We start from the raw sequence: 46,032 nt of genomic DNA on the forward strand, positions 1-46,032 counted from the left end.
CTGATTCACGCATTTTGTCCGTGTATAGGTTTACAATTTTGAATTAAATTGTGTCAACCTATTTCAGTACATGACCTTTTTCTGAGATCTTTCATCCTTCCCGAAAAATCGGGACAGGCTGTACCTCGGATTCAAGATGACGCAACACCAACCGTCATTCCTTTTCTGAACATTTTCTAAATGTTGGGGACTCAGAATGACGCGCCGTCAATCGTTATTCCCTTATCTGAACATTCGAAAAATATTAAAGACAAAGGATGAAGTCACGACAGCACAACCTTGAAACTTTCCAACCTTTTAATCTTTCAATTTTCCAATTTTTAATATTCTGCCAACTTCCTCAATTTCTCTTTAAACCTCCCCACCGGCAGAAAATTCTTTTCCAGACTTGGCGCAAAAGGAACCGGTGTATCCAAGCTTCCTTCCCGCATGACAGGGGCATCAAGAAATTCAAAGCAATTTTCCGAAATCCATGCCACTATCTCCGAACCTATTCCTCCTGTGAGGCAATCTTCCTGAAGGAAAATTACTTTTCCTGTTTTCCTGACGGTTTTTTCCACCGCCTCTTTGTCCCAAGGGAGTAAAGTCCGCAAATCCAAAATGTCTGCAGAAACATCCAATTCTTTCACCGCTGTTTTTGCCCAATGAACACCCATGCCGTAGGTGATGATACTGAGCGTCTCCCCTTCCTGTACCAAGTTGGCTTTGCCAACTTCGACGGTATAATAATCATCAGGAATGGCTTCCGAAATGGAGCGGTAAAGCGCCTTGTGCTCAAAGTACATGTAGGGATTCGGGTCTTCAAAAGCCGCATTAAGCAATCCCTTGGCATCATATGGATTGGAAGGATAGACGATTTTCAGTCCGGGAGTGTGGAAAAACCAGGCCTCGTTGGATTGGGAATGAAAAGGTCCTGCGGCTACTCCGGCACCTGTCGGCATGCGGACGACAACATCGGCATTTTGTCCCCATCGGTAATGGATTTTAGCCAAGTTGTTCACGATTTGATTGAATCCCACGGATACAAAATCCGCAAACTGCATTTCCACCATTGACTTATAACCTTTGATGGATAAGCCCAAAGCAGCACCGATGATGGCACTTTCGCAGAGCGGGGTATTGCGTACGCGGTCGGCGCCGAATTTATCTTTGAAACCATCCGTAATCTTAAATGCCCCACCATAAGTTCCGATGTCCTGACCCATGAGGATGAGGTTTGGATACTTTTCCATGGATTGGCGGAGTCCGTCGGCGATGGCGTCCAAGAAGCGTTTTTCGGTTTTCTGTTCTGATTTTGGGGTGATTACTTCCTGCTGAAATGGCGCATAGATATCTGCCATTTCCTCTTTGGTATCTGCAGTGACAGCTTCTTCGGTAAAGGCAAAATCCAATCCTTTATTGATCGCAGCTTTGATTTTTTTGTTGATTTTATCTTTGGCTTCCGAACTCAATATTCCTGATTCTTCCAAATACCTCTCGTAATTGTCCACCGGGTCTTTGAGCGCCCATGTTTCCATGAGTTCCTTGGGAACGTACTTGGTACCTGAAGCTTCTTCATGTCCACGCATCCGGAAGGTAATTGCTTCCAATAGGATCGGTCTTGGGTTTTGCCTGATATCTTCTGCCAATTTTTTGACAGTATCATAGACTGCCAAAACATTGTTTCCATCCACCCGAACAGCCTCCATACCGTACCCTGGTCCTTTTTCCGTAAAATATTTGAAAGCAAACTGCTCCTCACTTGGGGTGGAAAGTCCGTACCCGTTGTGCTCGACGACAAAGATTACCGGGAGTTTCCATACTGCGGCCACATTGAGCCCTTCATGAAAATCACCTTCCGAACTTGCCCCATCACCGGTAAAAACCAAGGTGACTTTGTTTTCCTTTGAAAGTGTATGGGCCAAACCGATGCCGTCTGCAATGGCCATCTGTGGACCGAGGTGTGAAATCATCCCGACGATATGGTGTTCGTTGGTACCAAAGTGAAAGGAACGGTCTCGGCCTTTGGTATAGCCCGATTTTTTACCCTGAAACTGTGCAAAAAGTTTTTCCAAAGGAAGATTTCTACCGGTAAATATCCCAAGATTTCGGTGCATCGGAAGGATGTATTCATCTTCCTGCAGGGCGTTGACTGCGCCGATGGAGATGGCTTCTTGTCCCCAACCGCTAAACCACTTGGAGATTTTACCCTGACGGAGAAGGATGAGCATTTTTTCTTCAATCCTTCTCGGCATCAACAGGGATTCATATAGATCCAATAAAGTCTTGTCAGAATACTCTTTTCTATCAAAAATCATTGCTTGCGCTTCGGTGCTTGGAATTGGCATGGGGTTTATGATTTAATATGTATGGACGCAATGATGCCAGTGAAAGCGATAATCCAAAATAATTTAATGTTGGACACTGAAATGTTCGGAACATCGGTCTTCCGACTTCGGTCTTCCGTCCCGACTGAAGTAGATTATTAGGTAACTGGCAAAGAAGCGTATATCTATTTAATTTGATGCCAAATTAGCTGAATTTAGCTTTCTCCCCAAGGTTTGGACAGAACTTATCTTGTACCAAATTGGGTTATGTTTACTTAAATCCAAATCTTTCATTCAATAAGCAAAGGAGGAAATATTTATGGTAGATATCCTGATCAAAAATATGGTTTGTCCGCGCTGCATCATGGCTGTTGAAAATGTCCTGAACCAACAAAAAATCGGGTTTGAAAAGGTAGAACTTGGGAAAGTAAGACTAAATGCTGAAATGGATAAAGCTACTTTTGAAGTCTTTGAAACCGAAATTGAAAAACTCGGCTTTGAAATCTTGAAAGATAGGGATGTGCAGCGCATAGAAAAGATCAAGAACCTGTTTACCCTGTTGTTTCAAAAAGAGGAATTACCTTCGGGCTTAAATATTTCCACCTATATCAATTCCCATATCCCGGAAGATTACAGCATGCTGAGTCACCTTTTTAGCAGTATGGAAGGAATTACGATTGAAAAATATTTTATCAGCCTCAAAATCGAAAAAGTAAAGGAGTGGCTTTTTTATGAAGAACTGACCTTGAGTGAAATGGCGTATAAATTGGATTACAGTTCCGTGCAGCACCTTTCTTCCCAATTTAAGAAAATCACGGGCATGACACCAAGTGAGTATAGGAAATTGAGGAAGGATGGAGGTAAGGAAGTTGGGGAGTAGGAAGGTGGGAAGTTAGGATGTAAGGAAGTATGGAAGGCAGAAGTAGGAGGGTGAGAGTTGGAAGGTTATTTGGAAGTGGGAGTTGGAAGTTGTCCATTGTCTCAGGGCTAAAAAGCGTGACCTTTGGAAGGAACTTTAGAATCTTTCAACTTTTTGACCTTAAAACCCATTTATTTCCAATTTTTCAATTTCCTGAAAAACATCAAGGGCGTCGATTCACATCGACGCCTAAAAGTAATGCAAGGTTAATGAAAAAGTTTTCGTTTGCTGTACGACTTCAAAAGTAGAAATAAACCTTTCCCCAAAAGGAAATCAGCCGTTAAGGATACTTTAATTTAAACCCAAATTAATCCTCAAAAATTAATATTTAAATAACATAAGGGATCCCGTCAATGGCCTTCCAAATCAAAATTGTCGATTATGATTTTTTTGAGCACATATTCTTTTAATTTAATGACTTGATAAAGAACACCTTTGTAAAAATAGTCGGAGCCTATGGTACTTTCTAAAATTTTGATAATTCTCCTGAGTTTGATTTTCAGCAATGATTTTGATCAGAAAGAAAGAAAAACCACAGTCGAGATCAAGGGAGATCAGTTTTACATCAATGGCAAGCCAACTTATCAGAATAGAGTTTGGAATGGCCAAAAGATTGAAGGATTATTGATGAATTCCAGGATGGTACAGGGGGTTTTTGATGACTTAAATCCTGAGACTGTATTTAATTGGGAATACCCGGATTCGGGAAAATGGGATCCTGAAAGAAACACAGATGAATTTATAGCCAATATGGAAGAATGGCGAAAACATGGGTTACTCTCATTCACGATCAATCTACAGGGTGGCAGCCCGTTTGGATATTCCCAAAGTCAACCTTGGTATAATTCGGCATTTACCGAAAAGGGCGAATTGAGGGAAGATTATATGGGGCGGTTAAAAAGGATCCTTGATAAAGCCGATGAACTAGGGATGGTTCCGATTGTGGGATATTTTTATTTTGGTCAGGATGAAAGATTACAAGACGAACAGGCTGTTATTGCGGCAGTGCAAAACACGACAGATTGGTTACAGGATGGTAGATACAGGAATGTGTTGATCGAAATAAACAATGAATGTGATGTCAATGCTTACGACCACGATATTTTAAAGCCTGAAAGAGTTCACGAATTGATTACGTTGGCCAAGAATATAGAAAAAAACGGGTTTAGATTTTATGTGAGTACAAGTTATAAGGGTGGTGCTATACCCAAGTCCAATGTAGTAAAAGTCTCTGATTTTATATTGCTACATGGAAATGGGGTAAGCAATCCGGATAGAATTGTGGAAATGGTTAAACAGACCAAAGAAGTAGAAGGGTATCAAAAAATGCCGATACTTTTTAACGAAGACGATCATTTTGATTTTGACAAAGACCAGAATAATTTCAAAGCTGCTGTGTCTGCCTATGCTTCATGGGGTCTGTTTGATTACCGCATGAAAGATGAGGGCTTTGAAGAGGGATATCAGAGTGTACCGGTTGATTGGGGAACCAATTCAGAGCGGAAAAAGGGATTTTTTAAGTTACTGAAGGAGATTACGGGATATTGAAATAAGACTTGGGAAATTCAGAATTAAGAATGATGAATTAATAATGACAAAGAAATAAAGTGGAAATAGGGCTTAAATAGAGTGGAAATACGGTTGAAATAAATTGATATATAGGGGGAGACCGGCTTTTCCTTTGAGATGTATATTTCCATCTATTTAGCCGGGAAACGAGAAACTAGAAGCAAGTCAAAGATTGAAATAAAGTGGAAATACGGTTGAAATAAATTGAAATAAAAAGGGAGACGGGTGTTAACCTTAGGAGGCATATTTCCATCTATTTCACGGAGTATATTTCGCAAAGCATATTTCACCTTATTTCACGAATCATCCAATCTTTGCGCCAACCTAATAACCTTGTAACCTTATAACTTTGTAATTTTTCAATTTTCCAATCTTACAATTTTTCAATTTTCCCAATCGGATCAAGAACCTGCAAATGGAGATCCGAAAATGCCAACAGCTAATTCGGCCCAAACCAAGAAAAAGACGATTAGAATTGCCCCGGAAATGAGAATCCTGTCTTGAAGGTGTTTGAAAGTCCTCAAGGCAAACTCGATTGACAATCCCATGATGAGAAGTAAAGTTCCCATTATAATAAAATCAAAAAGGTTCCAATCCACCTCATCGGTAAATTGCATGGCGACCAAGGGGATGAGTAAAAGGAAGATGATCGATGATAAGATCAATGTTAATCTTGAGTTTTTCATGGGTGCATGAGTTAGAATCGAATTTTATTGAATTAAAAGTACTTTGAAATACAAAGTAATCTGAAATTACATAAATCAACAAATATTCTGTCAATAATTTTAAACCTATCACTCCTCTAATTTTCTGATCTTTGAATTTCTCAATCTTTCAATCCTTCCCCCAACCTTGCAACCTCATAACCTTTTAATTTTTCAATCTTCCAATTTTCTAATTTTCCAATCTTTCAATCCTCCCTTTTTCCCCTACCTTTGCAGCCAAAGTAGGAAAAGCGTGAAAGCGAGAACATTAAAAAAAGACAAAGTCAATATCATCACCATGGGATGCTCCAAGAATCTGGTTGATTCCGAGGTGCTTTTGACACAATTGAGAGGAAACGGGATCAATGCATTCCACGAATCTGAAAATCAGGACAACAACATCGTCATCATCAACACTTGTGGCTTTATAGACAATGCCAAGCAGGAATCCATTGATACCATTCTACAATATGTGGATGCCAAAGAAAAGGGATTGGTGGACAAAGTATATGTGACCGGCTGCCTTTCTCAGCGGTACAAAGACGACCTCGAAAAGGAAATCCCGCAGGTGGATGCCTATTTTGGGACGAGAGACCTTCCTGCTTTGCTCAAAAAATTCAAAGCCGATTACAAGCATGAACTTGTAGGGGAGAGGTTGCTGACTCACAATGCCCATTATGCTTACATGAAAATTTCCGAGGGCTGCGACAGACCTTGTTCATTTTGTGCCATTCCGCTGATGCGTGGAGGCCATATTTCAAGACCTATCGAGGAATTGGTGAAAGAAGCCCAACACAAAGCCGCCAACGGAACCAAAGAATTGTTGCTGATTGCACAGGATTCGACCTATTACGGTTTGGATTTATACAGAAAGAGAAACCTTGCAGACCTGCTCAGAAACCTTTCTGATGTGCAAGGGATCGAATGGATCAGGCTGCATTATGCCTATCCGACAGGATTCCCTATGGATGTGATCGAAGTGATGAAGGAGCGATCAAATATCTGTAATTACCTTGACATCCCGCTTCAGCATGGTTCTACGTCGGTATTGAAGACCATGAGACGGGGCACAACCCGGGAAAAGCAGGAGGAATTGATCCATTCTATCCGTGACATCATCCCGGAAATTGCTATCAGGACAACCCTGATTGCCGGTCATCCGGGAGAGGGCGAAGCCGAGTTTCAGGAGATGGTGGATTTTGTCGAAAGGATGAAATTTGAGCGTTTAGGCGTATTTACCTATTCCCATGAAGAAAACACCCACGCCCACACAATGGAGGATATCATTCCACAGGAAGTGAAGCAGGCAAGGGCAAACCACCTGATGGAGATACAGGAGCAGATTTCATTTGACCTTAACCAAAACAAAATCGGTAAGGAATACAAGGTTTTAATTGACAAAAAAGAAAACGGATATTTTGTCGGGAGGACAGAATTTGACTCCATCGAGGTGGACAATGAAGTCCTGATCGATGCCTCCAAGCATTATTGCAGGGTAGGGGATTTTGTCAATGTCAAGGTAAGTGATGCCACGGAGTTTGATTTGTATGGGGATGTGATCTAAAGTTTTGAGTAAACTGTTTTTACCACAAAAGGCACAAAAGATCGATTTCTTTGGTGCCTTTTTTGTTTCATTGGATTTTCATTCCTCCTTTTTTTAACCAAACATTAATCCCAAAATCCTTATCAAATTTAAATTCTGTAGTAAATTGGTCAAAAATAGAACCCAATGAAAACCATCTTTACCATCTTCTTATTTCCCTTTTTGATCATGTCTGCTTCTGCCCAATTTACCTATGACCTCCAAGGCCACCGCGGCGCAAGGGGATTGATGCCTGAAAATACCATTCCGGCCATGATCAAAGCTTTGGATCTGGGAGCAACCACTTTGGAATTGGACTTGGCTGTCACCAAAGACGGGATTGTCATTGTCTCGCACGAACCTTATATGAATCCTGTGATCTGCCTGACCTCAGATGGAAAAGAGATTGCGGCAGGAGATAAGTCTCACAATATTTATCAGATGGACTTTGAAGAGGTAGTAAAATACGACTGTGGTAGCAAATTCCATTCTGGATTCCCAAAGCAGGTTAAGTTCCTTGTGAGCAAACCCAAACTCTCGGATCTGATCGATGTCGTCGAAAAATACGTGGCCGATATGGGTTTACCCAAGCCAAATTATAATATCGAGCTCAAAAGCGGCCCCGAGGGTGATGGGAGTTACCATCCTGCGCCAAAGGAATTCTCTGATATGGTACATAAAGTACTCGACGGAAAACTTGATTGGAGCAGGGTTACCATTCAATCCTTTGACTTTAGGGTTTTGCAATACATGCATCAGGCTTATCCCAAGGTGACTTTGGCCATGTTGGTGGAGACGGCAGCCAAACCCAACGAACAGCTGGCTGAGTTGGGATTTCAGCCTCAGATTTATTCGCCTTATTTTATTGCTTTGACCAAAGAGACGGTAGACCAACTCCATCAAAAAGGAATGAAAATCATCCCTTGGACTGTCAACACCACCGAACAGATGGAGCGTCTTTTGGAAATGGGAGTGGATGGGATAATTACCGATTATCCGAATCTTGCCCCGAGGCGGTAATTGTCAAAATGTATTCTCATATCCTGCTGGTAATTCTTTTCCAAAGTTGGGACAAAATCAAGAAAATCACCCTCTGACCAATCTGAACTTTGGAAAAGTTCATGGAATCTTCACTAACTGACCGATATTGGATTTCCTTTTCTCCTTTTTTTTCTGTTGTCTTACTCCCGACAAATGTTGTTTGTACCTGGGTGTAAATTTGACTTTGTTCCCATTTAATTTTCTTTAAATGAGGAATAGCTAAGCTAAAATCATTTCTGTTCCGTATATCTCCGGGATTGGATAATTTGTAACCTGATTCAGATAAAATGAAATTACTCTTTATAATCGGCCTTTTTCTCTTCAACCTTTCCTGTGGTTCCTCCGAACTCGGTCAAGCCAACTCCAAAGCACCTTCCCATCAGGCATTTGATGAGTTGCTCAAAAAGCATGTCAGCAAAGACGGGATTGTCAATTACAAGGGATTTATCCAAGACAAAGCCAAGCTAGACAAATACCTCGATCTCCTGAGCAACAATGCGCCGGACCGGACCCAATGGTCCAAAGAAGAGCAATTGGCCTATTGGATCAATGCTTACAATGCCTTTACGGTTAAGCTCATCGTCGATAATTACCCTGTCAAAAGTATTCAGGACCTACATCCCAAAGTAAAAATCCCCTTGATCAATACCGTTTGGCATATCAAATTTTTCAAAATAGGAGGGAAGGAAGCTTCTCTTGATGAGATCGAGCACAAGATTTTAAGGAAAGAATTTGAGGAGCCAAGAATCCATTTTGCGATCAACTGTGCATCTTTCTCTTGTCCTCCTTTGTTGAATGAAGCTTTTTTTCCTGAGAAAATTGACCAACAGCTAGATAAGGTGGCAAGAACATTTGTCAATGATACCCAAAGGAATAAAATCACCCCCGATAAGGTTGAGATTTCATCAATTTTTTCATGGTTCAAAGGTGACTTCACAAAAAATGGAAGCTTAATTGATTACCTTAACCAATATTCCACCATCAAAATCAAACCAAACGCCAAGGTCTCACACTTTGACTACGATTGGTCCCTCAATGAGTAAAGCAAATAGAAATATTGTCATCATCGGCAACGGTATCTCAGGTGTCACCTGTGCCCGGCATATCAGAAAAAAAGATGAATTCGCCCAAATAACCATCATTTCGGGGGAAACAGATCATTTTTTTTCCCGAACCGCCCTCATGTACATCTACATGGGCCACATGAAATATGAGCATACCAAACCTTACGAAGATTGGTTTTGGGACAAAAACAGAATCAACCTGAAAAGAGCTTGGGTAGAAAAAATCAATTTTGAGGAGAAGGCGCTTATTTTTTCAAATAAAGAATCCATGACTTACGATGTGTTGGTTTTGGCCACGGGCTCCAAACCAAATAAATTCGGTTGGCCGGGTCAAGACCTGGAAGGCGTGCAGGGCATGTATTCGTATCAGGACTTGGAACTTATGGAATCCAATACCAAAGATATCAGCAAGGCGGTCATTGTGGGTGGAGGATTGATCGGGATTGAGATGGCCGAAATGCTCAACAGCAGAAAGATTCCGGTGACATTTCTGGTGAGGGAAAAGAACTTTTGGGATAATATCCTGCCCTTGGAAGAATCCAAAATGATCAACCGCCATATTTTGGAACACCATATTGACCTGCGACTGGAAACAGAACTTGGAGAAATTATTGGAGATGCATCCGGAAAAGTGAAGGCAATCACTACCAAAACAGGAGAAAAAATTGATTGTCAATTTGTAGGATTGACTGTAGGTGTCAGTCCCAATATTGAATTTCTTCGAACCAAACCCTTGGAGAGTTCTGAAAATAATAAAACAATACAAACCAACAGAGGCATCATCGTGGACAGGTTTTTCAAAACCAATATTCCCGACGTCTATGCCATCGGCGACTGTGCAGAGTTCCAAGAAGCACCCGCCTCAGACCGGAAAAACATCGAACAGGTTTGGTACACAGGAAGAATGCACGGAGAAACACTTGCGTTCAACCTGACTTCAGACAAGCTTGTTCCCTACCAACCGGGTGTCTGGTTCAATTCCGCCAAATTTTTTGATATTGAATACCAAACCTATGGTTTTGTGCCTCCGGTTTGGTCTGAGGAATATGAAAGTTTGTATTGGGAAGATGATGGAGGGAAAATTGCGATCCGTTTTTTGTATGGGAAATCAAATATGAAAATCAAAGGAGTGAATGCTTTTGGCTGGAGGTTGCGGCATGATTATTTTGATAAGGCCATCTCTGATGGTTGGATGTTAGAAAAAGTGCTGACTCATTTGAATAAAGCAAGCTTCAATCCGGAGTTTTTCAAATCCCATCACAAGGCCGTCTTGGACCATTACAACAAGCAAAACGGGAAATCCTTGAAGATCCAAAAAATGTCTTTTATTCAAAAATTAATCGGGTCAAGAGCATGAAAACCATTCAAAAAATAGGACTTGTAATTTTTGTCTTTGGCCTGCTGTTGTTCACTCTCCTCCCTTTTTTCGGAACTTATCAGTTGGAAAAGGAAACCGTCGAGGGAAATGTCAAAGAAACGCATACTGAAAAGATGGTGGAAGTGCTTTCACCGATTTTTGGAAAAACCTATTCTTCAAATTTTGCTTTTATAAGTGATTTCAAAAGTTATTTCAATACCTATAATGACGGTTTGAAAGCAAATCAGGAATGGGACAAGGTGATTTGGGATGATTATGCTTTTGCATTGACCAAAGCTTCGTCTGCAGGACCTGTTTCTGAAAATCCATTTTTGTTTTTGGGGATCACTGTTCTGATAGGTGTTTTTGGAGCCTTGCTTTACATTCTTCCACTCTACCGTGGTCAAACAGAAGGCATCAAAAATGATGGGATTTTCTTTTCCTCGATGAAGTCAAAGGGGCTTTTGGGAATGATTACCGGCGCCTGGCTGATCCTGTTTTATATTGTGCTTTATTGGTTTCCCGAATACATTACCAACCTCGTCCTGATGGTCGATCCGATCAGTGTGGCGCTTTCCGGCAATCCGGCAAGTCAGTGGTTTTTGTATGGATTTATCTACACTTTGGCCATCATCGTGATGGGCATCAGGATGTTTAGAAAATACCGGGGCAATGCCTATCAGACCATCAGAACCACTTCAGTCATGTTTTTCCAATTGGCATTCGCCTTTTTGCTTCCTGAAATTTTGGTGTTGATGAACATGCCTTGGCATGACTTCAAAAATATTTGGCCTTTGGATTATTCCTTTTTCTATGAATACAGAATAGATGGAATGATCAGTTCCGGTGCTTTGGGAATGTTCATGTTGATCTGGGGGATCATTTTGATCGTGGTTGGTGTACCCTTATTCACATATTTTTATGGCAAAAGGTGGTATTGCTCGTGGGTTTGCGGCTGTGGTGGATTGGCAGAGACTTTGGGTGACCCTTACCGTCAGCTATCCGACAAAACTGTCAAAGCATGGAAAATTGAGCGCTACCTTATTCACGGCGTTTTGGGTTTTGCAGTGGTTTCGACTGCACTGACCATCATTAATTATTTTACTGGATTTGCCATTTTGGGACATGCAACAGATCAGCTGCACAGTATTTATGGCTTTGCTATTGGTTCGGCTTTTGCAGGAGTCATCGGAACAGGATTTTATCCCTTGATGGGTAACAGGGTTTGGTGTAGATTTGGGTGCCCATTGGCAGCATACCTTGGATTGGTGCAGCGCTTCAAATCCCGGTTCCGAATCACTACCAATGGCGGGCAATGCATCTCCTGCGGCAATTGCTCCACCTATTGTGAAATGGGCATTGATGTGAGGTGGTATGCCCAAAGAGGTCAAAATATTGTCCGATCTTCCTGCGTTGGCTGCGGTGTATGTTCCGCAGTATGTCCAAGGGGAGTGTTAAAACTTGAAAATGGCGATGAGGATGGCAGAATCAACGAAATGCCTATCATCATCGGCAATAAATCCATCACTGTAAAAGCTTAATGATCTTCATTTATTTCTTTTTGGGAATATACATTCTGGCAATGCTGTTCATTCTTTTTTACAGTTTTGCTCAGGCACATTTGCTGTATTATTTTTTTCAATTCAAAAAGAATCCAAATATATCAATGGAACCCGCAGCCAAAGATTTACCTAAAGTGACCGTACAGCTTCCTATCTATAATGAAATGTATGTAGTAGAAAGGTTGATTGATGCAGTTTCCAAATTTCGCTATCCTTCCGACAAAATAGAGATCCAGATATTGGACGACAGTACCGACGAAACTTCCCAGATCATCAGGCGCAAGTTGAAAGAATTTCCTGATGTAAATTTCAAATATATCCATCGGATAGACCGAAAAGGGTACAAAGCAGGTGCTTTGAGAGAGGGAATGGAAGTGGCTGAAGGTGAATTTATAGCGATTTTTGATGCTGATTTTGTTCCGGATCCAGATTTTCTGATGAAGACCATCGGGCATTTTCATGACGAAAAAGTAGGCATGGTACAGACGAGGTGGACACATTTGAATGAGGAATATTCTGTATTGACCCGCTTGCAGGCTTTTGCTTTGGATGCCCATTTTATGGTGGAGCAGATGGGGAGAAACGGGCAGCATGCATTTATCAATTTCAATGGTACTGGAGGGATCTGGAGAAAAAGCTGTATCCTCGATGCCGGCAATTGGCACGATGATACCCTGACAGAAGACCTAGACCTGAGTTACCGTGCCCAACAAAAAGGATGGAAATTTACCTACCGACCTGATATCAAATCCCCTGCAGAGCTTCCGCCCGTGATGTCGGCGATCAAATCCCAGCAATTCCGTTGGACCAAAGGTGGCGCCGAATGCGCAGTGAAGCATCTTGGGGATGTACTTTCCAAAAAGCTTCCGTTCAAAACCAAACTACATGCAACTGCCCATTTGCTCAATGCGGTGATATTCATTGCGGTATTATTGGTAAGTCTTAGCAGCATTCCGATTTGGTGGGCTTTCCATCAGGAATATATTCCGGAAAGTTATTTTCAGGGAGCAGCGGTATTTTTTGTTGGATTTGTGATCATAGCTTTGGTTTACTTCTTTGCAAATTTGAGTTTGGTGGATTATTCATGGAAAGTAATCGGGAGATTTCTTTGGGAGTTGCCCCTGTTTCTGGCTGTATCGATGGGACTTGCTCTGCACAATGCACAGGCAGTTTGGGAAGGGTTGACAGGAAAACGGTCTCCTTTCATCCGTACTCCGAAATACAACCTGGAGAAAAGCCAAAAATCATGGACAAAGAATATTTACAATCAGATCAAAATACCTTTCACAACCTACATTGAAGGGCTTTTAGCGGTAATTTTCTTGATAATGGTAATATTATCGATTCACTTCCAAACCTATGAGATGTTGGTTTTTCACATGATGCTGACTTTTGGCTATTCTGTGGTTTTCATTGAGTCACTGAAAAGTTATAGGCTAAAATAATCCCAAATTTCACAAGGACTGTCAGAAGTTCCCATCCAATTTCATCCAAAAATCAATGTCCTTAAATTCAACCCTAAAAGCGCAACATAAACCATTCCCGATTATCGACGTGTTGATTCCGGCCAATAATGAAGAAGGTTCGATCGGAAAAGTAATCCAAGACATTCCCAAGTCAGTAAGGCATGTCATAGTCGTCAACAATAATTCCAAGGACAATACCCGCCAAGTGGCAGAGAAAGCAGGGGCAATTGTTTTGTATGAGCCTGTAATGGGTTATGGAAAAGCATGTTTGACGGGGATGTCTTATTTGACCAGTTTGGATGAGGAACCAGATATCTTGGTTTTTTTGGATGGCGATTACAGTGATTATCCCGAACAGCTGCTTGCTGTCATTGATCCTATTTTAAAGCAAGATTATGATATGGTGATAGGTTCGAGGGCTAGGGGAAATAGAGAAAGTGGCTCTATGACTTTTCCTCAGGTATTCGGCAATTGGTTGGCCACTAGTTTGATGGGAGTCATTTACAAAACAGACTATTCCGATTTGGGTCCGTTCAGGGCCATCAAATGGGACAAGTTGAAGGGCTTGGGGATGGTAGATCAGAACTACGGTTGGACCATTGAGATGCAGATCAAAGCTGCCAAAGCAGGATTGAAAACGACTGAAATTCCGGTGGATTACCGAAAAAGAATCGGAGTATCAAAAGTAAGCGGAACCATCAAAGGCGTAATCGGGGCAGGGTATAAGATTTTGTGGACTATATGGAGGTATAGGTAGGGGATGGGGTGTTTAGGAAATAATCACTTTATTAAGACATAGAATGGGATATTATAAGAGGCTACATTTCCTTGACCATCGTAAGCAAATACAAAAATTCTGTAAGGGCCTTCTTCGTTAGGTGCCTGAAATTTTATTTTTTTTCCATTATTCTCTTGAATAAGATGTTGCATGTTATAATTAGCTTCAATTGGTTCTAATAAATAATATTCTTCCCTTCTGATTTCCCATCTAAAGGAAATAGAGTCTTCTTCAAAATCAAATGCGTTTACTTGGGCTGAATATCCTTGATTTCCTGTTAGGTATACATTATCAGAAACGGGTCCTTGGGTTGTTTCAATAAATAAGTCCGTGATTTGTGTTGCTGTATTTTTTGTATTTTTCCCTGACCATGCATTTTGTAGAAAATGAACAGATTCAGTTTCAGCACCATCCTCAGAAAACAAGCTAAACCATGTGTGTGTGGCTTCATGCTTTGATCCCCAATAGAAAGCATAGCTACCTATATATAAGCTCGTATCTTTTTCCATTGTGTCCCAATATTTTTCCATTAATTCCCGCTTTTCAGAATTTTTCAGTTCTTTTGGAGCCCCCCACTCAGTGTCAGTAACTGACCAGTGGCCAATAGCCCCCCATTCTGATAGCATATAAGCCTTGCCCCAACCTCTTTTTCCATAGATATTGTCATACATTTTATCAAATGAGTTAAATGCATTGAAACCCATGATGTCAATGTGTGAAAGTATGTATTTGTAGGAAAAAATTCTATTTGGTTTCATGGTAACGTCTACAGCCGTCATGGTAGGGTGGTTTGGGTCCACCTCTTTAATCATTTTGGCAATTTTATTGATAATATAAAATACAATAATTCTTTTTCCCCCGCCGTATTCTGCCACTTCATTTCCAACTCCCCACATCAGCAATGCCGGGTGATTTTTATATTTTTCAACAAATGGTCTTAATTCATCTATTTTTTTATCAACCTCCCAAAATTTCCAGTAACTAAAATCATTTCCCCATGCTGGTCTGCCGATTTCTAAACCTAGGGTGACTGTCAATCCCAATCTGTGGGCCGAATCCAAAATGCTATCCGCATCATGAAGACTCCAAGTTCTGATTGAATTCCCTCCATACATTGCTAATTTATCTAGATGGTCCGTTCCTGCAGCACCTTTGATGAAGTAAGGTTGTCCATTTCGAAATAGTTGGGCTTTTCCATCTTGATACCTTACTTCAACTGTTGGTTTATTTATTTCATTTTGACCATTGTTGCAGGAGGAAACAAGGATCAAACAAATCAAAAAAAAAGTTATTTTTGTCATTTCTTATAAATATGTCATGTAATCGATTTGGAAATTTAGGATATTTAAATTTAAAGAAATACTTTTTGCTTGTTGTTGATAATATTTATACGAGTATCCGCAAAATTGCACGCTGGGCTATAGAAGGTTGTATCGAATGCGGATACTCGTCCACAGACGATAGTCCACTGTTCACTTGGTGTTTAATGGCTCCTACCAACAAATTATTGTTTGGCTACGTGCAAGAAAGCGGATACACATAATATTTTAATTACCTGATAGAATAAATTAAAAACACTTACTCTTTTCAAACTGATAATCACCTCAAAATAGGACATGGATCGAAAGTCGCGCTCAGGAAAATTGATTTTAGTTTTCTGTATTTTTTCATTGATAATTTTCCTTTATGGCTTTGGTACTGAAGTAGGGAAGGGTCAAAGAGTGCTTTATTACTTGCTTACCATTTCCTTATTTTTCAAATTATTAAAAGTGGGATTTGAGTGGTACCATTTTGCAGGATTGCCCACACTTCGAAATACCTCAGAAAAACCCAAATTACCTTCAAGGCAATTGTCTGTTGATATGCTCACCACTTTCTACCCGGGTGAGCCATACGATATGTTGGAGAATACCTTAAGGGCCTTGGTATCAGTAAAATATCCCCATACCACCTATCTTTGTGATGAAGGAGATGATGCTTATGTAAAAAAACTCTGTAGTGAATTGGGTGTAATACATGTCACCCGAAAAACCCATGAAAACGCCAAAGCAGGGAACATCAATAACGCCCTTAAACAGGCCACCGGTGAAATTTGCGTTATTTTAGATCCTGACCATGCACCCTATCCTGAATTTTTAGATTATGTTTTGCACTATTTCGATGACCCAGAAATAGGATATGTACAGGTCGTTCAATCTTATGGTAACCAAAAAGAATCTTTTATCGCCCAAGGAGCAGCAGAACAAACCTACATGTTTTATGGACCTTATATGCAAGCGATGGGAGAATATGGTACCGCACAAGCTATTGGGGCCAATTGCACTTTTAGAAGGGAAGCACTTGACTCCATCGGAGGACATGCGCCGGGGCTGACTGAGGACATGCACACCTCCATGTTGCTGCATGCAAAAGGTTGGAAGTCTGTATATGAACCTGTGATTTTGTCGCGAGGACAGGTTCCAAGCAGTATTTCAGCTTATTACAAACAACAAATAAAGTGGAGTAGGGGAACATTTGACTTATGGTTCAATCTTTACCCTAAGCTTTTTTCGAAATTCAACTGGAGACAAAAGTTACATTATGGGCTACTTCCTATTTATTATTTGTTTGGACTAATTGGAGTAATCGATTTTGTAGTTCCGGTATATTCCTTGTTTACAGGGGAATACCCTTGGTTAATGGACCCCAAAGTGTTCTTTGTTTTTTTTACACCTTTTTTTCTTATGAATTTAATTTATAGGTTTTATTCCCAAGGATGGCTTAATCACCAAGAGGAAAAAGGAATACATTTGATGGGAGGGATTTTAAGGGTTGGAACTTGGTGGATATTTATCATCGGCTTTGTTTATACCTTATTAAATATTAAAGTACCTTACATTCCTACACCAAAGGAACATACCACCAAGAGGGAGTTTTTATTGGGGTTACCTAACCTCGTTGTGGCTGTTGTTTCGATTTTGGCTGTTGCCTATGGATTATCCACAGATTGGCAACCTTACAGCATGTTGATGGCACTATTTGCTTCTATAAATGCAGGAGTTTTATTAATAGCTTTTGCCATAGGACAATCTACTTGGGTCTACCACTCAAAAAGTTCCGTTAATAAGTTCAGAGAAGCATTGACAATTCAAAAAAAGAACCTGTCATACCTTAAGCTGAGCAGGCTGGCATTTCCTTTCGTCTTGGTGATCATGTTTTTTGCTGCTTTTTATTTTATAATTTCCACATCGAAAATCGGGAGTGATGAATATCTTGATCCGAAAATAAAATCACCAATTGAAAAAGATTTTGGGGGCTTCTATTCTGGAATTTACGACCCACATTTTGACATTCATGCAGATATCGCTTTGATCAATGATCTGGAAACCAAGTCAGGCAAAAAATGGTCCATCATTTCTTCCTATGTTGCTTGGGGAGATGACCCACTTCCAAAAGAAAAATGGCAGAAAATTATATCTCATGGTGCTATCCCTATGGTAACTTGGGAGCCTTGGTCTAATCTATTTGAAGAATATGCAGAAGTTGAAGACTTAAAAAACAACCGTAAGATCTTTAAGTATATTATTGAAGGTTATTTTGATAAGTATATCGATGAGATGGCAATAACCTTAAGAGACCTCAATTCGCCGGTTTTTTTAAGATTTGCACATGAAATGGAAAACCCCATGTATGCCTGGTCAAAGTCAGGTGAAAACACCCCCGAAGATTTTGTGGAGGCATGGAAGTATGTCCATTATCGGTTTGAAAGATTGGGGGCTCATAATGTCTCGTGGGTATGGAGCCCATGGTCAGTGGAAGGTTTTGGGTACTATTTTCCCTTCGGGAATGACAGTTCTGTCAATCAATATGTGGATTGGATAGGATTGACAGCTCTGAATTATGGAATGGCATCAGAGGAAAAATCCTCAAGGTCTTTTGAAGAGATATACCTGCCTTTCAAAAAAGAAATACAAGAAAAAGGCTTGGAACTTCCGGTGATGCTGGCGGAATTTGGCTCGACTTCCTATGGCGAAAATGGAAGAGAATGGGTGGATAAATCGTTAAAAATCATCCAAGACCAACACCCTGAAGTCAAGTCTATAGTCTATTTTTATAGCGATTTGGATAAAAATTGGATTACACCTTGGCGTCCATCAGATAAAGCAGAATATATCGAATGGACTTATGATTTAAGTGGAATTGGTGGGTCTTTGGAATTATTTGATTTATTGAAAGAAAGGAATTATCTGGTTGAGTCAAATAATGATCCAGATGTAGATTTTTTCCCTAAAATGTTAAAAATTGAGAATGGGAACCACAGGCTTTTGGTCGATGGTAAGCCATTCTATATAAAAGGAATTGGGTATAATTCAGGTCACGATTGGGAAGAGGGATTTAATCCATTGTCAAGAAAACAATTAGATACCGATTTCAGATTGATCAAAGAAATGGGAGCTAACACTATCAGAAGATATGAACCCGGTATTTATGACAGAAATATCCTTGATGCAGCCCAAAACCATGATTTGAAAGTAATGTTTGGGTTTTGGTTTGACCCAAAAGTAGATTTCTTAAAGGATAAAAATGCCCTAAAAGCATATGAGAAGAAAGTGTTGTCGCAAGTCCGAAATCACAAAAATGATAGAAGTATCATTGGCTGGAACATAGGAAACGAAACATGGGGATTGTTAAAAAAACACTATGCACAACCTTACCTGACCTTGGTGAGAAGGAGCTATTTAGAGTTTTTAGATGATTTGGCAATAAAAATAAAACAAATTGACCCCGACAGACCAGTTTTCTCTTCTGAGGAACATGACAATGAAAGACTGATTGGAGCCATTTCTCAATACAGAGCTTACGCACCACATATTGATGTGATAGGGGTCAACTCTTATTATGAGGAAAACATCAGTCGGCTTGATTCAATAATGGGGGTCTTTTATCCTGGAAAACCCTATACAATTACAGAATTTGGTCCTAAAGGATATTGGAACAAAGAATTGGGAGATTATTGGAATGACAGTTTGTTGATAGAAAATTCTTCTTTGAGTAAAGCTGAATGGTATAGAAAACAGTGGGGTGAATATATTGACCGACATCAGGGGAAAAACCTAGGTGGCATTGCATTCAGTTGGCGTGACCGATACGAAGGCACTGCCACATGGTATGGTTTGACTGATTATAAAGGAAGATTAAAGCCCTCTTATTATTATCTTCAGGGTGTTTGGCTTGAGGATAATCAATTGTCCTTAACATTTCCTGATATTTCGATAGTAGGTCATTGGAATATTTTAAGTCCCGGAGAAACCGTTTGGCTTTCAGCTGCAATTACAAATGGATATGTAAAAGATCTAGAATATAATTGGGAAGTTTATGATGAGAATTGGAAAAAAAGCAGTCCAATTATTAATACCAAGTTGGACGGGAAGTTTGTGGAGATTAAAATACCTTCCAAAAAATCAAGAATTTATGTGTATGCTGTAGATCCTAAAGGCAATGTAATTTCTGCATCAAGGCCTCTTTTGGTGAAAGCAAAATAAATTTATCAGTAAATGTCTTAAATCTTCCATGTATTGAATTTTAAAATCCTTTTTTTGGACTTGCGATTTTCGAATAGATGTTAGTTTAATCTCTAGACAAAACAACTTTTAATTTTGCAAATCAAGGTTTTCTTGATTTTATGAGGTATGTTAGTTACATTTCGAGATGAACATATAGGTTCTAACCCGATTTCCGCCAATCAGAATTTTAATATTGTGATTATTAATAAAGGAGATTATTGTTTTGACGTTTTACTTTTTTAAAAAAGAATGATGAAAGTTGAAAAACACAAATGGAATTTTCCACTATCTGTCCCAAAAAAGGGGATTAAAAAAGGAATAAAATTATTTATTGGTAAAGCTGCTTTGCTTTTACAGCCCCCGTTGAGAGAAAAGTTATTGTCGGGCATGCATCCAAAAAACAGAATTGAAAGATTAGCACTTGCTACTTTGGTTTTTAATCTAGGAAAAAAAGGTAGTCAAGATGAACTGGCACAGTTGCACCGGAAATTATGGGAAAACCCGGAAGCTTTTCAGTTTTACGATTGGTCTGATAAAAGATTTGATTCTTGGTTTGGAACAGTAAAAGAAAAAATTGATAGAATCTACCAACAATTTTTTGAGATCGGGATAAAAAATAGAATTGTTGAAATTGGATGTGGTTCTGGGAAAATTTTAAAGCATCTTCATGAAAACCATAATTTTGAAAAATTAATTGGATTGGACATCAATCAATCTTTAATCGAATTTAATAAGTCTGGTTTTCAAGAGTATCCAAGGTTAGAATTTGAAGCTGGCGATGCAGTAACTTGGATAGCGCAAAACCATAAGTCAAATACAGTTTACATGACTTTTGGAGGAGTATTGGAATATTTCACAGAAAATGAATTGCTAGCTTTGTTTCAATCCATAAAGAAAGGAAGCCCTTCTGCCATTTTGTTTTTTGAACCTCTGGCAGAGAATTTTGACCCAAATCTTGAGCCCGGTTCGCGTATCTTTGGTTCAGAATTGAGTTTTAGCCATCCTTACACCAAGTTCGCAAAAGAAAATGGAATGGAAATCATAAACAGCGAGATAATGGAAATCGGAAGCTTCCGATTCTTACTTTTGGGAGCTTATTTTAGGTAATTTAAACTCATGCGTTTCTAAAAAGAAAGACATTTTATTGGTATGAATTAAGTTTTAATCCCTAAGTTTAAGAGAGAGTTTTTTTGCCCCTTCCTTATTCAAATGGTCAGAATCATAGAAGTCACTTTCTAGAAATGATATGTCACCAGAAAAATCCATCAAAATACAATTGGGGTATTTGATTTGAAGGTATTGTAAAAATTCTTTTGTTTTTTTTACCTGCTCCTCATTTCTTCTTTCAAAATAACTTTTATGAATGGGGGGAATGAGTAGAATCAGTTCAACTTCTTTTTTATAGCAAATCTTCGTTATTTCCTCCAAATAATTTTTGTTTGGTTCAAAAAACTCAGAGTTTGGAGTCGTATGCCAAAAGATACTGAGTTTTGCAGTTTTTTCAATATCTCGTTCCGGACTGTTTTGATAATCAGTTCCCCATCCCAAATCAGATATTTTTAAGACATTTCCTTTTTTAATGAAGTGCAAATTGAAATCCTCCAAATTCCATTTTAACATCTTTGAAAGAATGAAGTAATGGAATTTAAAATGATCGGAAGAAATTTGAAATCCAAAATCTCTGTAATAATGAGTTAATCTCCAGCTTTCAGGTGTGTGACCCAAGTCAAAAAAAAGGGTTGGATATCCAATAGGTATAACTACTTTATTTAAGCTTGGCATTTTTTCAATATACCGATCCAAAATTTTCAGATCATATTGAAGGCTTTGAGCAGGGTTTGCGGCATTAAATGCTTTCTCTTTCCAATATATAGGATCCAAATTATAATAGGCATGAGAACTTCCTAAAATCAAAGTCTCAAGTTCCTCTGCATGAGTGTCTAGGTAGTTTTTTTTATATACATATGAATTTGGAATTTGCCTCAGCGCCATTTCAAGCAGGGCTGCAGTTACAAAAAGAGGCATTAGAAAAATTAAAGCAAGTTTGATAAATTTTTTCATAGCCTAAAATTGAAAATAAATGAAATCCTGCTTTGGAGCTGCGAAGTAAAAAATGCAAAATACCAACCCATAATAAAAGGCAATTCTAAAGGGTTTCTTCCAATTCAACCCTGTTTTTTCGATAGCATATTTATTTTCTCTACCAATCCATTCCAAAATCATGAAAACTACGACCATCACTAAAACTCCCAAAGATTTTTTTACTCCCGAATAGTCAGGCATCTCAAATAGGCTTAAGGAAAAAATCCCTCTCAGAAAGGAAAAGGCATGAGGTAAATCATCAGCCCTAAAAAAAATAATTCCCAACAAAACACAACTGTTGAAAACAATCATCTGTCTAATCTCTTTTAGGTTTGGGAAAATTCTTCCTTTGGCTATCACTTCTTTAAAATTTCCACTTCTTTTCGAAAGGAAAAGAGGGAGGAAGAATAAAGCATTGAGTAACCCAAAAAATATAAATGTCCATTTTGGACCATGCCAAAATCCGATAAGAAGGAAAAGCACTACGTTGTTTCTGATTGTAATCAAAGGCCTTGATCTTAGCTTATTTCCCCCCATTGGAAAATATACATAATCTCTAAACCATGTTGAAAGCGATATGTGCCATCTTTTCCAAAATTCTGCCACATTTCTGGAGAAATATGGAAAAGCAAAATTTTGACTTAATCTAAACCCAAATAATCTTGCGGTTCCAATCGCAATATCAGAATAACCTGAAAAGTCTCCATAAATCTGTATCATAAAAAAGAAACTTCCTAAAAGCAAACTGCTGCCGTTCAAATCGCCGGAATTGAAAAAAATCTGATTTGCAAAATAGGCACAGTTATCAGCAATTACCATTTTTTTGACTAGCCCCCATAGGATTTGCCTCATTCCATCTACCGCGTTTTCGTAAACAAACTTTCTTGGTTTAAGAAACTGTGGTAACAAGTTCGAAGCCCTTTCAATAGGTCCTGCTACTAGCTGCGGGAAAAAACTTACATATGCTGAAAAAGCAATCAGATCATTTGTAGGTACCATCTTTCGTCGGTAAACATCGATGGTATAACTCATAGTTTGGAATGTATAGAAGCTGATTCCTACAGGCAAAATCAAATCCAATCCACGCGCATGAATTGGATTCCCAAAAAACGTGAATGCAGCAATAAAATTTTCAAGAAAGAACTGGTGGTATTTGAAAAAGCCCAGCAATCCCAAATTTACAGTCAAGCTTATCCAAAGATAGGTTTTCCTTCTTATTGTATTTTCTTCCTTGCCCAAAGCACGGCCAACAAAATAATCAACTAGAAGGCTGATAATAATTAAAAAAAGAAACCTCCAATCCCACCAACCATAAAAAACAAAACTACTAGCCACAACAAGAAAATTTTGAACACGCAGATTGTAATTGGTTACAAACCAATAAATGGTAAAAACCAATGGTAAAAAAATTGCAAAATCAATGGAATTAAAAAGCATTATGTCAAACCTTAATTAAAAACAAAAGATTTATTTGATTATTCAGAATTTATTATTAGTACAATAGGGTGATCAAGGTTGATTTTTCCTAAGACAAAAATATTCATACTTAGTTCAAATCAAAACTATTTTCACTTTGCGCCTACATAATTATTATGTACTCGATTCAATTACTGCGTAATTTGTGCTTTCTTAAGGATTACCCAATACTTTTCCTATTGCTATAAAATCATGTCAGTAATCGCCATTTTTGTTTCATGATTTTTTTGAAACAATCCGAATGTGTTTTTTAACTTGAATTTCCTTTAAATATTATATGCATTTACGCAATGATGCCGGTAAATAGGATATCCCATTTTTAATTCATGTATGAGGACTTAAAGGCCCAAAACATCCCTGTCCGAGGGCATGCGGGGTAGTCCGACTTCGTCCTGATGCCTCCGGACCCGTCCTGAATAAAGAGGGAATATAGGGTCAGTGGCAATGAAGTGTAAATCCATTAAATATTATCAAAAAAGAAAGCTTTATTGTGTTTTATTAAATTATTTTTAAATTGCAGTCAGTTTTTAAATCTTAAGTCACCCAATCAAAATTTAAAAACCAAACACTCGCAGGTTCTTACGTTTTTTTTGAAACAAGTTAGATTCCTTCATTTTGTCAATTAGTTTATTGTCAGGCTTATAAAAATCACAAATTATAAGGGCTCTCCTTACACAATATTTTATTATTTTATCTATCATCTATCTCGAATATAAAATGTGCGCTGAATTAATTCATAAAGGTTTTGAAAAGGCAGCCTTAAGTTATCCAAACCACTTTGCCGTTATTTTTGGAAATGAAAAAATCACGTATGCCCAGTTGGATAGGGAAGCCGAATCAGTTGCAAACCACTTAAATCAAGCTGCAAAAGGGGAAAGAATAATTGGGGTTTGTTCAAAAAAATCTATTCAAACAATTATTCATTTATTGGCAATTTTAAAATCAGGCAAAGCTTTTATGCCAATTGATCCTGATTATCCTATTGAAAGGCAAAAGTACATGATTGAAATTTCAGGATTGAAAATCATGATGGATGATGGTACTTATTCCAAACATTGGAAAGGACTGGGTCTTGTTTCTCATGGTGAATTGTCCTCTTTGTTGCCCCATAATACTCAAACAATTGATTTTGATACAGCTGTAGTTTTGTTTACATCTGGGAGCACCGGTAATCCCAAAGGTGTGGTTTTAGGTCATAAAGGATTGTGTAATAACATTGGCTTCCAATGTAAATATCCTTGGAACAGTTGTGGGGTTAAGACCCTTCAATATGCCCACTTGGCATTTGATGGGGCTATTTTGGAAATTTTTTCATCATTATGGTCAGGAGGGGAATTACATTTGATTGATGAAGAAAAACGTCTTGATAACTTAGGATTACTTGAATACCTTATCCAAAACAAAATCAATCGGGTTTTTTTACCAAATGTCGCACTTCAAACTTTGATTGAAGAATCTTTGGAACTTTCCTGCTTTCCGCTAAGCTTGACTGAAATTACTACAGCCGGTGAAGTGCTTAAGATTACAGACAAAATCAGACGTTTTTTTAAGAACCTTCCTGAAACTGTTTTAAAAAATGCATATGGCCCAACAGAGGCATCCGTCTGTGTAACAGAACTGGTTCTGGAAGGTGATCCCTTTCTATGGGAAGAAATTCCTTCCATTGGGAGTAAAATAGAAGGAGTAGAACTTTGGGTTTTAAACGGTGATCTATTCCCTGTCAAAGAAGGGGAAGTGGGAGATTTATATATTTCAGGAGAATGTTTGGCCAAAGGTTATATAAACAGAAAGGATCTTTCTGATGAAAAATTTTTCTATTGGGAATCTCCAAAGGAAGAAATCATTAGAATTTACCATACCGGAGATTTAGCTATTAAAGATAAGGAGGGTACATACAGATTCAAAGGAAGAAAAGATGATCAAGTCAAAATAAGAGGCAATCGGGTAGAGTTGGGGGAGGTTGAAATAGCCCTTTCAAAAATCCCGGGAATAAAGCAGGCCGTGGTAAAACCACAAATTGATAAATTTGGACAGAAATTTCTTTCTGGATACTTGGAAACAGGGTTTGTAGGAGCTTTGGATTTGTTTTTTGTCAAAAAGCAACTCAAAGAGATATTGCCTGATTATATGATTCCTGATTTCATGATGGAAGTAGAAAAGATGCCTAAAACCAGTTCTGGTAAAATTGACAAACAAGCACTTCCAAAACCGGAATACAAGAGACCCGAATGGGCAGGAACTTTGGTACTTCCCGTTACACCTGTTGAAAAAAACATTTTAAATATCCTTAAGGAGATATTGTTTCATAATGAGCTTAGTGTAACAGATAATTTCTTTGAGTTTGGTGGCAATTCAATTAAAGCCCAAAATGCTATCGCCCAATTACGGAAACAGTATAATTATAAAATCTCAATTGCAGGTTTTTTCCAAAATCCCACGTCTAGGTTATTATCTGAATATTTATTAAAAGAAAAAAACACCATAGAGTCAGATTTGATTTTTTTTGAAAAAAAAGAATCGTCCTTGTTTGGAATAACCCGTGGAGCTATTGTCTAAAAGTATTATGATCTTCTTTTATCTTATTAACCATTACAAAATATGTTAGTATCTAAAAATAATTCGCATAAAAATCTATCACATCTATGTTAATTTAAATTAACTCGAAGTAATATCATGTAAATGCCTGGGTAAGGAAATAGATATCATAAAAATAGAAGGTGGAGGTTACATTATCGGACAAAATCTTGTTCGGATTTATTCCCAAACATTCTGGTGACTACTCCAAAATCCCAGTTTTAAAGAATTATTCCCTAACTCCTGACAAGGTTGAAGGACTCTGAATGTTGCCTAACTTCAATAACCTGTTGTTCTGAGTGTTAAGTTTATTTTGATTTAAACTTTTGATGATCGTAATGATAAAAAGTATAAATCGGTTTGATTAATAAGAAAATTTAGAAAAAAATTTAGATTTTTGAACTAATTTTAAAAAAGATTATTGATTCATGTGGATTAGATGTACTCGCGCTATTGTTTTGTTAGAGATTGGTATATAAAAATTTAGAAAAATCTATAATACTAAATTAAACAAATAAGTCTGTTTAGAATACAAAAAAAAATATTTTACATACAAAAAATTGCATTTAAACAAAAAAATTATATTTTCGCTTTTGCAATTACATAAAGTGCCGGAAAAAAAATTGATTATTTTTAATGAATGGAAATATGTCTGAAATAGGAAGTTTAATAGAGCTTTTTAAGCTAAAGGCGAGGGAAAACCCGAAGCAAACAGCTGTCGTTTTTGATAAGTCTTCAGCCACCTTTTCTGAATTGGATTTGCTTTCAGACAAATTGGCAATTGAAATCGTTCAACGGTCAACAAACCAACAAATCATTGGAATAAGTACGACGCGTTCAATTTCTATGATTGTAGGGGTTCTTGCAATATTAAAAGCAGGAAAAACCTATATGCCTATAGACCCTACTTATCCAAAAGAAAGGCATGAAAATATGCTTGAAATTTCTGAGGCTAATACCATTTTGGCGGATGATTCAGAAAAAGACTTTTGGGTAACACTGGGACTCAATGTGATAACCTATCAATCGAATTCAACGAATAGTTCAATTAAGCTTCCCTCAGCTAACCAAGAGGTATATGCTGTTTTCTTTACATCGGGTTCTACCGGGAAACCCAAAGGTGTAATGGTTACAATGCAAGGGGGCCTTGAGTTGATACAATATAAACTAAAAACTTCACGGGCTGCAGGTGTTGGCATAAAGACGCTTCAATTTTGCCATTTAGGATTTGATATCTCAGTCAAAGAGATTTTTGTTTCTCTTTGTTCAGGAGGTGAACTTCACCTAATCGAAGAGAAAAATAGGTTAGATGCCTATTTTATGGTCAATTATGTACAAGAACAAGGAATCAATACCCTATTCCTACCAAATGTTTCGCTACAGTATTTTACCAATACCGCAGTGGTATCTGGAATTTTCCCTTCTAGTCTAATTGAGGTCAACACAGGTGGGGAGCAATTACAAATTACCCCACATGTAAGGGAATTTTTTAAAAATATCCCTGGTGCCATTCTTAAAAATAATTATGGTCCTACCGAAGCATCTATGTGGGCTTCCGAACTTGACCTACAGGGGAATCCGGATTTATGGGAAGAGATTCCTTCTATAGGTAAACCAATGCCGGGATATGGTTTTGTTATCCTTGACAATACCATGCAGCCTGTAGCACCTGGTCAAATAGGTGAATTGCATATCTATGGCAATTGCCTTGCAAAAGGCTACCTTAACAGGGAGGACTTGACCCTGACCCGATTTGTCCATTGGGAAAGTCCCGAAGGCCAAGTCATAAGGGTTTACAAAACAGGAGATTTGGTTCAATTGACTCAAAATGATCAATATTATTTCCATGGAAGAGAAGATGACCAGATCAAAATCAGAGGCAACAGGGTAGAATTGGGAGAAATAGAATCTGCCCTAGTCAACCTTCCCAATATCAAACATGCTATTGTAAAGTTAGATACCGACCCCGCTGGGATAAAATACCTTTGCGGCTATGTCCTATTTACCGACCCCACTAAAAATGACCTTTCAGCTATTAAAAATATGCTCAAGGCAAAGGTTCCGGAGTATATGGTTCCTGATTATATTTTGGCAGTAGATGAATTTCCAAAAACCAGCTCTGGAAAAGTTGATAAAAAAGCACTTCCTAAGCCTCAAAACGTGCGGCCTGTATGGGCTGAATCTTATGTTGCCCCTACAAGTCACCTAGAGAAGAAAATCACTCCAATTGTTACTGGCATCCTAAATTACAATAAGGTAAGTATCTATGACAATTTTTTCGAGTTGGGAGGCAATTCATTGAAAGCCCAAAAAGTGGTTTCTGAATTGAGACAACAACTGGGATTGGAACTCCCAATAATTAAGCTCTACCAAGTACCCACCATTTCCCAAATAGCAGCTTTTTTTGGACAAGAAAGTGCTACTAAGAATAAAAGAACAAATATTTCCACCAAAAAGTCTAAGGAAAGGGAAGTCGCAATCATCGGAATGTCACTACGGTTCCCTGGAGCAAATTCTCCCGAGGAGTTTTTGGAAGTCCTGCAAGAAGGGAAAGAAACCATCAGATTTTTCAAACCTGAAGAATTGGATCCTTTTATTCCGGAGTCTGTTAAGCAAAGCCCATATTTTGTTGGGGCAAGAGGGATTATTGATGGCTATGATTCTTTTGATGCCAATTTCTTTGGACTAAATCCAAAAGTGGCAGCCATAGCAGACCCTCAACTCCGTAAATTTCTGGAAGTTTGTCATGAATTATTGGAAAAGACAGGGCTTCGTAAATCTGATGAAGCACTGCCCATTGGAGTATATGCAGGCTGTAGCCCAAATACATACCTTTGGCATAACCTTTCATCCCATAAAGAATTGTTGGATTCTTATGGGGATTTTTTGGTTAATTCTCTCAATGAAAAAGATTACTTGGCTACGCGTACAGCATACCATTTAAACTTGACTGGCCCTGCCATAAGTGTGCATTCAGCTTGTTCCACTGCATTATTGGCGGTCTCTGAGGCAGTTGCTGCCATCCGTCAGGGTAAATGCGATATTGCCATTGCAGGGGCTTCAAGTATCAAATCTCCGGCAAAAAGTGGACACCTATTTGATGATGGCTCGGTAAATAGTAAAGATGGTCATGTTCTATCTTTTGATGATGGAGCTTCCGGAACGGTGTTCAGTGATGGCGTGGGTGCTGTATTGTTAAAAGATTATGAGTCCGCCATAGCAGACGGTGACACCATTTATGCAATTGTCAAAGGAATTGGGGTAAATAATGATGGGGGTGAAAAAGGAAGTTTTTCTGCACCAAGTGCTTCAGGACAGGCGGGTGCTATCATGGCTGCTATTGAAGATGCGGGGATTGAATCTGAGCGTATCGGCTATGTGGAAGCCCATGCCACAGCCACACCAATAGGTGATCCGATTGAAATAGAAGGTTTAAAAATGGCATTTGGAGCCACAAATAATTCTCATTTTTGTGCTTTGGGAAGTGTCAAAAGTAATATAGGACACCTTAATGCTGCTGCGGGGATTGCAGGATTGTTTAGGTCAATATTGACTTTACAAGAGAAAAAATTCTTCCCTCAAGTCCATTTCAATCAACTCAATAAAAGAATTCAAATTGAAAACTCTCCGTTTTTTATCCCACAAGCAAATCAAAAATGGCATCAGGAAGGAAAAAGATATGCAGGAATAAGTTCCTTTGGAGTAGGGGGTACCAATGTCCACTTGATTTTGGAAGAATTTTATCCAGTTGAGGAAAAAGTCGATGAACCTTCAGAACATACGGCATACTTGATTCCTTGGTCTGCCAAATCTACAGAAAGTGTGGCGGGATATGCCCTTAAGCTCCAAAATTTCATTTCCAAAAATGACCAATACCTACTTGCTTCACTCCAATCTACTTTGGTTCATTATCGAAATAACCATGCGTATCGTGGGTTTATTACAGTAAAAAACAGAGAAGAGTTGATACATAAGCTGTCAATTTTTCAGCCAAAAGACAAGGTCAACCTTCAAAATCATGAAATGGCTTTCTTGTTTCCCGGACAAGGGGCTCAATATCTTCATATGGGGCGGGGATTGTATGAGGCTTTTCCGGAGTTTCGAAATGCCTTGGATGCATGTCATTTAATATTAGAAGCGGAGATTGGACTTTCTATTCTCGATATTCTGTTTCCTTTGGTTACCGATGAAGCTGCAGAAGTTGTTTTGAGGAATACCCAAAATACCCAACCTGCCATTTTTGCAATAGAATACGCACTTGCAAAAACTTGGATTTCTTTTGGAATTCAACCTGTTTTGCTGTGTGGACATAGTATAGGCGAATTTGTTGCTGCTCATTTGGCAGGAATCATGGGATTGGAAGAGGCACTCAGACTCGTTGCATTAAGGGGTCGGCTGATCTCAAACCTTCCTGCCGGAAAAATGCTTTCTGTTCGTGCAACGGAGGAAGAAATTCGGTTTTTACTTCCAAAAGAACTTGACATAGCAGGAATAAATGCAGCCAATCAATGTGTCTTATCCGGGGAAGAAAGAGACATTCAGGCTTTTGCTGATCTCTTGGAAACGAAAGACATCGCATCAAAAGTACTTAAAACCAGCCATGCATTTCATTCCTACATGATGGATCCAATTTTGGAGGAGTTTGAAAAGATTGTTGGTTCTATACGTCTTCAAAAGCCCCGAATTCCAATAGTATCTACGGTGACCGGTACTTTCTTAACCGACGATGAAGCCATGAATCCAGCCTATTGGACTAGTCAATTAAGACAGGCTGTTCGCTTCCATGATGCCACAAAAACACTTTTGGAATTGGATCTTCCGCTTGCATTTTTGGAGGTTGGTCCGGGTAATGTCTTGACTTCCCTGATCCGACAAGCGCCTTCTGCCAAAGGAAGAGAGTTGTTTACGAGTATAATTTTCCAATCGCAAATACCCGAGTTTGAGTATTTCTTACAGCAAGTCGGCGTGATTTGGCAAAAAGGAATTAAAATCAATTTAGATCAAATAGTTCCGAATTTTGGATCTGATCATAAAGTGCCTACTTACAGTTTTAAAACCGATAGGGTTTGGATGGATCCAAAAAACCTTCCCCTCCCAAAAGTTTCTAAACCTCAGGATTCTGAAGCACCGATAAGTACAAATAATTTTTCATCACTTGAAGATATTAAAGCAAAAAACATGATTTCAAGATTAACTTTGATCAAAGAGAAAATTGTATCCATCATTAGGCATACAACCGGAATGGAAGTAACTGACGAGAATGCTTCTTTCATAGAACTTGGGTTTGATTCACTTTTGCTGACCCAATTGGCTTCTAGACTTAAACAGGAATTCAAATTAAATATTTCATTTAGACAGCTGAGTGAGACTTTAGCCAGCCTAAATGACTTGGCAACATATTTTGATTCCAACCTTCCAAAAGAGCAATTCCAACCAATTGAGGAGAGCCCTTCGGTAAAGGCAAGTAATTCCCTGACTGCCCCGCATGATTATATTCCAAATCCTACGGCTGTCTCTGAAATGATAAAAAGCAGTACAGGAGCTTCTTCCGTAGAAAATTCTCACCAAATTGCCCAGACAGGGATTTCAGGCTTGATTCAAAAACAGCTGGAATTGATGTCCCTGCAAATGCAGATGCTTTCACAGATTGGGTCGGGAGCTGCTTTGTCAGGAGGACATACAGATTTAGAGCCTATTCAAAAAGCTAAAAACATTGCCCAACCCGAAACTTCCAAAGCCCATTTGCATGCACCGCCAAAAGATGCCCTAAAGACCTTTGGAGCCATGGCAAAGATTGAAAAGGTGGTAACAAATATGACGGAAGACCAGCAGGTATTCCTGAAAGACCTTATTCAAAAATTCAACAAAAAAACTGCGAAAAGCAAGGCCTATACCCAACTTCACCGTAAACATATGGCCGACCCCAGGGTAGTGTCAGGATTCAAACCAAATACAAAAGAAATTACATATTCCCTTGTTGTAGACAAGTCCAAAGGTAGTAAAATATGGGATATAGACGGGAATGAGTACCTAGATGTACTGAACGGTTTTGGTGCCATCCTTTTTGGACATAATCCGGATTTTGTTCAGAAAGCTGTAATGGAACAATTGGAGAAAGGCTATGAAATAGGGCCTCAGCACGTATTGGCTGGGGAAGTTTCTCAGTTAATCTGTGAGTTAACGGGCCATGAAAGAGCTGCATTATGTAATACAGGGTCAGAAGCTGTCATGGCTGCTTTGAGAATAGCGAGGACCGTAACGGGACGTAATCTGGTTGTGTCTTTCAATAATTCTTACCACGGCACCTTTGATGAAGTTATCGTGCGTGGAGGAAACAACCAAACATCCTATCCTGCTGCCGCCGGCATTTTGCCTTCCCAGGTAGAAAATCTTTTGGTCTTGGATTATGGAACAGAGGAATCACTTGAAATCCTCCGCCAAAAGAAAGATGAACTTGCGGCAATTCTTGTAGAACCGGTACAAAGCAGAAGACCTGAGTTTCAGCCTGTCGAATTTTTAAAGGAAATACGTAAAATTGCCACTGAAAGTGGTTCGGTTCTGATTTTCGATGAAGTTATTACAGGCTTTAGAACACACTTGAAAGGAACTCAAGGGCTATTCGGAATCAAGGCGGACATAGGAACTTACGGTAAAGTTATCGGAGGTGGGCTTCCTATTGGAGCACTTGCAGGTTCTGCGGAATTCATGGACGCTCTAGATGGTGGATATTGGCAATTTGGAGATGATTCTATGCCTGAGGCTGGTGTTACATATTTTGCAGGAACCTTTGTACGACATCCCTTGGCTTTGGCAGCAGCAAAGGCTTCCTTGGAGTATTTCAAAAAAGATAACGGTGCTATCCATGCGGATTTGAAGCAGAAGACCGACCGAATAGCCCATTCTTTGGATAGTTATTTCGTAGAAATGGGATTACCGTTTTATATAGCCCATTTTGGTTCTCTTTGGAAATTGAAATACCATCAAGAACTACCTTATACCGATTTGATATTTATTATGCTCCGTGAAAGGGGAATACATATTTATGACGGGTTTCCTTGCTATTTGACTACACAAATAACCGAATCCGACGTAGACTTAATTATTACAAAATTCAAAGAGGTAATTGGTGAATTGCTTCAGGTAGGATTCTATGGAGGAAGCAAAACTATTTCATCCTCAATTCCAATAAGCACAGGCTTTTCTCAGCCCCCTGTGCCTGGTGCACGATTAGGTAAGGATGAGTATGGAAATCCTGCATGGTTTTTAAAAGATGAACATAATCCAAATAAATTTGTCAAACTCGAAGTGGATTAGTAAACAGAAGCAATAAGTATTGAAAATATAAAAATCAGGAATTCATTCTGTTATTTATTTTAAATAACAAGATAAATCCCAATTCATTCTTTTTCGTTGAGATTAATTTGACCTGAGAAAGGGTCAAATACTGAGCTTGATGAGAAAGGTAGTTGTACAATATGAATTTTAATAAAATAATGGATCCCCGCCCGGTAAATTTTAAATTAATCCCCATAGATTATGATCCTTTTGGAGAATCGCCAATTTCGAAGGTAGAGAGGCTAGTAGATGCGCAAAGAGAAATTTGGCTTTCTTGTATCTTGGGAGGAAGGGAGGCCAAACTTGCTTACAACCAGTCAGCATCCTTAAAGTTAGGAGGTACACTTAATAAGGATTTCCTTCGAAAGGCCTGTGACATCCTTGTGTCGCGTCATGAGTCCTTAAGACTAGAGTTTGCGACCAATGGCCAATATTTTATGGTTAGGGAAAGTGTGGCCATAGACTTCTTTTTCCAGGATTTGACGACTATGGATTCTATAAGCCAAGACAAAGTAATTGAGGATTTTCTTGAGAAGGAAGTATTATTCGATTTTGAATTAGAGAAAGGTCCCTTGGTTAAATTCTCCTTGTTGAAACTTTCGGAGGAGCTCAATTTGTTTACAGTCACTACCCACCACCTTGTAGTAGATGGATGGTCCTTTGGAGTGATTTTTGAGGAAATCGGAAAGATTTATTCATCTTTTATGGATAAAACTACCCATGACCTGCCTGAACCTACCCAATTCAGTGCCTATTCCCAACAAATGGAAGCTTTCACCAATAGTCAGGAATTTTCCAAATTGGAATCCTATTGGCTGAAAAAATATAAGCATTTACCGCCTCAGCTTGAAATGCCTACAGATGGCCAAAGGCCTTCTTTCAGAACCTTTGTCAGTAGGAGGGATGATTTCGTCCTGGACAGCCACCGCTTAGACCGTCTCAAGAACCTTAGCAAGTCAGCGAATGCTAGCCTAGTGAATACGGTTATGGCTGTATTTGAGATTTTTCTGCATAAAATAACAGGTCAGGATGATATAGTAGTAGGAATGCCAACAGCCGGACAGGCAGGCACCGATAATTTGGGTTTGGTAGGACATTGCGTCAACCTTTTGCCGATAAGAACCCGCATCCATAATTCTTGGACTTTTATGGAATACCTGTCCAACCGTAAAAAAGAACTTTTGGATGACTATGACCACCAGTTATATACCTTTGGTAACCTGATCCAGCATTTAAATATCCCCAGAGATCCTTCTAGGATTCCTCTTGTCCCTGTCATCTTTAATATTGACATGGGGATGGACAACGACATTAATTTTTCAGGTTTATCATTTGAATTGATCAGCAACCCTAGGAAATACGAAAATTTTGAACTTTTTCTTAACCTTACCAACCGAAAAAAAGACTTAGTTTTTGAATGGTCTTACAATACTGACCTGTTTAAGAAAGATACTGTGGCTTATTGGATGGATGGTTTTTTGGGTTTATTGGAGGACTTGACCACTAATCCGCAACTTAAAATAGAAGATATAGTATTCAACCGGGATTTAAACCAGTCTAAATTATTGGAATGGAATGCAACCGATATGGAATTGCCGGTTCAAGGTTCATTTTTAGAGCTTTTTTTCCAGCAGGTTGAAAAGAATCCCCTAAAAAAGGCTCTTCTAACGTCACAAAAAGAATTTAGTTACCTGGAATTAGCTTGGGCTGCGCAAAATATTTCGCAACAGATCAAGGACTTGGAAATCAGAAAGGGAGAAGTGGTCGGTGTTCTGCTCGATAGAAATGAAAAATTGTTGCCGGCAATGTTGGGAGTACTCATGTCAGGCTGTGCCTATGTACCCTTGGATCCCTCTTTCCCAAAGGACAGGATTCAATACATGCTTCAGAATTCAGGGGCTTCCTTGTTGATCGTTGAAGGGGAAACTATGTGGCAGGAGCCTCTTTCCATCAAAAAATTAATGTTGGAAACACTTAATTCTTCTAGCCCTAGCCATTTGCCAACAATTCAATACCCTGATTCCTCTGATTTAGCCTATATTTTGTATACCTCAGGCTCTACAGGCTTACCAAAGGGCGTTAAGGTGAGCCACCTCAACCTATTAAATTTCTTAGTGAGTATGGGGCATGAGCCCGGATTGAATCCTGAGGATACATTATTAGCCATTACCACCATATCCTTTGACATCGCGGGCTTGGAGTTATTTTTGCCTTTAACCACCGGAGCAAGCATAGTTTTGGCGGACAGAGAAAGCACCAAAGACGGCAGACTCTTACTGAAGTTGATGGACCGATATGGCGTTACCTGTATGCAGGCTACACCTGCGACCTGGAGAATGTTGATAGTTTCGGGATGGGATAGACCTAGGACCTTGAAAGTACTCTGCGGAGGTGAAGCACTTCCTACAGATTTAGCTGTTAAATTATTGGAATTAGTAGGGTCCTTTTGGAATGTTTATGGTCCTACCGAAACTACCATTTGGTCTACGGTCAAGGAAATAAAAAATCTCGAAGATATTAATATTGGAAGACCGATAGCCAATACACAAATTTATATTTTGGGTGAAAACCTTCATCCAACCCCTGTAGGAACAGTAGGTGAAATTTGCATTGGAGGTATCGGCGTGGCATTGGGGTACCACCAAAGGGAGGATTTGACCAAGGAGAAATTTATCGCTGACCCATTCCGAATAGGAGGGACCATTTATCGCACAGGTGATTTAGGTAAATTCCTTCCAAACGGGGAGATAGTTTGCTTTGGCAGAATGGATCATCAGGTCAAAATAAGAGGATACCGGATTGAATTAGGAGAAATTGAAGCAAGGTTAAACCAAATACCTGGAATCAGGCAGGCTGTAGTAAACACCTTTTCTGAAATAAACGGAAACAATTCACTTGCTGCATATTTAGTCTTGTCTCCTGAGATTTCCGATCAGTTTTTCGAAAAAGAACTAATTGAAATTAAAGGGAAACTCAAAGAAAGTCTTCCGGACTATATGATTCCTTCTGAGTGGCTGATTTTGGATAAATTGCCTTTGACCCAAAACAACAAGGTAGACCGAAAGAGTCTTCCTTTACCGGAAAAAACCAAAGATCATTCTAGTACTGATTTAGAAGAACTCGCTAGTCCATTTCAGCATACTATAGCCAACATTTGGTCAAAAGTTCTCAGAAAGGAAAATTTTTCACCAAAATCTAATTTCTTTGATTTGGGAGGCCATTCACTTTTAGCGGTAGAAATGATGGTGATTTTAGAGAAAGAAACAGGTTTGAAGCTGCCAATAACCAGAATATTTCAATTCCCTATACTGGAGGATTTTGCCCTGCAGATATCCATTAAGGAAACCAAAGATAATACTTGGAACTCGGTAGTACCTATTCAAACTAAAGGGAATAAAGTCCCACTTTTTCTCATCCACGGTGCCGGGGCAAACATCACCCCTTTCTATGGTTTGGCCCAACATTTATCAGATGAACAGCCGGTCTATGGCATTCAATCCAAAGGATTGGATGGTGTAGAAGCTCCCCTTGAATCTATAGAATCCATGGCGGCATACTATTTAGGAGAGATAAGGAAGGTATTTCCGAAAGGGCCATTCCATGTAGGAGGACAGTCATTCGGTTCATATGTGGCTTTTGAGATAGCGAAGCAACTTAAATCCCAAGGGGAACCTGTAGGAAAAGTATTCTTATTTGATGTTTCTGCCTATCAGTCTGAAACTAAGATGAACTCTTGGGATAGGATGAAGCTAAAAGTTAATCAAGAAATTGAAAAAAGGATTGTTGACATTGATTTGGCCATCAACCATCCTGATTCCTTCAAAAGGATGAAGGCGAGTTCATTTTCCCGCAAAAAGGGATTTATTCAAAATTGGCTTGGAACAGATAAGGATAAAAAAGCATCTGATTTATTCATGACGATTGAGAAAATCAGAAAAATTAACCATAAGGCAATGGATGAATATATCCTTTCGCCCTATGAGGGGGAGATTGTGCTTTTCAAAGCGAAGATCAAAACATTTTTGGTTGGAGAAAAAGAGTATTATGGATGGAAATCTTTTGCTCAGCAGGTTATCCCTGTTGAGGTGGAAGGGGACCATAACTCCATGATAGAAGACCAAGATTTATCAATTCATTTTGCATCTAAATTACAACAGATTATGGACGGAGATCAATAGTTGAATACTTCAATCCGATTGAATCATTATATTTGTGACATATTTGAGCACTATTCCAAAAGCTATTTACAGAAATTTTATTTTTCAGGCAAACCTGACCATTTTTGGAATCAACCGTATGAATCCAAATTGAGTAAATTTCTTGTGCTTTTCATTAGAATTGCGTTAATTTTGATCTTGTATTTTGCATCATTCACCTTTTAATTTGAAATACAAAAAAAAATATTTGAAATACATTTATTTTATTATAAAAAGTTTATACCTTTACCAAGTCTTTGTTACCCAACGACTCGAGTTTCTATCCGCAAATAAAAATTAGTAATTTTATGAAAATCAGAAAAGTATTTTTCTTACTTATTGGTATTGTTTTTTTGGCATTCGGCTGCATTTCCAACAAAAGAGTGGTTTATATGCAGGATTTGCCGAAAGGTGAATCTTTGGTCAAAATGGGCGAAATGATTCCTTCCAAATTTGAGGAATATCTGTTGCAATACAATGATGTTGTGGAAATCAATATCAAGACCTCTGATCCATCATTGAATCAGATGTTGGATATTAATGCTAATGGGGCTTCTGCAGCAGGAGGTCGGATGATGATGGGTGGAGGGCTCATGTCAGGTGGCGATATCTTTTATTTGAGTGGATATACCTTGGATGACAACGGATTTGTCGACATGCCGGTGTTGGGTAAGCTGAAACTTGTAGGATTAAATTTAGAAGATGCCAAAATTTCGGTAGAAAATGAACTAAAAAGATATGTTAAAGACGATGATTTTTTCGTTAGAATAAGGTTGGGAGGTATCAGATTTAGTGCTTTGGGAGAGTTTGCACGCCCAGGGAAATATACTGTATTGCAAAATAGAGTAACTATTTTCGAGGCAATTGCAACTGCAGGTGATTTGTCAGTAGTAGCCAAAAGAGACAATGTCATGTTAATTAGACAATATCCTGATGGTTCTAGGGCTCACAGAATTAATTTGAACAACAAAGAAATTATGAATTCTGAATTTTATTTTGTCCGACCCAATGACATGATTTATGCAGAACCCATGAAAGTCAGAGAATTGGGAACAGGAACCACTCTTTTACAAACCATCCAAGTTTTAGCAAGTCTGGCAACCTTGGCATTATTGGTTTATACTACTACCAACAACAATTAAGAAAATGAAAAACATATCTCAACCTCAAATAAATCAAGTGATTCAAATGGAACAAACCGAAAAACCATTTGATCCAATAAAATTTTTGTTGAAAGTAATTAAATTTTGGCCCCTAATTTTGATTTTCGTTATAATGACAGGGTCATTGGGTTTTTTTATAAATAAAACAACAGCGCCTCTTTATCAAGTCCAGGCAAAATTTTTTATAAAAGATGATTTTAACAACCTTGGTATTTTGAACCTGACAGGTATGCCAAAGATGGCTGGATCAGATATGTACCAAAAAATGGCAAATGAAGGTATTTTTTTACTATCTAAACCTATTGCTTCAAGGGCACTTGACAAATTGGAATTTAGTGTAGACTATTTTAATATAGGCACATTTGTTAATACTGAACTCTATAAAAGCTCACCAATTAGGGTGGAGGTAGATTGGAATCATCCCCAATTAACAGGAGGTCAAATTGGAATAATTTGGGAAAATAAAACACAATTTAAATTATATTTTCCAGACGAAGTCTATACAAAATTTCTGGATGGTAGCAGTGGTGAAGAAATTTCTGTTCAAAAGACGTTGAATGATGTTTTTTCTTTTGGAGAAACCGTGGAGCTTCCTTTTTTGAAATTGAAAGTAATTCTAGTTAATAATACTGAGCAAGGAGAAATTTTGATAGCTGTTAAGCCTAAATCATTTTTGATTTCGAAATATACAGGAGAAGACTTACAAGTTTTTCCGGTACACCAAATGTCTTCAGTATTAGGGTTGTCTCTAAATACCTCACATCCCCAAAAAGGTGCAGATTACCTTAACGCACTTATGGAGGTATATCTTGAAATAGAATTGGAGGAAAAAAACAGGCTTGCAAGAAATACCGTTGATTTTATTGATAGTCAAATTTCAGGTGTTTCTGACACTTTAAGTTATTATGAAACCAATCTCCAGAATTTTAGAAGTGTCAACAAAACCATAAATTTGAGTGAAGAGAGTTCTACCTATTTTCAAGAAATCACCAATCTTGAAAAGGAACTTTCTCAAGAAAAATTCAATAAAGATTATTTTGATAACCTAAGAGAATACTTAGTGAGAGGAAATTATGAACAGATCCTAGCTCCTGCTGGCCTAGGAATTCAGGATTTGACATTAAATAGTTTGATTGCTGATTTGGTAAAACAGCAATCTGAAAGAAACAACCTTCTCAATACCCAAACTGAAGCCTCGCCTAGAGTAAAAGAAATTACCAGAAAAATCGATGATACTAAATCTTCTTTATTCGAAGTAATAAGAAATTTGAGTTCAAAATCCCAGTTTATGATTTCGGACCTAGAAGCTAGAATAGGTAAAATAGAACGGCAATTTACAAGGCTTCCATCAACGGAACAAAATCTTTTGAAAATTGAAAGAGGAAAAAATCTCAATGAAGCAATATATAATTATCTTCAGCAAAGAAGAGCAGAGTCAGCAATTTCCATGGCTTCTAATTTTGCTTCAAATAAAATAGTGGAGTATGCCATTCCGAATTATTCCCCAATTACCACCAGAAAGACAGCCATTTATCTTATATCAATTGCGATGGGATTTATTTTGCCTGTTTTGGCAATTTTGATCATTCTTTTATTTGATAACAAAATAAAGGATTCCAAGGAATTGGAAGTTGATCTCCAAGTTCCATTGATTGGCAAAATTCCTAAAAGTAAAAATAATATTACACTTTCTGTATTGAATGAACCGAGATCTGCTGTCGCAGAATCATTTAGATCCATAAAAACCAATATTGGTTTTATTGTCCCTTATGATAAACAATTGACTATTGCGGTTTCTTCTACTATCTCAGGAGAGGGAAAATCATTTACTGCTATTAATTTGGCTTCAATTTATTCTTTGAATAAAAAGAAAACAATTTTAGTTAGTTGCGATATGTTCAAACCAAATGCTATGCAGGGCTTTGATTTAGCAAGCAAGATCGGCCTTTCAAATTACCTTAGCCATCAAGTTGACTCAGTATTTGATATCATTCAATCTACAAAGCATTCCAATCTGGACGTAATATATGCAGGGGTAATTCCTCCTAACCCGTCCGATTTGTTGGCTTCACCAAGATTTGCAGCCTTAGTCGAACAACTTAAAGGTATTTATGATGTCATTGTATTAGATACACCTCCGGTTGGTTTGATTTCTCAATCTTTAGAGGTCACAAAACATGTGGACTTAATAACTTTTGTGTTTAGATACAACTTAAGTGAAAGATCATATATTGAGGATTTAAATTCTTTAAAAATGAAAAATGGCATCCATCATATTTATGCTATTTTAAATGATGTTCCATCAAGGGAATTGACCTATAAGGGGATGGATTATGGTTATTATGAGGAGGCTAGCCCAAAAAATTCTAAGAATAAAAAAGCCATCGTTGAGGAAAAAGTAACTACATAAATAATAAAATATCAACCAAAAACTGTAATGGAATTATTTGTCTGATTTTTTCTAAAATCCAACAGTTTCACGCGAAATCAAAAAAAGAATATGAAAGTTTTTTTTATTTTGACTGAATTATTTATTTTAATTTTTGCAGGGTATGTTCTTTGGAAAAAAAAAGAACTAGTTATAGTGTATTTACCGCTGCTACTTTTTTGTGACGGCATGATCGAAAAAAGTTTACCTGCAACCATCAGTTATTTGATTCAGGTAGGAATGTTGGGATATTTGGTATTTTATAATTTAAAATACTTGAAATCAAATATCTTTTCAATTTTAATTGTGCTTTACTTTATTATGCTATTACCCTATTCCAAAGATTTGAATAGAATCAGACCTGATTTTGTTGCTGCAATTATGGTCTTTACTTTAATTCCATTGTTTGCTGAAGTTTATAAGAAATATCCTAGGGATGTCATATTTGAAGAATTGGCTAAATCATCTACCTTGATACTGGTTTTTTTTATAATCAATACAATTCTTTCTACTTTATTTAAATATAATCCTATGGAAATGTACGGGATTACCTCTGGAATCTTGTACGGTAAGGTTTTTTTGACTGATTTCAATATTTTGGTTTTTGCCTCATTTTTAGTAATCAGAAAAGGAATTAAAGATAAAAGTTTAATTCACATTGCTCTTTATTTGACCGCTGTTTTTTTTATATTACTTTCCTTTAGAAGAACAGTTATGGCTTTAACAATACTAGGAACTATTATTGTTATGGTCGAATTACTTAACTTCAAGCAAATTAAAGATTTCATACTCTATGGAGCAATTATTGGTCTTGTAAGCCTTGTAGTAGTATATTATACAGGTTTTATTGACGTTTTTTGGGAAAGATATGAGCTCCGGAATCTTGAAGATAGGGCTCTTGGAGAGGAGAAAAGGTTAATGGAACTTGACTTGATGTACAAAGATTTTTTTGTGTATTTTGATTACAGCCCTTGGTTTGGTTATGAATTGTTTGATTATAGGGGGCCCAATTATGGTAAAGGAATTTTTGGAGATGATAGGCCTTTACATTCGGATTACGCTACTATTGCTCACAGTTCTGGTCTCATTGGACTTATTTTGTATATTTCATTGGTCATAACTGCAACATTGAAAATTTGGAGAAGAACCTTTTCCAGGGCAGATTATTTACAGTTTTTTCTCTGTCTCATGGCTTTTGGAGTCTTTTTTATTACTGGAAGATATACAGGTGCAGCTTTTATGGGAATGATGTTTGGCTTATGGACATTACCATTGGGAAGAAAAATTGTAAGTAAAAAGATTCAAGGGTATTAATTTTATTATTAGCAGATTGATTTTAATTTAAAAATAACTACAAAAATTAATGAATATTATTTAAGAATAAGTTCAGTATCCTATCTAGCTAAAATTTAATATAGAAAATAATTATTCACTGATTTATTTTTACTTATATAGTTTATTATAATTGAAACAACTGATAAAATAAAAAATAAGTGGAGTGAAAAAAACAGAAAACTAACGTTTAACAAAACCTCAAATAAATATCAAACAATAAATAACACTAAAATGAAGATTGGTATTCTCACATTTCACTATATGATTAATCAAGGGTCTATATTGCAGGCATATTGTGTATTTAAATTGTTGCAAGAAAGATTTCCTAATTCAGAAATTGAAATCATTGATTTAATTCCAAAAAATAGAGGAAATGGGGAAAAAAAATTCTTTAAAAAATCAGTTCCTTTTATTCGATTTGATTATTTAGCAAGATTTATTTCCATGAGAAAATTTTTAAAAAATAGAGTTAAATTTTCTCCCAATTGTGATAGTATGGATTTAGGCTCACAAATAGCTTTTATAAACGAACAAAATTATGACATAGTATTTACCGGTAGTGATACTGTTTGGATGGATTCTGAAAAACTTAATCATATTTTACCCCATATTTATTATTTACCTAAGGGAATTAAAACAAAGAAAAATGCCGTCGCTGCCTCTCTTGATCCGCTAAAAGATGAATCTAGATTTTTTCATAAAAGAATTGAATTATCTGAAAATTTGTCTGAATTTGATAATATTTTAGTTAGAGATAATATTACCTTTGAATTAATTAATTCAATTATCCCAAATAAGGCTCGTCAGATATCAGATCCAACTATTTTATATTCTTTTGAAGAAAATTTAAATATTCGAAAGAATAAGGAAGGTGTCAAGGGAAAAATTAGAATTCATATTTCTTTTGGAGAAAAAAGTGTTAAAGAAAAAATTAAAGAATTATTAATTTCTGAAAACACCTTTGAAATCATTGATTTTGTTGAGAAAAGTAATGTTTTCTCCGGTGATCATATTGTGGATTATCTTAATGAGTATGCTGATATTGACATTTTGATAACTGACCGATTTCATAGATCAATTTTTGCTTTAAAGTTATCTTCTGCCTTAATTATAAATGTAGAACATTTTAAAAAGAATCCCTTACCAAAAAGTAAAGGCAGGGACCTTTTTTCTAAACTTGGATGCCCGGAGTATTGCATAAGATACGAAGAAAATGGCGAGAGTGATTTAATAAATTCAATTAAAAATTTAATTAATAATTGGGATCAAGACCGATTTTTGAATAGGGAACACAGGCTAAAACAGTTTATTTCCGAGAATCAAATGTTTTGGCAAAAGGTTGATTTTTAGGTTTAGAAATATTCATTAGTTAATCCTTTCTGTCGGTATGGTTTTCATTATAGAATAAGAATTGAAAAGAGTTATGGAATTGAAAAAATCCAAAGAAAATCATAAGCAAAGAGCTTATTTAAATTCATTAACAAGTATAATTGACCAAATTGCTAAACAAGTAATGGGTTTTGTAGTAAATCCATTTGTAGTTAAAGGTTTAGGGAATTCTTTGTTCGGAGTTTATCAGATAGTTTTGGAAATATCTGGATACGCAAATTTAGCAGATACTCAATCTACCCAAGTTTTAAAATGGACCTTAGCAAAAAATAGAAATGTTTTTACCAAAGAAGAGTTAAGATCTGAAATTTCAACCGGTCTTTATATAATCTTTTTGATTTTACCCTTTTTACTTATTGTAGGGGCTATACTTAGTTGGTTTGCTCCAACTATTATGAATGTTGATGCAGTTTATGAGGACTTAGTTAGGAAAGTTTCTGCTATTGTTATTTTTGCTGTTGTTATCAGTAAATTCTCCAATTTTTTTGAATCAATATTAAGAGGTTTAAATCTTGGTTATAAAGGAATGGGCGTCAAAACCTTGCTCATTGTTATTGGTGGAATTTGCAAAATATTTGTGATTAATTATGGATATGGATTGATCGGTCTAGTTCTTCTGCAAGTAATTATTGCTTTTTTAACAGTTGTCATATTTTTTTATTTAGTAAAGAAAAATGTACCCTGGTTTGCATTGGGCAAAACAAACAAAAACAAGATTATTTCTTATACAAAATTAAGTGGTTGGTTTATGGCTACCAAAGTAGCTGGAATGGTATTGTTCAATAGTGAAAAAATTCTACTTGGATTTTTTATAGGCCCTGAAATTGTAACAATTTATGTGTTGACTATGTTTACTACCTCTGCCTTGAAGGGGGTATTGGATTCTGTAGTCTCCGGTGTTATACCGGGCATAGGTACTTTTTTTGGTTTAGGAGAATTTGACAAAATCAGAAAATCGCGTTTGTTAATAAGTAATTTAATTTGGTTTACCTCTTTTAGTTTCGGAAATGCTATTCTATTGTTTAATCCTTCCTTTTTAAATCTTTGGGTTGGTAGAGAGAATTTCGCAGGTTCTTTTGAGAACTTTTTAATTTTATTAATGGCTATCCAATATATATTTTTCTTTACTACGGGTAACTTTATAAATGTCACGTTGGATTTAAAAACAAAAGTTTATTTGACAGGATTGTCTGCAATAGTCTCTATTGGTTTTGCTTATTTTCTTATTCCACTCATGGGTATTTCCGGATTATGCTTAAGTGTTTTATTGGGTAGAAGTATATTATCGATTGGATTTCCAATTATTTTAAATAGGAAAATAAATAATAATAATAAATTTATAACACTCGAGGATTTGAGAATTTCTCTACTTTCTTTGTTGGGGTTGGCGCTTGCTTCATATTTTCAGTCATATATTAACATAGAGAATTGGTACATACTTATTATCTCTGGAATTCTTGTTACTCTGATTTCTGGTCTTCTCTTTTGGGTTTTTGTAATTGAAAACCAAAATAAAAAATTGATTCTGGAACAATTAAAAAAAATAAAAATGTTTAAAACAAATTGAAATTCAGTAAGGTAAAATCTTTTGGTTCTATATTTCATGATTTGGAATGAGGAATAGGGTTTTGATACTCGTAATTTTGATTGATAAGCAACAACGAAAATTTTGAAATAGCACACGGCTTGGGAGAGGAATGGCATCTAATTGAATTTGTTTGGACTTAGAAATATGAAGTTTTTTATTTCGGTTAGATACCTATATTGATTTCGAGAAGTGGTTTTAATTTACCGATGGTAAAACCCATGATATAGTTGAAAGGAAATGAATCATTTAAATTTTTTCCACCTATATTTTTTTTGCATGTAAGAGTTCAAAGGATTCAATTACCAGATGGTAAAACCAAGACAGTCAAGGTTAATTTGGCGTGTTTGGGTAGTGGTTTTACTTTAATATTTGAAGTCTACAGCATACTTCTCAATTATTAAGAATTGTTTGTAAATAAATTATATGTGTATCCGCATGAATGCACGTGACAAAATTTGACAATAAGTGTCAATAATTTGTGGTTGAAGTATAGTGGTTGTTTCTTGTACTAAAATATGAAACATTATGACCATACTACAATTCATGCAAAATTTTCCTGATGAATCAAGCTGCGA

24 protein-coding genes are annotated in these 46,032 nt (G+C 37.4%); 19 read left to right on the forward strand and 5 right to left on the reverse strand.

What is annotated here, in order from left to right; translation table 11 throughout:
* Window positions 1-320: 320 nt before the first annotated feature.
* Entirely contained in the window at window positions 321-2,327 is a 2,007-nt protein-coding gene (locus MMU07_RS19155) for an alpha-ketoacid dehydrogenase subunit alpha/beta (protein ID WP_241128219.1), read from the reverse strand.
* A gap of 298 nt (window positions 2,328-2,625) precedes the next feature.
* Here MMU07_RS19155 and MMU07_RS19160 point away from each other — a divergent pair, with 298 nt between their 5' ends.
* Both MMU07_RS19160 and MMU07_RS19165 read left to right on the forward strand, forming a co-directional pair.
* Window positions 2,626-3,186, forward strand: coding sequence for an AraC family transcriptional regulator (locus MMU07_RS19160; RefSeq protein WP_241128220.1), 561 nt, complete (start codon window positions 2,626-2,628; stop codon window positions 3,184-3,186).
* A gap of 495 nt (window positions 3,187-3,681) precedes the next feature.
* Complete coding sequence (locus tag MMU07_RS19165) at window positions 3,682-4,773, forward strand: hypothetical protein (RefSeq protein WP_241128221.1); 1,092 nt, start codon at window positions 3,682-3,684, stop codon at window positions 4,771-4,773.
* 422 nt (window positions 4,774-5,195) lie between these two features.
* Here the strand turns inward: MMU07_RS19165 and MMU07_RS19170 are convergent, their stop codons facing one another.
* A complete protein-coding gene (locus MMU07_RS19170; protein ID WP_241128222.1) occupies window positions 5,196-5,480 on the reverse strand; it encodes a hypothetical protein in 285 nt (94 codons plus the stop codon).
* Between the two features lie 271 nt (window positions 5,481-5,751).
* Between MMU07_RS19170 and rimO the strand changes: the two genes are divergently transcribed.
* From rimO to MMU07_RS19205, 7 genes are all read left to right on the forward strand, one after another.
* Entirely contained in the window at window positions 5,752-7,062 is a 1,311-nt protein-coding gene (rimO, locus tag MMU07_RS19175) for a 30S ribosomal protein S12 methylthiotransferase RimO (RefSeq protein WP_241128223.1), read from the forward strand.
* Window positions 7,063-7,227: 165 nt separating this feature from the next.
* Window positions 7,228-8,100, forward strand: a complete 873-nt coding sequence (locus MMU07_RS19180) for a glycerophosphodiester phosphodiesterase (protein WP_241128224.1) — start codon at window positions 7,228-7,230, stop codon at window positions 8,098-8,100.
* A 308-nt stretch (window positions 8,101-8,408) separates the two neighbouring features.
* A complete protein-coding gene (locus MMU07_RS19185; protein WP_241128225.1) occupies window positions 8,409-9,164 on the forward strand; it encodes a DUF547 domain-containing protein in 756 nt (251 codons plus the stop codon).
* Window positions 9,157-10,542 carry an NAD(P)/FAD-dependent oxidoreductase gene (locus MMU07_RS19190; protein ID WP_241128226.1) on the forward strand — a complete coding sequence of 462 codons (1,386 nt, stop codon included), beginning with the start codon at window positions 9,157-9,159 and terminating at the stop codon, window positions 10,540-10,542. The genes MMU07_RS19185 and MMU07_RS19190 overlap by 8 nt, the downstream gene beginning before the upstream one ends.
* Window positions 10,539-12,083 (forward strand): 4Fe-4S binding protein, encoded by a 1,545-nt coding sequence (locus MMU07_RS19195; RefSeq protein ID WP_241128227.1) that lies wholly within the window; start codon window positions 10,539-10,541, stop codon window positions 12,081-12,083. The genes MMU07_RS19190 and MMU07_RS19195 overlap by 4 nt, the downstream gene beginning before the upstream one ends.
* Window positions 12,083-13,549, forward strand: coding sequence for a cellulose synthase family protein (locus MMU07_RS19200; RefSeq protein WP_241128228.1), 1,467 nt, complete (start codon window positions 12,083-12,085; stop codon window positions 13,547-13,549). Before MMU07_RS19195 ends, MMU07_RS19200 begins: the two co-directional genes overlap by 1 nt.
* Before the next feature lie 55 nt (window positions 13,550-13,604).
* Window positions 13,605-14,327: a glycosyltransferase family 2 protein gene (locus tag MMU07_RS19205; protein WP_241128229.1), complete on the forward strand. Its 723-nt coding sequence runs from the start codon at window positions 13,605-13,607 to the stop codon at window positions 14,325-14,327.
* A gap of 23 nt (window positions 14,328-14,350) precedes the next feature.
* Here the strand turns inward: MMU07_RS19205 and MMU07_RS19210 are convergent, their stop codons facing one another.
* On the reverse strand, window positions 14,351-15,385 hold the full coding sequence (locus MMU07_RS19210) for a glycoside hydrolase family 2 TIM barrel-domain containing protein (RefSeq protein ID WP_241128230.1): 1,035 nt from the start codon (window positions 15,383-15,385) through the stop codon (window positions 14,351-14,353).
* 579 nt (window positions 15,386-15,964) lie between these two features.
* On the opposite strand from MMU07_RS19210, the gene MMU07_RS19215 reads away from it, so the two are divergent.
* Together MMU07_RS19215 and MMU07_RS19220 are read left to right on the forward strand one after the other, a co-directional pair.
* On the forward strand, window positions 15,965-19,870 hold the full coding sequence (locus MMU07_RS19215; protein ID WP_241128231.1) for a glycosyltransferase: 3,906 nt from the start codon (window positions 15,965-15,967) through the stop codon (window positions 19,868-19,870).
* Window positions 19,871-20,140: 270 nt separating this feature from the next.
* Window positions 20,141-20,998, forward strand: coding sequence for a class I SAM-dependent methyltransferase (locus MMU07_RS19220; protein WP_241128232.1), 858 nt, complete (start codon window positions 20,141-20,143; stop codon window positions 20,996-20,998).
* A 54-nt stretch (window positions 20,999-21,052) separates the two neighbouring features.
* Here the strand turns inward: MMU07_RS19220 and MMU07_RS19225 are convergent, their stop codons facing one another.
* Both MMU07_RS19225 and MMU07_RS19230 read right to left on the reverse strand, forming a co-directional pair.
* Window positions 21,053-21,952, reverse strand: coding sequence for a hypothetical protein (locus MMU07_RS19225; RefSeq protein WP_241128233.1), 900 nt, complete (start codon window positions 21,950-21,952; stop codon window positions 21,053-21,055).
* Between the two features lie 3 nt (window positions 21,953-21,955).
* Entirely contained in the window at window positions 21,956-23,308 is a 1,353-nt protein-coding gene (locus MMU07_RS19230) for an MBOAT family O-acyltransferase (RefSeq protein WP_336246208.1), read from the reverse strand.
* Window positions 23,309-24,166: 858 nt separating this feature from the next.
* Here MMU07_RS19230 and MMU07_RS19235 point away from each other — a divergent pair.
* The 8 genes from MMU07_RS19235 to MMU07_RS19270 all read left to right on the forward strand — a co-directional run bounded on the left by MMU07_RS19235 (window position 24,167) and on the right by MMU07_RS19270 (window position 45,436).
* Window positions 24,167-26,005: a non-ribosomal peptide synthetase gene (locus tag MMU07_RS19235; protein WP_241128235.1), complete on the forward strand. Its 1,839-nt coding sequence runs from the start codon at window positions 24,167-24,169 to the stop codon at window positions 26,003-26,005.
* 666 nt (window positions 26,006-26,671) lie between these two features.
* A complete protein-coding gene (locus tag MMU07_RS19240) occupies window positions 26,672-33,337 on the forward strand; it encodes a type I polyketide synthase (protein WP_241128236.1) in 6,666 nt (2,221 codons plus the stop codon).
* Window positions 33,338-33,516: 179 nt separating this feature from the next.
* Window positions 33,517-37,536, forward strand: coding sequence for a non-ribosomal peptide synthetase (locus MMU07_RS19245; RefSeq protein ID WP_241128237.1), 4,020 nt, complete (start codon window positions 33,517-33,519; stop codon window positions 37,534-37,536).
* 326 nt (window positions 37,537-37,862) lie between these two features.
* Window positions 37,863-38,696, forward strand: coding sequence for a polysaccharide biosynthesis/export family protein (locus MMU07_RS19250; protein ID WP_336246209.1), 834 nt, complete (start codon window positions 37,863-37,865; stop codon window positions 38,694-38,696).
* Between the two features lie 4 nt (window positions 38,697-38,700).
* Window positions 38,701-41,127 carry a GumC family protein gene (locus MMU07_RS19255; RefSeq protein ID WP_241128238.1) on the forward strand — a complete coding sequence of 809 codons (2,427 nt, stop codon included), beginning with the start codon at window positions 38,701-38,703 and terminating at the stop codon, window positions 41,125-41,127.
* Between the two features lie 90 nt (window positions 41,128-41,217).
* Window positions 41,218-42,459 carry an O-antigen ligase family protein gene (locus MMU07_RS19260; protein WP_241128239.1) on the forward strand — a complete coding sequence of 414 codons (1,242 nt, stop codon included), beginning with the start codon at window positions 41,218-41,220 and terminating at the stop codon, window positions 42,457-42,459.
* A gap of 252 nt (window positions 42,460-42,711) precedes the next feature.
* Complete coding sequence (locus tag MMU07_RS19265) at window positions 42,712-43,830, forward strand: polysaccharide pyruvyl transferase family protein (protein ID WP_241128240.1); 1,119 nt, start codon at window positions 42,712-42,714, stop codon at window positions 43,828-43,830.
* 73 nt (window positions 43,831-43,903) lie between these two features.
* Window positions 43,904-45,436: an oligosaccharide flippase family protein gene (locus MMU07_RS19270; protein WP_241128241.1), complete on the forward strand. Its 1,533-nt coding sequence runs from the start codon at window positions 43,904-43,906 to the stop codon at window positions 45,434-45,436.
* The last annotated feature ends 596 nt before the right edge of the window (window positions 45,437-46,032 follow it).

The sequence above is a fragment of the Cognataquiflexum nitidum genome (genome assembly GCF_022538055.1).
GTDB lineage: Bacteria > Bacteroidota > Bacteroidia > Cytophagales > Cyclobacteriaceae > Cognataquiflexum > Cognataquiflexum nitidum.

Bases quoted from the DNA above. Each gene is read 5' to 3' on its own strand.
- MMU07_RS19155 (WP_241128219.1), bottom strand. From the start codon at position 2,327: ATGCCAATTCCAAGCACCGAAGCGCAAGCAATGATTTTTGATAGAAAA.
- MMU07_RS19160 (WP_241128220.1), top strand. From the start codon at position 2,626: ATGGTAGATATCCTGATCAAAAATATGGTTTGTCCGCGCTGCATCATG.
- MMU07_RS19165 (WP_241128221.1), top strand. From the start codon at position 3,682: ATGGTACTTTCTAAAATTTTGATAATTCTCCTGAGTTTGATTTTCAGC.
- MMU07_RS19170 (WP_241128222.1), bottom strand. From the start codon at position 5,480: ATGAAAAACTCAAGATTAACATTGATCTTATCATCGATCATCTTCCTT.
- MMU07_RS19180 (WP_241128224.1), top strand. From the start codon at position 7,228: ATGAAAACCATCTTTACCATCTTCTTATTTCCCTTTTTGATCATGTCT.
- MMU07_RS19185 (WP_241128225.1), top strand. From the start codon at position 8,409: ATGAAATTACTCTTTATAATCGGCCTTTTTCTCTTCAACCTTTCCTGT.
- MMU07_RS19190 (WP_241128226.1), top strand. From the start codon at position 9,157: ATGAGTAAAGCAAATAGAAATATTGTCATCATCGGCAACGGTATCTCA.
- MMU07_RS19195 (WP_241128227.1), top strand. From the start codon at position 10,539: ATGAAAACCATTCAAAAAATAGGACTTGTAATTTTTGTCTTTGGCCTG.
- MMU07_RS19200 (WP_241128228.1), top strand. From the start codon at position 12,083: ATGATCTTCATTTATTTCTTTTTGGGAATATACATTCTGGCAATGCTG.
- MMU07_RS19205 (WP_241128229.1), top strand. From the start codon at position 13,605: ATGTCCTTAAATTCAACCCTAAAAGCGCAACATAAACCATTCCCGATT.
- MMU07_RS19215 (WP_241128231.1), top strand. From the start codon at position 15,965: ATGGATCGAAAGTCGCGCTCAGGAAAATTGATTTTAGTTTTCTGTATT.
- MMU07_RS19220 (WP_241128232.1), top strand. From the start codon at position 20,141: ATGATGAAAGTTGAAAAACACAAATGGAATTTTCCACTATCTGTCCCA.
- MMU07_RS19225 (WP_241128233.1), bottom strand. From the start codon at position 21,952: ATGAAAAAATTTATCAAACTTGCTTTAATTTTTCTAATGCCTCTTTTT.
- MMU07_RS19235 (WP_241128235.1), top strand. From the start codon at position 24,167: ATGTGCGCTGAATTAATTCATAAAGGTTTTGAAAAGGCAGCCTTAAGT.
- MMU07_RS19240 (WP_241128236.1), top strand. From the start codon at position 26,672: ATGTCTGAAATAGGAAGTTTAATAGAGCTTTTTAAGCTAAAGGCGAGG.
- MMU07_RS19245 (WP_241128237.1), top strand. From the start codon at position 33,517: ATGGATCCCCGCCCGGTAAATTTTAAATTAATCCCCATAGATTATGAT.
- MMU07_RS19250 (WP_336246209.1), top strand. From the start codon at position 37,863: ATGAAAATCAGAAAAGTATTTTTCTTACTTATTGGTATTGTTTTTTTG.
- MMU07_RS19255 (WP_241128238.1), top strand. From the start codon at position 38,701: ATGAAAAACATATCTCAACCTCAAATAAATCAAGTGATTCAAATGGAA.
- MMU07_RS19260 (WP_241128239.1), top strand. From the start codon at position 41,218: ATGAAAGTTTTTTTTATTTTGACTGAATTATTTATTTTAATTTTTGCA.
- MMU07_RS19265 (WP_241128240.1), top strand. From the start codon at position 42,712: ATGAAGATTGGTATTCTCACATTTCACTATATGATTAATCAAGGGTCT.
- MMU07_RS19270 (WP_241128241.1), top strand. From the start codon at position 43,904: ATGGAATTGAAAAAATCCAAAGAAAATCATAAGCAAAGAGCTTATTTA.